Genomic DNA, 55,666 nt, shown 5'->3' with positions numbered 1-55,666 from the left:
ACTAGGCCGATCCGATTGGTCGTCCAGATGTCAGCCCAAAACCGAGAAGCTGCTTTCTTCGTTGATCGGGCGTTTGCGCGAGTAGAAACCGACGTCGATGATGTGCCCGGTATAGGGCAGCTTGAACTGCAACGGCGCGTCGTCGTGATCGCCACCGCCTTCGCAATAATCGACCAGGGCAGCCATCATCTTGCCCGCAATCGGGGCATTCTTGTATTGGTTCCCGCTGGTTCCGCAAGCCATATAGAACCCCGGCAGGCTGGATTTGTCATAAATCGGGATCCAATCGGTGGATGCATCATAAAGGTCCACCACCCCGCGCGTTTTCGACGGGATACCAAGCGACGGCACCCGCTGCGCATAGCGCATGGCCTGCGTGGTCCATTGGTCGGTGAATTCACGGTTATAGTCCTTGTCGTCCTCGCACCACTGATGCGGGTCACATTCGGGATCTTCCGATCCGATCAGGATGTGGTTGCCATGCTCGGGCCGCACGTAAAGCGAGATATCGCTGTCCGAGACGATGGTGCCCTGCTCTTCGAAATTGAACCCCTCGGGGCTGGGCACATGCACCACCTCTTGCCGCAGGGGCCGGGTTTCGATGGTCATGTCATCCAGAACACCGGCCATGGCGTTCACGATGGCCGAGCCGGGCCCTGCCACGTTGATCACCACGGGGGCGTGGATTTCCTCTCCATCAGCCAGTTTTACACCGCTGACACGACCATCCGATTGCAGGATCTCGACCACTTCGGCTCCGGTCCGCACTTCGGCCCCATGCTGTCGCGCCGCATCCATCAGGTTCTGCGCGCTCAGCGCCGGGTCTGTGACATAACCCGCTTGCGGCCAGAACACCGCACCACCCATCTTGCGCCCGTTGGGTTGGCCAAATTCCGGATCATCCATCCGCTTGGCGGGTGCAAAACTGTCGAGGGTGTAGACCGGCAGCTTGTCGGTGATTTGTTCCGGCGACCACTCCGCGAAAGGACACTCCAGCTCGGCACTGTATTTCATGTGCTTCTCAAGCCGACCGTTGGCCTCGGTTTTCATCACCAGGCACCCGGTCTGCTTGAACTGCGCAAGGTTCGCCCCTTCGGGCAGATCCAGGTAGTCAGCCCAATCACGCCAATAGTGATAGCCCTCCCAAGCAAAGGCAGTGCCATCAAAGGTGGAATAATGCATCCGGATGATCGCGCAGGATCCGGCAGTGGAGCCGTGGCCCACCTGCGCATTCCGATCCAATGACAGGGTCTTGTGGCCCGCCTTGGTCATCTCGAATGCGATGGCGGCGCCGATGACGCCGGTGCCGATGATGATTGCGTCTGGATTGCTCATGTTGCGTCCTCTCTCAACTCTCCGGCGGCGCGCCGCCTTCTTCGGTACGGCGTGCGATAAAATCTTGCAGCGCGCCCACCCGATCAGGGTTCTGTTTGGGCGGTTCGAAAGTGTTCAAGATGTTCTGCCAGATGCCGGTCGCGCGGTGGTTGGCATCAACCGAACCGCGCTCGGTCCAGGTACCGAAGTTCGCATAGTCATGAACGTGCGGTTCATAGAACGCGGTGTTGTAGCGTTCCATGGTCTGACTGGTGGCAAAGAAATGCCCGCTGGGATCCACCTCGCGCAAGGCCGTGTCATAGCCGATCTCGGCCTCGCCCGCTTGCGCCCCTGCACACAACTCGGCAACCATGTTGAGCACCTCGGCGTCACAGATCATCTTTTCAAACGACACCGACAGTCCGCCTTCAAGCCAGCCAGCTGAATGGATCACCACCGTGGCCCCGGCCATCAGGCAGCCCCAGAGGCCAAACTGGTTTTCATTCGCGGCCTGCACATCGTTGAGGTTCGAGGCCGATCCCGCTGCTGAACGCCATGGCAGCCCCAGATGACGCGCCAATTGCCCCGCGGCCAAAGACGCCTGGAAATGCGACGGCGTGCCAAAGGCAGGCGCGCCCGACTTCATGTCCACGTTGCTGGTAAAGGTGCCATAACACACCGGCGCGCCGGGATTGGTCATCTGTGTCAGCACCAACGCCGCCAGCACCTCGGCATGGCTGAGCGTGATCGCACCGGCCACCGTGATTGGCGCCATCGCCCCCATCAGCGTGAACGGCGTGACGATGGACACTTGCCCATAGCGGGCAAAGTCGATCAGCCCCTGCGCCATCGGAATATCCAGCGTGCGCGGGCTGTTGGTGTTGATGATGGTATAGGAATGCGCCGTGCTGCGGAATTCATCATCCGACAGGCCGCGCGCAATCGACAGCATTTCAAAGCAATCCATCACCTGCGGCGTGCCACGCGAAAAGAAGAAGGGGAACTTGTCCGTCAGCTCTATCTGCGCCTGCGTGGTGAAGTAATGACGCACGTTCGTCGGTACATCCTGCGGCTCGACCTGGGGCGATATCATCTGGAACACATCGAAATGATGGGTGAGTTTCAGAAACTCCAGATAGTCCTGGCCCGAGGCCGGGCGGCGACCACGCACCAGATCAGTCGCATTGGGTGCCCCTGCCCCCGGTTGGAACACCAGGCTTCCGAGTTCCAGCGTGAAATCCCTATGCCGAGCACCTGCGTAACAGAGGATCGACTTTGGCGCCGTGGCAAGCGCCGCCTCGACCATGTCGCGGCCGATGTAGACCATCTCGCTGTCTTCATCGACCCGCGCACCGCCATGGGCATAGATGCGCCGCGCTTCGGGCAACAGCACTTTCATCCCCAGTTCTTCGAGCATCCTGAGCGCGGTTTCATGCATGTCGGCGATCTGATCGCTCGGAAACACCTCCATCAGCGGAAAGGGGTTTTTCAGTTGGCGGTAATTTACGTCGCGGCTTGGCGTTGGCGCGGCCTCGGCCCGCCCACGCCTGCGCCGCCCCCGAATCTCGCCGCGTGTCTGACTGTTAGTGGTCATGGATCATCCCCGCATCGCCTTGCCTTGAGGGTCGTATGGAGAGGCCTCGATAACCTTGGCCTGACGCTCGACCCCTACGATATGCACGCTCAGGTCGGTTCCAACGGCAGCCTGTTCGCGGTCAACCAGCGCCATCGCAAGCGATTTGCAGGTGTGGTGTCCATATGCGCCCGAGGTGACAAAGCCGACACGGTTACCATCCGACCAGATCGGCTCGTATCCACTGGCATCAGCCCCATCGGCTTCGATCTCCAGCGTGACCTGAACCTGCCCCGGGCCGTTTCCGTCGCGTTCGGCCATGGCCGCCTCGCGCCCGACAAAAGCCTTGCCCCAGTCGATCCAGCGGTCCATGCCCGTCATGCCCGGCGTGTAACCTTGGGTGAATTCTGCCGACCAGATGCCAAAGCTCTTCTCGATCCGGGTCGACAACATGGCGTTGAAACCCACCTCGCGAATGCCCAGCTCGGCGCCCGCCTCAAGCAGCATCCGGCGCAGGGCGATATGGTCGCCATAGCGGCAGTTGATCTCATACCCCTTCTCGCCCGTCACTGACATACGCGCCACATGAGTGCGCACCAGCCCAATGTCGAATTGCCCGCAACCCATGAATTTCAGCGCACCGATATCCTGCTCGGCCAGCTTCTCGACCACCTGTTGCGAGTTCGGTCCGATGACCGCAAAGCCGCAGACCTCTTCACCCAGATCACGTACCGTGACGCCATCATCCATGTGATCGTTGAACCAACGCATGTGCCAGGCGCGCAGATAGTAACTGCCCATGATCCAATAGCGGCCGTCGCCCCAGTTCAGCACCGTCAGATCGCCCTTGAGCTTGCCTGTCTCGCTGAGCATCGGTGCCAGCTTGGCCCGACCGGGAGCAGGTAGCTTTGACGCCATGATCCGATCCAGCCAGGCTGTGGCGTTCGGCCCTGAGACCTCAAACCGCGAGAACCCGGTAATGTCGAGCAGCGCCACGCCTTCTCGGATCGCCTTGCACTCCTCGGCCACGATGTCATGGGCGTTTGAGCGTTTCAGTGTCGGTGTCTCCTCAAACCCCGGCTCGGCAAAGTAGAGCGGTACTTCAAGATCCCAGCTCACGCCCCATTTGCAGCCTGCCACCGACATCGCGTCATGCGCAGGGGCCATTTTCAACGGTCGTCCGGCTGGGAGCTGTTCGTTGGGATAGGTCATTACAAACCGGCGGGAATAGAACTGTCCGGTGGTTTCGCGGATGTATCGTTTGTTCTGCGCAAAATCGCCGTATCGGGCGACGTCCATGCCGTAGACGTCCGCTTCGGGTTCGCCGTGGATCATCCATTCGGCCAGCGATTTACCGACGCCGCCGCCCTGCAAGAACCCGGCCATGACCGCGCAGGCTGTCCAATAGCCGCGCTTGCCCGGAACAGGACCGACCAGCGGGTTGCCATCGGGTGAGAAAGTGAAAGCCCCATTCACCCACGTTTTGATGCCCGCGTTGTTCAAGCAGGGATAGCGCTGGAACCCCAGCGTCAGCTCATTCTCGATCCGGCCCAGATCCTCTTGCTGCAGTTCGAACCCATATTCCCAAGGTGCGCCGTCTTCCATCCAGTGGTCGTGATCGATCTCATAGATCCCGACCAACATCCCCTTTTGGTCCTGCCGCATGTAGGTGAACCCTTCGAGGTCGACGGTCATCGGCAACTCATGATCCAACGCTGCAACTTCGGGGATAGCATCAGTAATAAGATAATGGTGGTTGAGTGGCGAAACCGGCAGTTCCACGCCCGCCATGCGCCCCACCTGCTTGGCCCAGAGGCCCGCCGCGTTGACCACATGCTCGCATTGAATGGTGCCATTCTCGGTCACAACCTCCCAACCCTCGGCGGTCTGGTTCAGTTCCAGCACACGGTTGTTTTCGACCACGGTTGCCCCATGCTTCTTGGCCGCGCCCGCATAGGCCTGCACCGTGCCGGTGGTGTCGATATAGCCCTCGCGGTCGGCCCACATTCCACCCAAGAGGCCATCGGTGGACATCACCGGGTTCAGCTCGCGCGCCTCTTCGGGCGTCACAAGGCGGCAATCCTCGATGCCGATGGATTGGAACACGCGATAGGCCGATTGCAGCCATTCCCATCGATCCGGGGTTCCGGCCATGGTCAGTCCACCGGTCATGTGCAGGCCGATGTTCTGCTGGCTCTCGCGCTCAATCTCGGGCAGGAGGTCGATGGTATAGGCCTGCAATGCCGCGATGTTGGGATCGGCGTTCAGCGCATGAATCCCTCCTGCCGCATGCCAGCTGGATCCAGCCGTAAGAACCTTGCGTTCGATCAGGCAGACATCCGTCCAGCCGTATTTGGCCAGATGATACAGAACCGAGGCACCAACAACGCCGCCCCCAATGACAACCACGCGATAATTCGACTTCATCCGACCCTCCCTTACCTGATGTCAAAGCGACGCTATTGCGATTGTTCACACCTGTCTAGACAATTCTGTACAATGCGTGACAAGTGCGTTCCTGCGTGGACGCTGACTTTTCCGCGTCGGACATTTATGCTGTCTGTAAGACCCCGTTTCGGAAGGAGAGCCATGTCGTCCAAAACCGAAAGCCCCACACCACCGGGTGACCTGCCACGACAGGCGATGCCCCAGGTCAACACGCTGAGCGCAGAGGACATCACCGCCGCGCTTAAGGCCGGGTTTGCGGATTTTCTGGCTCGCCCAGTGATGAGCGGCTTCTTTGGCCTGCTCTATGCCGTCTTTGGTATCCTGATCGTCTGGAGCCTGTTCAGGTTGGGTCAGCTTTGGGTGATCATCCCCGCCATAGCGGGTTTCCCCCTGGTCGCGCCTTTTGCCGCCGCTGGCCTTTACGAGATGTCGCGCAGACGTCAGGCAAACATAAGCTTTGGATGGGCAGATATTCTGGGCGTCGTGGCCAATCAGCGAAAGCGGGAAATGGGGTGGATGGCTTTTGTCACGTTGTTTGTGTTCTGGGTCTGGATCTATCAGATCCGCCTGTGGTTGGCCGTAATTCTGCGCGACGCGTCCTTTTCGGACTTTGGCGGGTTCCTGAATGTCGTCTTCTTTACGCCTGAGGGCTGGCTCTTTCTGCTCATCGGCACCGGCGTGGGGGCAATCCTGTCAGCGGTGCTGTTCTCGGTCACCGTGATTGCGATGCCCATGCTGCTGGATCGCGAGACCGATTTTGTCACGGCGATGATCACATCCGTTCGCACGGTCAAGGAAAACCCGGTCGTGATGCTGACCTGGGCGGCAATCATCACAGGTGCCATGATTCTGTCGCTGGTGCCCGCCTTTCTGGGCCTGATCGTGACGCTGCCGGTTTTGGGGCACACCACGTGGCACCTGTACCGGCGTGCGATCCCGCCGGTACAGGGCTAGGTTTACACCTGTGCGCTTGGCCGGGCTTTGATGGCCTCATACCAATCCATTGCCGCCGTGTGGGTTTCGGGCAGACGCTTTTTGACCACGCGGGCGAAGTCGACAAACACAAAGGTCGAGATGTCAGCCAATGTGAAATGATCGCACGCAACATAGCGGCTGTCTTGCAGACGTTCTTCGAGAACATCAAAGAACTGATCGATTCTTGCCAACCCACGCTCAGCCAATTCAGGGATCTGCGCATGATTTGCGGGCCCTGGAATGGCGCGGTCCTTGAAGGCCGGATGCGTGTTGCGCAGCGCCTCGGCAACGGGCATGCCACCCTGTTGCTCGGCTATGGAATTCCACATCAGAACCAGCCCCTTTTCATCGGCGGTGCGCCCCATCAGCGGTGGCTCGGGCGTATGTGCCTCAAGGTACGCAGCAATGCCAAGGTTTTCGGTCAACACCGTGCCCTCGTCCGTGACAAGCACGGGGATCGTTGCACGCGGGTTCACCGCCTTGAAATCGGGTTGAAGCTGCTCTCCCTTTGCGATCGAGATATCGCGGGTTTCGATCGTCAGCCCCTTTTCGGCAATGAACATCCGTGCGCGGCGGGGGTTGGGGGCGGTAGAGCAATCATAAAACAGCATGGGCGGCCTTTCTGTCGGGTTCCGTGTGACGATGGCAACCTCTGGCGCTCGCGCCTAGCCCCAAGGAAAATAACCCTACGGCACCACGCGGGCCGCCAATGCGCGGGCGATCACGCGCTCTTCGTCGGTTGGGATAACAAGAACCGGCACATCCCCGTCCGAGATCACCTGTTCGTTCGCGGCATTGGCCACAGCGTCCAGCGACAGGCCCATGAACTCCAATCCGTCCAGAACGCGGGCTCGGATGTCCGGAGAGTTTTCGCCGATGCCACCGCAGAAGACCACAGCATTCAGCCCGCCCATGATGGCGACCATCGCCCCCAGCTCTCGCTTGATGCGGAAGACATAATAGTCAATCGCCTCTGCCGCGCGGGGATCATCGCTGGCCAACAGCGTGCGCATATCGTGGCTGATCTCGCTCAGCCCCAGCAAGCCACTTTTCTTATACAGGATATGGGTGATCGCCTCGACGGTGTGGCCCTGCTCCATCAGGTAGAGCATCACGCCTGGATCAAGCTGCCCGCAGCGGGTGCCCATCGGCAGGCCATCCAGCGCTGAAAACCCCATGGTCGAGCCGATGCTTTTCCCCTTTTTGACAGCACACATGGACGCACCGTTGCCCAGATGCGCGATCACCACCCGCCCCCGCGCCAGGATCGGATGTTCGCGTGTCAGCGTGTCGGTCACATAGTCATAGGACAGCCCGTGAAATCCATACCGCCGCACGCCCTTTTCGTAGAACCGCCGGGGAATAGCAAAGGCATCGTTCACAAAGGGATGGCCTTGATGGAACGAGGTATCGAAACAGCCGATCTGAATAGCGTCAGGGAATGCCGCCTGGGCCGCGCGCACAGCCGCCAGGTTGTGCGGTTGGTGCAGCGGCGCCAGCGGCACCAGCGTTTCCAACTGCCCCATGACGTGATCGGTCAATTCCACCGGCCCGGTAAAGGTCTTGCCACCATGCACGATGCGATGACCAACGCCTGTGACCACATGGTCTTTCAATGCCGGTTGAATGGCCTCAAGGATAGCCTGAACAGCCGTCACGTGATCGGAGGGCCCGATCTCGACCGTCTTCTTTTCCGGATGGCTGAACACCAGCTGCGCAACGGGACCAAGGTTTTCAACCTGCCCCAGCAACAACAGCTCGGGCTCGGGAGCAGCCAGATAGACCCCGAACTTGATCGAGGAACTCCCCGCATTCAGCGTCAGAAGCCCGGCCATATCTGCCCCCTAGCGGCGATATACGAAACAGCGCCCTTCGACTGCGCCGGGTGGCAGCGGCAGTTCGGTCAGGGTTTCGAAATACATCCGGTCGCTTGACACCATCAGCCCACCAGGCGCAAGCAAGGGTTCGATCAACGGCGAAACAAACCGGGCAAACACATCGTTCTTTTCGCGGTTGTGCCCCCCAAGATCCGCATGGATCAGGCTGGCGGTGGCCCCAAAGCGCTCGACCGAGGCGGGCAGCGTTTCGCGCACATCGCCCAGGATCAGCATCTCATCCGGCGGGGTCGAATCCGGGTGCGAGGCCACGGCGCGTTCAAACACATAAGTGTCACGCCCTTTGATGTGGGTTTTCATGTGGTGATAGGTGCGGCCATTGCCCAGACCCAACTCGAACACGGGGCCCGTCATTGCGGTCGTTTCGGCAATCGCAAAATCCAGGCAAGCGCGCTGCGAGACCATCCGGTCGATGAAAAGATCAAGGCGGCTGACGTCTCTGCTCACGGGCGGTACTCCTTTGGCACAACCGGCCCATTGGGCCGCAACTTACCCCCTCATGCCAAATCCGGGTGCGCTTGTGTAGGCACAGTTGTCCTAATTCTCCCTGTTTCGTGACGTTTAGTCACAATTTCGGGTTTGACTAGAGGGGGGTACGCGCGCGAAAGTGACGCAGAATGACCAGGGGGATCGATAGACTGATGTTGCGTACCGGCCAGTCGGGTGGACAGCCTGAATGACCCCTTTGTTATCTGTCGAAAATCTGAGCATTGGATTCGGGTCCGGCGAAGCGGTTGTCAAAGATGTGAACTTTGACGTGATGCCCGGTGAAACGCTTGCCTTGGTTGGGGAATCCGGATCAGGCAAGACCGTCACCTGCCGTGCTGTGTTGCGCATCCTGCCAAGGGCCGCGCAAATCCGGTCGGGTCGGATCACGCTGAACACGGAAAAAGGGCCCCTGACGCTGTCCGAGATGTCCGAACGCAAGATGCGTGATGTGCGTGGCGATCAGGTCTCGATGATCTTTCAGGAACCGATGCGCTCCTTGTCGCCGCTGCATCGGATCGGCAATCAGGTGAGCGAAGTTCTATGGCTGCACCGCGGCGCGTCCGAGAAAGAGGCCAAGCGTCAGGTTCTGCAGACATTCGAGCGGGTGGGCTTTCCCGACCCTGAACGCGCCTATCGCTCTTATCCGTTCGAGATGTCAGGTGGCATGCGCCAGCGGGCGATGATCGCGATGGCAATGGTATCGAAACCCGATCTGCTGATCGCTGACGAACCGACCACAGCCCTCGACGTGACCACACAGGCGCAGGTTCTGGGCCTGATCAAGGAACTGCAACAGGAAACAGGCATGGCTCTGATCCTGGTGACCCATGATTTGGGCGTGGTGGCAAACATGGCCGAAAAGGTCGTCGTCATGCACAAGGGCCGCGTGATGGAAGCTGGTGCCGCTGAGCCGTTGCTCAAGTCCCCTGCGCATCCTTACACGCAGCAACTGTTCAACGCGGCCCCTGCCATTCCGGCAGAGGCAACGCTAGCGCCCCCACTGCCCGACGACGACCTGATCTTGGAGATGAACAAGGTCAACAAGACGTTCACCATGCGATCAGGCTCGGCCTGGAAGCCGGACGTTCTGGTGCATGCCTGTCGGGGCGTTGATCTGAAACTGCCACGCGGCAAGACGCTCGCCATTGTGGGCGAAAGTGGCTCAGGCAAGACCACAGCGGCCCGCATTGCCCTTGGGGCCGAGTTGCCGGACGAAGGTAGCGAAGTTCTGTTCCGCGCGACACCGGGCGCTGATCCGATCACCGTCCACAAGATGGACCGCGCCACCCGCACCGCGTTCCAACGGGACGCGCAGATGGTGTTTCAAGACCCCTACAGCTCGCTCAGCCCGCGTATGCGGGTGCAGGATGCGATGACCGAACCGCTCGAGATCCACAAAATCGGCACCAAATCCGAACAGCGCGACAAGGCGGCCCAGATGCTACAGCGCGTTGGCCTGAACTCGGACATGCTGAAACGTTATCCACATGCGTTCTCGGGCGGGCAACGCCAACGCCTGTCGGTTGCGCGCGCCATGATGCTGGATCCGTCATTGATTGTCTGTGACGAACCGACCTCGGCCCTTGATGTGTCTGTTCAGGAACAGATCCTGACCCTGCTGGAAGAACTGCAAGAGGGGCTGGGTCTCAGCTATCTCTTCATCTCGCACGATCTGGCCGTTGTGGCCCGTATCGCCGATGAGGTCGCCGTGATGCGACAAGGTCTGATCGTCGAACAGGCCCCCCCCGATACTTTGTTCTATAATCCCCAACATCCTTACACCAAAGCGTTGATCGCGGCTCAACCCGAGCCGGATATCGAGCGCCCCATCAACCTCAAACTGGTCGCCCAAGGCGCCGGCTCTCCTGAAAAATGGGCCGAAGCCTTCCGTTTTACCGACACCATGGTACCCTCATTGGTGGAGCTGGAACCCGGCCATAAGGTACGCTGTCATGTTTGAACCCAAACGCCGCTCTTTGTTTCTTGCCGCATCGCTGGTGATCGCCAGCCTGATGCCCGCCGGAGCGAACCCGATCCCGCCGCTGCAGGAAAGCTCCTTCTGGCAGGCCGAAGTGGACGCTGGTGATCTGCCCCCGGTGAACGAGCGCATCCCGGACGAGCCAATCATTGTTGATTTGGAGGCCAAGGGCCGCGAATTCGGCCAGCAAGGCGGTACGCTTTCGACCATGGTGACCCGGTCCAAGGACATCCGGCAGATGGTGGTTTATGGCTATGCTCGTCTGGTCGGCTACAACGAGAATTACGAGCTTGTGCCAGACCTGCTGGCGTCTTACGAGAATGAAAACAACCGCAAGTTCACCTTACGCCTGCGCCCGGGCCACAAATGGTCTGATGGCGCGCCGTTCACCTCGGACGATTTCAGATACTGGTGGGAAGACGTTGCCAACAACCCGCTGCTCAGCCCCGCCGGCCCGCTTGATTTCCTGCGGATCGAGGGCGAGTTGCCCAAGGTCTCGTTCCCCGACGAGCTTACCGTTGTATATGAATGGGAGCACCCGAACCCCAATTTCCTGCAATCGCTTGCTCAGGCGCGCCCACCGTTCATCTACCGCCCAGCGCATTTCCTGAAGGATTATCATGGCGATTTCGCTGACGCCGAGCAGTTGGCGGTGAAAGTCGAAGACGCCCGGGTCAAAAGCTGGGCCGCGCTGCACAACAAGCGCGACAACATGTACAAGTTCGACAATTCCGAACTTCCCACCCTTCAGCCCTGGATCAATGCAAGCGCGGGCAAGAAGATCCGCCACAACTTTGTCCGCAACCCCTATTACCACCGCATCGACAGCAACGGCGTGCAACTGCCCTATATCGACATCGTCGAGATGGAAATCGTCGCCCCAGGTCTGGTCGCCGCCAAGTCCAACGCGGGCGAGGTTGACCTGCAAGGGCGTGGGTTGGACTTTCGCGACACGTCGATCCTGAAAAAGGGCGAAGCTGACGGGAACTACAAAACAAACCTGTGGCAGACGGGCGTGGCCTCGCAAATCGCGATCTATCCTAACCTGAACTATGCCGATCCGGTCTGGCGTGAGATTATGCGGGACGTGCGCGTGCGCCGCGCGCTGTCGCTTGGCATCGACCGCAAAACCATCAATCAGGCGCTCTATTTCAAGCTGGCCAAGCCTGGTTCGATGACCGTGTTGCCTGCCTCTCCGTTCTTCAAACAGGAATTGCGCGACGCCTGGGCCGCCTTTGACCCCGAAACTGCCAACGCCTTGCTGGACGAGGCCGGGTTGGACAAACGCGATGGCAACGGCATCCGCATGCTGCCAGATGGTCGTCCGATGGAAATCGTCATTGAAACGGCGGGCGAGCGGCAAGAGGTTGAAAACGCGCTGCAAATCGTGACCGACACCTGGCGCGAGATCGGCGTCAAACTGGTCATGCGTCCGCTGGACCGCGACATCCTGCGCAACCGGGTTTATGCGGGCAACACCATGGCCTCGGTCTGGTTTGGCTGGGACAATGGCATCCCGCAGACCTACACCTCACCCGATTATCTGGCACCGCGCCATCAGGAGTTTTTGGCCTGGCCCAAATGGGGGCAGAATTACCAGACCAATGGCGATGTCGGCGAAGCCCCAGACATGCCTGAGGCGCAACGTCTGATGGAACTGGCTCTGGATTGGGACCGCGCCGACACTGACGAACAGCGCGCCGCCGTCTGGACAGAGATGCTGAAGATTCACTCGGAACAGCTTTTTGGCATTGGTATTCTGGCCGAGGCGCCGCAGCCCATCGTCGTATCGAACCGGATGCGCAACGTGCCCAAAAAGGGTCTATGGGCTTGGGACCCCGGTGCGCACTTCGGCGTGCATCGGCCCGACGAATTTTTCATGGCCGAGTGACGGGACAAGCTGAATGAGCATCCTGCGCTACGCAATTTATCGCTTTGGCACCATGCTGCTGACCCTGCTGGTGGTGTCGGTTCTGGTGTTCGTGATCATCAACCTGCCCCCAGGCGACTACCTGTCGAACCAGATCGCCGAGCTCAAGGCTTCGGGCCAATCCGCGGGTGTCGCCAAGGCCGAATTCCTACGCAAGGAATACGCACTGGATCGCGCCCTGTGGGAACAGTACATGATCTGGATGGGCTTCATGCCCGGCCCGCATGGGTTTTCCGGTCTGATCCAAGGCAACTTTGGCTGGTCGTTCGAGTTTGACCGCCCCGTGCGCGAGATCGTCGGCGACAGCCTGTGGCTTACGGTTCTGGTCAACATGGCCGCCATCGTCTTTGTTTATGCGCTGGCCCTGCCCCTGGGCGTGATCGCCGCCGCCAAGTCGCGCACCTGGATCGATTATACTTCGGCCTTTGTCGGCTATCTGGGCCTGGCCACGCCGAACTTCTTGCTGGCGCTGATCCTTTATTATTATGGGCGCAAGTACCTGAACATTCCCATCGGCGGCCTGATGGACCCCTCGTTTGAGGGGGAACCGCTGACCTGGGAAAAGATGAAATCGATCATGGTGCATCTGATTGTACCTACAATCGTGATCGGCACCGCTGGTGCATCCGCGATGATGCAGCGCCTGCGGGCCAACATGTTGGACGAATTGGGCAAACCCTACGTGGAAACCGCCATCGCCAAAGGCATGGCCCCCAGCCGGATGCTTACCAAGTATCCACTGCGCGTGGCGTTCAACCCCTTTGTGGCCGACATCGGTAACCTGCTGCCCTCGATGGTTTCGGGTTCGGTTCTGGTCTCGGTTGTGATGGGCCTGCAAACCATCGGCCCGGCACTGCTGACCGCTCTCAAGACACAGGATCAATTCCTGTCGGCTTTCATCCTGATGTTTGTGGCCTTGCTGACCCTGATCGGCACCATGATATCAGACATTCTGCTGGTCATGCTTGACCCGCGCATCAGATATGAAGGGCGCGAGTCATGACCAAACTCCCCGACGGGCGCTACGTCGATGACGCGCCATACGACCCGCAGGTTTCGATCCAACAACTGGAACGCCGCGATCTGGACGCGCCCAATTGGGTGCTTATCTGGCGCAAGTTCAAGACCCACAAGCTGGGTTTGATTTCGGGCATCTTTCTGCTGTTTTGCTATTTGATGCTGCCCTTTGCCGGCTTCATCGCGCCCTATGGTGCGAATGAACGAAACTCGGACCACCTTTATGCCCCGCCACAGGCCGTGCATTGGGTGCATGAGGGCGAATTCCTGGGTCCCTTTGTCTATCCAATCACGGCAGAGGCAGATCTGGAAACATTCCAGTGGGTGTTCAAACCGGACACAACGACCCCGGTTCCGCTCGAATTCTTTTGCGAAGGCGCCGAGTACAGCTTGGCCGGTTTCATCCCCAGCGACACGCATCTGTTCTGCGCCCCTGACGGGGCCACATTGTTCCTGTGGGGATCCGACCGTTTGGGACGCGATGTGTTCAGCCGCATCCTTTATGGCGCGCAACTCTCGCTCACCGTTGGCCTGATCGGCATATCTGTGTCCTTCTTTCTGGGCATCCTGCTTGGCTCGATTGCGGGCTACTTTGGCGGTCGTATCGACTGGGTCATCAATCGCGTGATCGAGATCCTGCGATCCCTGCCCGAACTGCCGCTTTGGCTGGCTTTGTCGGCGGCGGTGCCGTCGAACTGGGGGCCGGTGGCCGTCTTCTTCATCATCTCGATCATCCTCGGCATCCTGGACTGGCCAGGCCTCGCCCGTGCGGTCCGCGCCAAGTTCCTGTCGTTGCGTGAAGAGGAATACGTACGCGCAGCGGAAATGATGGGTGCAAGCTCGGGTCGGGTGATCCGCAAGCACCTGCTGCCCAACTTCATGAGCCACCTGATCGCCAGCGCCACGCTGTCGATTCCGGCGATGATCCTGGGGGAGACAGCCCTCAGCTTCCTGGGGCTCGGTCTCAGGGCGCCTGCCGTGAGTTGGGGCGTGATGCTGAACGACGCGCAAAACCTTGCTTCGATCGAGATTTACCCGTGGACAGCCATCCCGATGATTCCAATCATCATCATTGTACTGGCCTTCAACTTCTTGGGTGACGGCTTGCGCGATAGCCTCGATCCTTACCAGCAGTAAACCGGGCATACCGAACGCCCCTAGAGGTTCTGCCAAACCAAATACCAAGCAGAGCAACCGCGCCGCGCATCAGCGCGGCGCTACGCCCAACCCCGAGGGTATTTCGTCAGAAAGACGCCAAGGGGGCGGGAGCCCCCCGGAGCTTTAGTCCTGGTCGCCGCCAGGCCCAATGTCATCTAGGTAGTCTTCATCAATGGCTGCCTGCACCGCGCCAGTGACCGCTTCGCGCTGTTTCGCGGACAGGTCTTTGGGGTCTTTCTCATCCGCAAGGCGCACGGTAACTTCGCGGTGGGCAAATTTCACGCCTTCACGGGCAAAGAGTTCGCGAATATCTTGATACACACGCTTGCGTACAAGCCACTGATCGCCCGGTTTAGTCATAAACTTGACCCGGATGATCATCGCGGAATCCTGCATCTCGATCACACCCTGCGATTTGAGCGGCTGGATGAAGTTGTCGCCGATCACCGGATCGGTCAGCAGCTCTTTCCCGAGGTTCTTGATCAGTTTGCGCACCTTTTCAACGTCGGTGTCATAGGTCACCCGAAGGGGCAGCTTCATGATCACCCAGTCACGGGAGTAGTTCGTGAGAACCTTGATCTCGCCAAACGGAATGGTGTTGAGCGCGCCCAGATGGTGGCGCAACTGGAACGACCGAACCGAGATCTTTTCGACCGTGCCCTTCACATCGCCAATGTCGATGTATTCCCCCTTGCGGAACGCGTCATCCAGCAGGAAAAACGCACCCGAGAAGATGTCCCGCACAAGCGTCTGAGAGCCGAAGCCCACCGCCAGACCAACAACACCTGCACCCGCGAACAGCGGGCTCACGTTGATGCCGATTTCCAGCAACACGATCAAAACGATCGATACGACAACAACGGCCAGGATCGCCCCCCGGAACAGCGGCAACAGGGTCGCCAAACGGCTTGCAGATGAGCCACCGCCCTCATCCCCCAGCTCGCCTTCTTCCATGTCTCCACCCTCTTCAGCAATCTTGCTGTCGATCCAGATGCGGAAAAAGTGGAAGACGACATAGCCGATGAACAGGATCATCATCACGTCCAGGAACCGTTCCATCGGCAGATCCTGGGTCCAATCTGCATCCGGGTTCCAGATCACCAGCAGGGCATAGGCCCCAACCACAAAGGCCAGGATGCCTGCCACCCGTCGTGCCAGATCCTCATAGGTCGAGATCGTATGCGCCAACTCCATCGGCAGTGCCGGTAGCGGTTCTTCACTTGCCTCGGCTTCAGCCAATTCAGCGTTGATCTGCTGCACCTTGCGCGACCGGTTGAAATACCGCTCCAGCATGTAGTTCATCGCGCCATAAGCGACGACGACAGACATGAATATTCCATAGGTGCCGGCAATCAATGGGATCGGAACCGGGTTCTCCAGCACAAGATCCAATGCCAGCGAGAACCAGCTGAACGCGATGTAAAGGATCAGAACCGGGGCCCAGGCGATCGAAATCGCCCACAGCATCCAAGAGACCTGCTCTTTGCTGCGACCTGCGCGTATGGCCTCTGTGATGGCCCTCGCATTGAACAGGATCATCAGCACGTTGAACGCTGCACCTGCCGCCGTCAGCACGCCATAAACCATCGCGTAGACGTTGTAGTTCAGTCCAAAATCCGCGACCCAGGTGGAAAACAGCACCGTTGAAATATCGTAGGTCGCCAGAACCGACGCCCAGATGTACAGCCGCTTGGCGTCCTTGTCCGAAAACGGAGGGATACGGTATTGGCTCAGAAATGGCGACAAGACCATCCGCCAAAGATCGGAGACCGTGCGCGACAGGAAATAGGCCGTGAAAATCGCTGTGACGGTGAACTGGATCGAAATGTCTTCGGACTCACCAAAGATCAGCAAGCCAATGATCGTGGCAAACAGCATCGCAAACAGCGTGCCACCAATCCCCATGACAAAGCGGAACACCAGGAACGGCATCTTGTCCTGATATCCGACCGGATTGTCCTTGATCCGCGAGACCACATATTTCTTTGCAACCCGCTTTCCGTAGATCTCTACTGACAACCACCGCCCAATCAGTAGCAGACCGATGTTGATTGCCAGAACCCATAGGTAAGTGCTGATCTGACCGTCGGGGCTGGTCTGGCGCAGGATGTATTGCACCTCGAAGATCGAATAGGGCAAAGCAGCAAGCCGCGCTTCAAGCGCCTTGCGGAACTCGGCCCATTGCGATTGCGCCTGCATCAATTGCGAGGCCTCCCCCATCGGGTCAGCCTTTTCGCCCTCTGCGTCGGCACCGGGTGTCTGACCTGCCGTCGCGAGATTGCCGGAACTGTCGATGACGATGACACTGGCACCGGCTTCGGTCGCCTCTCGGATGGCCGTGGCCAGATCGGTGTCCGCCGTGGTTTCACTGCTGCTGGAGCCGCCCGCACCGGAGTAGAGTGACAATTGGGCCTGTGCGGCTGTGGTGGACACCACGAAGAACAGCGCCAACATTGCAAGAATGCGAAGAACAATGGTCAGCATGGAGGTCTTTCTTTGGTTAACTGAACCTGGCAGAGAACCTATCGGACAGGCGCATGTTGTTCAAATGGCTTGCTTACACAGTGCCGACGCAGGGTAAACCAATCTGTCACGTGACCGAACTACCTTTTCGTGAGTAATATCTTATTTTCAATCTCGTTCAGGTCAAATAGTAGGACATAAAGAAGGGCAAGACGGCTGTGACGTTCATACCGTGCCTGCGCGAAGGATAACAGCCGAGACAGATCGGCCGACCATAGGACTTGGGCATGACGGCACGCCCCTTGCACGACGATATCGACCGGGCGCACTTCGGATCAAGTGTTCCCTATCTGCGAGCCTATTCCTGCACCAAACTCAACCCGGCAGCAAACTCCGGATTGACCTCCATCAAAGCGCCGTTCATTCAAAGTGGCAAAGCAGATGATGTGGCAGCGGCGCACGTGGCAAATGACCAAATGAATGCCGCCCAAATTCGAGGCTTTGGATTTCGCCGCACAATTCGGTACGGTGCGCTCGAAGCAACCAATTTGTCCGGAGCTATTCCGAGGTCGACAACGTGAACATGGGCGGGGACGCAATAAAGACGGTACACAAGGGCGGGCCCCGAGCGCCCCGTATCATGCTGTACAGTCACGACACCTTTGGCTTGGGCCACTTGCGACGGTCCCGTGCCTTGGCGGCCGCCATCACGGCCGCAGATCCAGAGGCGTCCGCGCTGATCCTGACAGGGTCACCTGTTGCGGGCCGTTTCACCTTTCCACGGCGGGTCGACCACGTGCGGCTCCCCGGTGTCACGAAACGCAGCGACGGCTCTTATGCCTCGCAAACGATCGGAATGGGCATCGAAGAGGTGACCGATTTGCGGTCCGGCCTGATTTGCACCACGGCCAGACAATATGAGCCCGATGTTCTGATCGTCGACAAGGAACCGACCGGTTTTCGCGGCGAGCTTTTGCCGACACTCGAGACGCTGCAAAATGAAGGCAAAACCAAACTGGTTTTGGGTTTGCGCGATGTTCTGGACGAGCCAGAGGTTCTGGCGGCCGAATGGGAACGCAAGGATGCCGTAACCGCGACTGAGCGGTTTTATCATGAGATCTGGGTTTATGGCCTGCGCTCTATTTATGATCCAACCGCTGGCCTGCCGCTATCGGCCGATGCACAGGCCCGGATGCATTGGACCGGTTATCTGCGACGCGAAGCCAACGTCGACGGAAAACCGCCCCAGCAGCCCTATGTTTTGATCACGCCTGGTGGCGGCGGCGACGGCAAGGCCATGGTCGACCTTGTGCTCAGCGCTTATGAAAAAGACCCTGAACTCGCCCCACGCGCGGTCCTGGTCTATGGCCCGTTCCTGTCGGGTGAGCTGCGCGAAGACTTTGAGACCCGCGTCGAAGCGCTGAATGGGCGCGTCACGGCAGTCGGGTTTGAATCGCAGATTGAAACCATCTTCAAAGGCGCCCAGGGCGTGATCTGCATGGGTGGCTACAACACCTTTTGCGAGGTGCTGTCCTTTGACAAACCCGCCGTGATCGTGCCCCGCACCACCCCGCGTCTGGAACAATGGTTGCGCGCCTCCCGCGCCGAGGACCTGGGGCTGGTACGCATGCTGGATGAAACCCGCGACGGGTTGACGCCGGACACCATGATCCAGGCCATTCGCGGCCTGGCAACGCAGCCCAAACCCTCGCAGGCCATCTCGTCAGGGCTGCTCGACGGGCTCGACTATGTCACGCGCCGTGTGAACGCCCTGCTGACCAACAAGACGGAACAAGCCGCTCAATGACGTCCCGAAATCCGCCCCTGGCGATCGTGGTCAAAGGTTGGCCACGCCTGTCCGAGACATTCATCGCTCAGGAACTGGTCGCGCTCGAAGACAGCGGCCACGAGTTTGACATCTGGTCACTGCGCTATCCTACCGACAAAAAGCGCCACCCGCTGCACGACCGGATCAACGCGCGGGTGCGGTACCTGCCCGAATATCTGTACGAAGACCCCGAGCGGGTCTGGCGCGCGCGCGCAGCAGCCCAAGCGCTGCCCGGTTATGCCGAGGCCTATCGCATCTGGCGCGCCGATCTGGTGCGCGACCTGACCCACAACCGCATCCGGCGCTTTGGCCAAGCCTGTGTTCTGGCCGCCGAACTGCCTGAGTGCACGCAAGGCCTGTACGCCCATTTTATGCACACGCCGTCGTCGGTCGCACGCTACGCAGCCATCATGCGTGGCCTGCCGTGGAGCTTTGCCGCCCATGCCAAGGATATCTGGACGTCCGACGAATGGGAAAAACGTGAAAAGCTGAGTGCCGACACCCATGGCGCAGTCTTTGGTGCCACCTGCACCGCCTTTGGTGCCGAACACCTGCGCGAGATGGCAGATGATCCGACCCGGATTGATCTGGTCTATCATGGCCTCGACCTGACCCGCTTTCCCGCCCCGCCCAAGCGCCCGATGCGCGACACGGGCAGCCCGTTTCACATGATGTCGGTTGGCCGTCTGGTCGAAAAGAAAGGCTTTGACCGGCTGATCGCAGCCTTTGCTCAATTGCCCGCGGACATGGATTGGCATTGGACTCACATCGGCGGCGGCGATCTAAAAGACACGCTGCAGGTGCAAGCCAAAGAGGCGGGTGTCGCAGATCGCATCACCTGGCGCGGCGCATGTGATCAGCCCGAGGTGATCGAGGCCATGCGCGCCGCCGATCTGTTTGTCTTGCCCAGTCGGATCGCCAAGGATGGCGACCGCGACGGGTTGCCCAATGTGCTGATGGAGGCGGCCTCGCAAATGCTGCCGATCCTGTCGACGCCTGTCTCGGCCATCCCCGAATTCATCGACAGCGGCACGCACGGCCTGCTGGTCGAAGATGACCCGGCCAAATTGACCGCGGCAATCCGTGATCTGGCGAGCAATCCCGCGCGCGCCCAAGCCTATGCCACCGCCGCCTATGACCGCCTCGTCGGAGAGTTCGGCATGGCCCCTGGCATCGCGCGCTTGTCGTCCCGGCTGACCATGCTGATGCAAGGCGACTGAGTCCATGCCTCGCGTCGCCTTTTACGCCCCCATGAAGTCGCCCCACAGCGCGGTGCCTTCGGGGGACCGTGAAATGGCGCGCAACTTGATGACCGCAATCGGACAGCGCGACGGCGCGCAGGTCGATCTGGTCTCGGAGCTCAAGATCTATGACAAGGCAGGTGACACGGCGCGGCAGGCTTATTTGCGCCAGCAAGCGGACGCCGAAGTTGAACGCCTGACCCGCGACCTGTCCCGAGATACCGAACTGTGGGTCACCTACCACAACTATTATAAAGCCCCTGATCTGATTGGGCCTCGCGTCTGTGCGGCGCTGGATATCCCATATGTCCAGATTGAAAGCACCCGAGCCTACAGCCGCTTGACCGGCCCCTGGTATGGGTTTGCGCAAGCCGCCCACGATGCCTGTGACGCGGCCCGTGTGATATTCTACGTGACAGCCAACGACCTGATCACCCTTGAACGCGAGCGCGCAGGCACGCAGGCCCTGGTGCATTTCCCTCCGTTTCTGCCCGCTGATCATCTGCCCGAGGCCAGCACCCTGACGGGTCCAATGCTGGCAACCGGCATGATGCGCGAAGGCGACAAGTTGCGTTCGTATGAGATCGTCGCCGAAACGCTTGCGCATCTGACTGGCGATTGGCAACTGGACATCGCGGGCGACGGCCCCGCCCGAGCACAGGTCGAGGCCCTGATGGCCCCCTATGGATCACGCGTGCGGTTTCTGGGGCAGTTGGATCGCGCTGCGCTGGACAAAGCCTATCGCGCAGCGTCCCTGTTCCTGTGGCCCGGTGTGAATGAAGCCTTCGGTATGGTTTACCTTGAGGCTCAGGCGCATGGCCTGCCCGTGGTGGCACAGGACCGCCCGGGCGTACGGGATGTGCTTTTGGGCGATGGATACCCTGCCCCCGAAAGCGGGACAGAGGCACTGGCTTTTCTGGTCATGTCGCTCTTGCGCGATGCCGACCATCGCGCCACATGGGGTGTAAACGCCCGCGAGATGATCGCAAACACCCATCTGAGGCCAGCCGCAACCGCGCGGTTCTGGTCTGCCGTTGCCCCGTTTTTGAAAGGTTCCCGATGACCCGTCTTGCTCTTCTTCGTCATGGACATACCGCGTGGAACCGAGCCGGTCAGATCCAGGGGCGCAGCGATATTCCGCTGGATGACGAAGCACGCCGCGATCTGTCCCAGTTCAGCCTGCCGCCCGAGTGGACCGATGCAGAACTATGGTCGAGCCCTCTGCACCGCGCCCGCGAAACCGCCGAGATCGTGGCCGGGCGGGCGCCGCTGAGTGCGCCCGAACTGACCGAGATGAACTGGGGCGACTGGGAGGGCAAACGCGGGGTCGATCTGTTGGCCCAGCCGGACAGCGGATTTCGCCACATCGAGCATTGGGGATGGGATTATCGCGCACCCGGAGGTGAAAGTCCTCGAGAACTGTGGGAGCGGCTGGAGCCTTGGGTTCAGTCACGCGCCACGGACACGGTCGCCGTGTGTCACATCGGGATCATGCGGGTGATCCTGGCCAAAGCGCACGGTTGGGACTTTGACGGCGATGCCCCGTTCAAAATCAAGCGCAACCGCTTGTTTGTCGTCGACCTTGAAACGTTTGAACCCGAGGCCGAGCCCGTCCGGCTGATCCGCGAGGACGCTGCATGAAGGTCCTGATCGCCGTCACCCACCTGCTGGGCAGCGGTCATCTGAGCCGCGCGCTGACCCTGGGCCGTGCCTTTGCGCAAGAAGGGCATGAGGTGGTGGTGATCTCGGGCGGCTTTGCCGTACCACAGTTGGACAGCAGCGGGGTTGATCTGCGCCATTTGCCTCCGCTCAGGTCAGACGGAACAAATTTTACCCGGTTGCTGACCGATGCGGGTGAGGTCGCGGACGAGCCGTATCTGGCTGCGCGATCCAAGGCGATGGTTGAAATCCTGCAAGAGGTGCAGCCTGACGCCTTGATCACCGAGCTGTTCCCGTTTGGGCGCCGCGTGTTGCGAAATGAATTCCTGGCCCTGCTCAAGGCCGCGCGCGCCATACCCAAACGCCCGCTGATATGTTGTTCGATCCGCGATATCCTGGCCCCACCGTCGAGACCCGAGAAGGTCCGGAAAACGGACGAGATCCTCTTAGAATTTTATGATGCGGTTCTGGTCCATTCCGACCCGAACGCCACGCGTCTTGAGGTAAGCTGGCCGGTATCCGAGGCTTTGGCTGAAAAGCTGATCTACACGGGATATGTCGCACCCCCGGCAGCTGGAGCGCATCCCGACGGCCTTGGCAGCGGAGAAATCCTCGTCAGCGCGGGTGGCGGAACGGTGGGCGAACCAATCTTTCGCGCGGCCATCGAGGCCGCCCGAAAGATCACCAACAGACGCTGGCGCCTGTTGGTGGGTGGCTCCGATAGCACAGCGCGGATCACAACGTTGATGCATAACGCACCGCCAGAGAACGTGACCATTGAACCCGCGCGCCCGGATTTCCGCCAGATGCTGCATCACGCTGCCGCCTCGGTCAGCATGTGCGGTTACAACACCGCTTTGGATCTGTTGCAGGCAGGCTCACCGGCGGTTCTGATCCCGTTTGATGACGGTCAAGAGGTTGAACAGACCCTGCGCGCGCGCAGCTTGGCCGATTTACCTGGGTTCGAGGTGTTGCCAAGTGTTGATCTGACAGATGATCGCCTAGCACGCTCGATCGAAGACGCCATGCGCGCGCCCCTGCGCTCGCGTCAAGCCGCCGAGTTCGATGGTGCCTTGAAGACCGTCGAGATCATCGAAGGCCGATTGGAGGCATACGTATGACGCCGGATTGGTCGCCATTGAACACAGAGCTTGTGCTGTGGCGCGAGCAAGATCTGACCCTGCCGCTCTGGTGGCGGGATGACGATGCCATAGAACCTACGACCGCGTTGGAGCAGCTCTGCGCGATGTCCGAAGAGCTTGGTGTTCCGGTACACTTGGCAGTGATCCCGGCGCATGCTTCCAAGGCCTTGGCCACGAGGCTTGCCGGAAGCCCCGGTATGATCCCTGTGGTTCATGGCTGGGCGCATCAGAACCATGCACCAGCGTCCGAGAAGAAGGCCGAGTTTCGCGCGCATCGTCCCATCGATGCCACAACTCGGGATGCCAAGGACGGGTTGGACCACCTGCGAACGCTGTTCGGACCGTCATTGGCGCCCATGTTTGTGCCCCCTTGGAACCGGATTGATCGGGAGGTTGTGCGGGAACTGCCAGCTCTCGGCTATAGAGTTCTGTCCACGGCGACCCCGCGCAAGGCCGCTTTGGCCGCCCCCGGTCTGTGGCAGATCAACACGCATCTCGATCCGATTGATTGGCGGGGCACCCGTGGTCTGGTGTCACAAGAATACCTGATCTCTCAACTGGTTCAGCACCTTCAAGACCGCCGAACCGGCATGGCCGACAATAGCGAACCTTACGGGCTGTTGACCCACCACCTGGTTCATGATGAAGACATCTGGAAATTCACCCGCGAAGTTCTGACCCGCCTTTTGGACGGGCCCGCGCGCGTCTGGACAATGGCCGAGACCCTGGAAGAGGACCCCACCCCATGAGCCGATTGGATTCGATGTTGCGCCGTTTTACCGCCCAACGGGACGGGCTGAACTGGGCGGCCCAAGCCGTCGCTGAGCTGGACGGCGATGTGCTGGACATGGGACTTGGCAATGGCCGTACCTATGACCATCTGCGCGAGATCCTGCCAGGCCGTCGCATCTGGGTGATGGATCGCATCTTGCAGTGTCACCCATCCTGCGTCCCCCCTGAAGAGGACTTCCTGCAGGGAGAGGCCGAGCCGATGTTGATCAAACTGGCCGAGTTTGGGCAAAGCATTGCCCTGGCACATTACGACTTTGGCATGGGGATCAAAGAAGACGATGTTGCCGAATCCGCACGCCTGAGCCCGCTGATCGCCGCCGTGATGAAACCCGGTGGACTGTTGGTGTCCGGTCAGCCGCTGGTCGGCTTCGAACAGATCAAAGGCCCCGAGACCATCGCACCGGACCGCTACCTGTTCTACCGCGCCTAAAGCGGCGCGAAACACGGGGAGGCTCCCGCCCATCGTCGGCGCCCCTGACGAGGCACCTCCTCTGGTTGGGCCGGGCTCATCCGGCACACCGGATGAGCCTCGCGAGATGCACCCGTTTTCTGCTTTCCTGGCCGCGCCACAGGACGAGAGCGCCTAACGTCACGCCACCTGCATCCCGCGCGACCAGACTGCCCGCAAAGCCGGAACCCCGGCCCGCATGCGGAACCGCAGCAGGTCGGCCCGGGCGCCGACGCGCAAAGCACCGCGATCGTCCAGGCCCACTGCCTGCGCAGGTGCTTGCGTCGCAGTTTTGATCCCGCACGCCATATCACCCCAGATCTCGCCCAGTTTCACCGCCGACAAGAGCAGTGCCGACGGCACGTAATCCGACGAAACGATGTCCAGCAAGTCCAGCTCGGCCAGCTCCCGCGCCGCCACATTGCCCGAGTGCGAACCGCCCCGAATAAGGTTCGGCGCGCCCATCATCACTTGGATACCATGTTCGTGGCAAGCCCGAGCAGCCTCGACCGTCGTCGGGAACTCGGCCAGTCGGATACCGTGGCTTGCCGAAACCGCCACCTGTTCCGCCGTGGTGTCATCATGGCTGGCCAGCACCGCACCATAGACGCCTGCCTGTCTCACAGTCTCGGCCTCGTGCAGATCGCCATACTGATCCCGCAGCCCCTTGAGTTGCGCGACATGCTGCAAGAAGTCGTCGTCGCTCATGGAATGCTTGCCCTTCACATAAGCCTCGAGCTTGGTCATGTCGCGAAACTGCCGCTGCCCAGGCGTGTGATCCATCAGGGAGACAATTCCCACACGGTCCTCTTCGCCAAACTCACGCAGCTCGTCCGCCAGGGTTTGCGAGCACACTTCGGCGCGCAGGTGCAGGAAATGGCTGATCTTGAGCGCATCGGCCGCGCGCAACTCCAGCAACTCGGTGGCCAGGTCACGCGCGTATCTGCCATAGCGTGCCTTTCCTGAAGGGATCGAACCCACGCGCATGGCATCAAAAACAGTGGTGATGCCGGTGCCCGCAAGCTCAGCGTCGTGGGCGATGATGGCTGCCGCATGAGGCCAGTCGACTTTGGGGCGTGGCTGGATGTGGCGTTCCAGGTTGTCTGTGTGCAGCTCGATCAAGCCGGGGCAGACAAAATCCCCCTCACAGTCCACGGCACCCGCAGGAACAGTCGCACCGCCTTCGATGGTTTCGATGTGCTCGCCCACCACCCGCAAGGACCCTTTGCGGGTCTCGTCAGGGAAAATCAGCGTTGCATTGGCAAGGATCAATTCTTCTGTCATCTGAACTTCACGTGGTTTGAGCTATTGGGAAGGCCACGACATAGGAGGCCAATGTGACATTCTCGCGATACGCGATCTATTTTGCGCCACCCGCTGATGCAGAGTGGACCCGGTTTGGGGCCAGTTGGTTGGGGTGGGACATGGAAACCGGTGAGACGGTGGTCCACCCCGATCTCGCAGGGCTGGACGTGCCCCTGATCACCGCTACCCCGCACAAATACGGGCTGCACGGGACCATCAAACCGCCGTTCCACCTGGCCGAGAGGCAGACGGTTGAGGCGCTGGAGCGCGCCTGCGGCGAATTGGCCGACGCGCTTGCCCCTGTTTGGTTGGACGGGTTGGAACTGGCGCGGCTGGGTCGGTTTCTGGCGCTGCGTCCGATGGGCAACACCAGCGAGTTGGGGGAACTGGCGGCGCAAGTTGTGCGTGGATTGGACAGCTTTCGCGCCCCTGCCTCGCCCGAAGAGCTGGAACGTCGCCGGGCCGCGGGTCTGAACCCTGCGCAAGAAGCGAACCTGCTGCAATGGGGCTACCCCTATGTGATGGACGAGTTCCGCTTTCACATCACCCTGACCGGCAAGCTGCCCAAGCCCGAGCTGCCCGGTGTTCAGGACGCATTGAACCGCGTGCTGACCCCGATGCTGCCCAAACCCTTTGTGATCAGCGATCTGGCGCTTGTGGGCGAGCGCAGCGATGGCCGGTTCCAGATGATCCATCGTTACGCGCTTTCACACTGAAGCCGGGACAGGATCGTCTGGACCGTCTGATCCAAGGCACCGGAGTTGTCGACCTCGATCACCCGGCGCAGCCCTTCGGGCAGTTTCAGGCGAGCACGGTCCAGACGGCGCTGGCGGTCCTCGACACTCTCGCGGGCGCGGGTGTCGAGCCGGGCCGCCAGAACCTCGGGGGACGCCGTGAGCGACACCACCACAAAGTCACCAAAGAGCTCTTGCGCGTCCACGAGCACCGAGCGCGAGAGGTTCACCAGCAGGCCACGCGCCTGACGGCGTTGATCGTGGATCACCGCCGGAATGCCGTAGCGCATGCCATGTGCGTCCCAGTTCAGCAGGAAATCACCCGCAGCCAGGCCAGCGTCGAATTCGGCCTCGGTGGCGCGTGCGAAAACCTCGCCATCCTCGCCCGCTGGCCGGGTAATGACACGGCGCACCAGTTGCAGACCATCCCCACGCGCGGCCAATGCCTCCATCACGCTGTCCTTGCCTACGCCAGACGGCCCGACGACGGCTATGACTGTTGCCAGTGTCATGCGGCCTCCGGCGTAAATTGCGAGACGTTGACCTCGCGGTCGCAGACCCGCTGACGCGCCTCGACATCGTGAAAAATGCCGACGATGGCAGTGTCGCGCGCCTTGGCCTCTTCGATCAGGGACAGCACGGTCTCGCGGTTGGTGACATCAAGGCTGGCAGTGGGTTCATCCAGCAGCATCGCCGGATACTCATGCGCGAAACCGCGGGCGATATTCACCCGCTGCTGTTCACCACCCGAAAAGGTGGTGGGGCTGAGGGCCCAAAGGCGTTCGGGGATGTTCAGACGCGCCAACAGACCAGCGGCCTTGTCCAGAGCTTTTGCTTTATCGACGCCTACGGCCAGCAGCGGCTCGGCCACCACCTCGAGCGTTGGCACACGCGGCACCACGCGGAGGAACTGACTGACATAGCCCAGGGTCTCGCGCCGCAGCGCCAGGATCTCACGCGGCTCGGCCCGGGCCACATCCAAGCCCCCCACCATGACACGCCCCGAGGCCGCCAGGTAGTTGCCATAGATCACCCGCATCAGCGTGGACTTGCCCGCTCCAGAGGCCCCGGTCAAGGCGACGCATTCACCGGGGTTCACCTTCAGGTTGGCGCGTTCCATCACAGGAATGACGGCGCTGCCCTGATTGTGCAGCGTAAAGCTCTTGCTTACGTTTTCGAGTTCAATCATCTCTCTCGCCCCTCACACTTGCAGAACGCTGGAGACCAGCAGCTGCGTGTAGGCATGTTGTGGGTCGTCGAGCACCTGATCGGTCAGACCAGCCTCGACCACATGTCCGTCTTTCATCACCATCAGCCGGTCCGCCAACAGGCGCACCACAGCCAGATCATGGGTCACGATGATGGCGCTCAGCCCCATCTCGCGCACCAAACCGCGCAAGAGATCCAGCAGTCGCGCCTGAACCGAAACATCCAGGCCCCCTGTGGGCTCGTCCATGAACACCAGACGCGGCCCTGTCACCAGGTTGCGCGCGATCTGCAAACGCTGCTGCATCCCGCCCGAAAACGCGGTCGGGCGGTCATCAACGCGGCTTTCGGCAATTTCGACCCGGCCCAGCCAGTCGATCGCCTTGTCGCGGATGTCGCCATAGTGGCGATCGCCGACTGCCATCAGCCGCTCGCCAATGTTGCCACCGGCGCTGACCGACATGCGCAGACCATCGCGGGCGTGCTGATGGACAAAGGCCCAATCGGTGCGGCCCAACATCCGGCGCTCGGGCTCGGACATTTGCAGCGTGTCCACCGGCCCGTCGGCACGGGTGTCAAAGATGACCTGCCCTGCGTCCGAATCCAGATGGCCTGCCAGACAGTTGAGCAAAGTCGACTTGCCCGACCCGCTTTCGCCCACGATCCCCATCACCTCGCCGGGGTAGAGGTCAAAGCTCACATCCTTGCATCCGATCCGCGCGCCATAGTGTTTTTCGATGCCTTTGACTTGCAACAGGGGGGTCATGCTGCGTCCTCCGTTCCCAATCTGCCGACATGACCCGCTGCACGGCGAGAACGGCAATAATCCGTATCCGAGCAGACAAACATCCGGTTGCCTGCATCGTCCAAAATGACCTCATCCAGATAGCTGTTCTCGGCCCCGCACAAGTCACAGGCGTGATCTGCCTTGGTGGCCTCAAACGGGTAATCCTCGAAATCCAGGCTCACCACCTTGGTGTGCGGCGGCACCGCATAGATCCGCTGCTCGCGACCGGCGCCAAAGAGCTGGATCGCCGACATCTCAAGCTTGGGATTATCGAACTTGGGAATGGGGGATGGGTCCATCACATAACGGTCCTGCACCATCACCGGATAAGCGTATGAGGTCGCGATGTCGCCATGCTGGCTGATGTCCTCATAAAGCTTCACGTGCATCAACCCGTATTCCTCAAGGCTGTGCATTTTGCGCGTTTCTGTCTCGCGTGGTTCCAGAAAGCGCAGTGGCTCCGGGATCGGCACCTGATAGACTAGGATCTGATCCTCGGTCAGTTCAGCCTCGGGGATGCGGTGGCGGGTTTGGATGACGGTGGCCTTTTCCGTTTCTTCGGTCACGGCCACGCCTGCGGTGTTCTCGAAGAACTTGCGGATCGAGACGGCGTTGGTGGTGTCGTCCGCGCCCTGATCAATCACCTTGAAGGTATCCTCGGGCGTCAACGTCGCCGCCGACACCTGCACCCCGCCGGTGCCCCAACCATAAGGCATCGGCATCTCGCGGCTGGCAAAGGGAACCTGATAGCCCGGCACTGCCAGGCCTTTGAGGATGGCGCGGCGGATCATCCGCTTGGTCTGCTCATCCAGGTAAGCAAAATTGTATTCGCTCATAGCAAATCTCTTTCATTCAAGGCCGCCTCAAAAGCCTGGGGCGTGCTGAAATGAATGGCGTCCATACCGACGGCGCGCGCACCCTCGACGTTTTTCAGCGTGTCATCCACAAAAGTGCAGTCTTGTGGCGTCAGCCCCGCGCGTTCGCACAGGCGGTGGAAAATCTCGGGCTGCGGTTTCAGCAGCTTCTCTTGCCCAGAAACCACCGTGACATCAAAGACCTCGCCCAATTCCGGGTGCGCACTGACGCCAACAGGCCAGGTTTCGGTTGACCAGTTGGTGATTGCATGCACCTGCCTGCCCTGTTCCTTAAGCCGGTAGAGCAATTGCCAGGTGCCCTCGATCTTGTCGGGCACAGTTGCAGCATAGCGTTCCACATAGGCGTTCAGGCGGCGCTGATCCTCGACGTTTTTCAGCTCGGCCGCCAGATCGGCAAACGTTTCGCCACCGTCTGCCCGCAGATTCCGATCAAAGAACGCAACCCGCGTCAAAAACTCGGTCACCGCGCTACGGCTGCCCAAGTCATCAAGCCAGGCCAGATAGGGATCCCACCGGATCAGCACATTGCCGATATCAAAGACGACGGCTTTCATTCCGCAGCCTCTTGATATCCGGCGGTGCGCTCTTCCGCCTCACGGCGCAGTTTGCGCACCAGTTCAAGCTCGGACTGGAAGTCGACGTAATGCGGCAGTTTGATGTGTTCCAGGAAGCCGGTCGCTTGGATGTTGTCCGAGTGGCTGAGCACAAATTCCTCGTCCTGCGCCACCGCGCCCAGATTGTCCTCACCCAGTTCTTCCCACCGAAGGGCCCGGTCAACCAGAGCCATGGCAATGGATTTTCGCTCGGACTGACCAAACACCAGGCCATAACCGCGCGTGAACTGCGGCGGCTCGGTTTTGGAGCCCTGGAACTGGTTCACCGTTTCGCATTCAGTCAGCTCCAACTCGCCGATTTCGATGGCAAACCCCAGCTCGGGGATCTCCATCTCGACCGCGACCTTGCCAATCCGCAGCTCGCCCACAAAGGCGTGGTTGCGGGCGTAGCCACGTTGGGTCGAATAGGCCATGCCTAGAATGAACCCCTCGTCCCCGCGCGTGAGCGACTGTAGACGCAGAGCCCGGTCAGCCGGGAATTCCATGGGCTCACGGGTCAGATCGCCCGGCACTGCTTCGCCGACAGGTTCGCGCTGGATGACATCTTCGCCCTGCAGAAACTCGGTTATGTGCGGCGTGGCTTCCTCGCGCGGCGTTCCTTCGGCTGCTGGTGCAACTTCGCCCTCGGCGGCCAGTTTGAAATCCAGCAGGCGATGGGTGTAGTCGAAGGTCGGGCCCAGAACCTGCCCGCCCGGCGCATCCTTGAAGGTAGCCGAGATGCGGCGATCACAGGCCATATCGCCGGTTTCCACCGGCAAGCTGGCCCCGAACCGCGGTAGGGTCGTCCGATAGGCGCGGATCAGAAAGATCGCCTCGATCAGATCGCCGCGCGATTGCTTGATTGCCAACGCCGCCAGATCGGGATCGAACAGCGACCCCTCGGCCATCACGCGGTTGACCGCCAGGCTCAGCTGCTCGCGGATCTGCGCGATGGACAGCTCGGCGACGGATGTATCCCCGCGCCGCTCTTCGGCGAGCCAAGCGTGGGCGTTTTCAATGGCGCGTTCGCCACCTTTGACAGCTACATACATGCCTTAGCCCTCTGCGATTTGCGTGCTGCGCGGCAGCGCCGCGACCTGGGTGCCGCTGGTGAAAAAGAAGTCCAAACCCAGAGGGTAGAGAGTGGAGTTGGCCTGAAGCGCCTGCATGTCCGGCAGCTTCAACTGCGCGGTGTCCTTGATGCCAGGACCGGACAGCACCGCGCCGCTTTGCAACAACTCGGCACACTCAACGATCAGGGTTGCCGAGCGATCAGGATATTCTGATGTGCCGATCCGATAGGCATTGATCGGCTGAAGATCCGTCCAGGTGCCCACTGCAAAGTCGGCCTGCGCTGCACCAACCAAAGGCGCGCCGGTGTGGAAGGTCAGCCATTGGCGCACGTCATCCGTGTCTGCCTCGCCCGCCAGATAAACGCCCGTTTCCGGGTCGCACAATGTCAGTAACAGGGTCGCTGCAGCCTCGGACAAAGGTTTCGGAGCTTGCGCGCCAGTCAGAGTGCGGATCTTGCCCGGACAGGCCATCACGGTCATCGCCGCGCGAAAAGCGTGGGCCGCGTTGATCGGCGCATCCGAAAACCCGCCCGCAAATTGAGTTGCTTGCGTTTGCATCAGTCTTCTCCTCGCACCATGGTGAAAAACTCGACCTTGGTCGCGGCTGCCTTTGCAGCACGTTTTGTCTTGGCCTGCGCCACCTGATCGGCCAGCGGCGACAGAACATCGCGCTGCACCCGGTCAGCGGCCTCGGTCTGCATCAGGGCATCAATCAAAGCAGCGGCTTCGGCCTTGGGTTTGGAGCGGCCCTGCACGTAGCCGTGACCAACTGTGCCGTCCTTCAGAACCAGAGAGCAGCGGGTCACGGTCATTTCGCCCACATTGAAGGGCGCACCGGTGCCAGCCATACGGCCCCGCACCATGACGCCCCCCACTTCGGGCGCGCGCAGCCAGTCAAATTTGGGGCGGTCATCCACCGCGTCCCATAGCGCCATCATCGCCCCTTCGGGCGCGGACGCCATCAGGCCCATCCACGCTTTGCGCGCTGAATTGCCGATATTCATCTCATTTGCCATTTTAGCCTCTTGGCGAAGTTGTCTACAACAACTATACAACTAGACAAATCATACGGATTTAGATCCGATCCCGCAATCCTGCATCTTGTGAAGATTTGATGACATGAGCCGCACACCCGTCTGGAAGACCATCGCCGCCAGCCTCACCTCAGACATTGCCGAGGGTCGATATCGCAATGGCGACCGCCTGCCGACCGAGGCGCAATTGTCCGCAACCCATGGCGTGAATCGTCATACTGTTCGGCGGGCATTGGCCGAACTGTCAGAACAAGGGCTGGTGCACGCGAGGCGCGGCGCGGGTGTCTTCGTCGCGGCGCGACCAACCGAGTATCCCATTGGCAGGCGGGTGAGGTACCACCAGAACATCTCGGCCAGCGGCAAGATCCCCGGCAAGCAGATCCTGGCTCTGACGACACGAGCAGCAGACGCGCAAGAGGCCGAGGCTCTGTGTCTGGAAAGTGGCGATCCGGTGCATGTCTACGACGGGTTGTCGTTGGCGGATGGGCTACCGATCGCGGTATTCCAGAGTGTCTTTCCAGCTGGCCGCTTTCCCGGCATGTTGAAAGCCCTTGAAGAAACGCAATCCGTCACCCGCGCACTGCAAGGGCTCGGCATCGCCGACTACACCCGTAGGTGGACCCGCCTAACCGCCCGCCGCGCCAGCGCAACGCAGGCCTTGCACCTACGCGTACCAGAAGGCGCGCCAGTGATGCAATCAGTGGGTGTCAATGTCGATCCTGACGGGGGTCCGGTCGAGTTTGGCCGCACGTGGTTTGCCGGCGATCACGTCACGCTGACCTTGGGTGAAACATAAGCGGAGCGCTCCCGCCCGTCGATCAGGCATCTAAGATGCCCTCCTCCCGTTGGGCCGGGCCTCGCTGCGCTCGGCAGCTGGCGCTTGTGGCAAAACAGTCACCCCAAGTGCGGCTGCGCCGAGCCGAAGGCGAGGCGCCCGGCCCAAGGCCGCCAGCGATTTCGGCGAAGCCGGGATCAGCGCGGGCGCGGGAGTGCCCCCGAATGGCTCAGGTGTACTTCTCCAGAAACGCCTCGGCCTTTAGGGTGCGAAAATCAGCAAGACGTTCGCACAGGACGTCATGGCCCCAATCCCACCACGCCAGTTCCATCATGCGCTCAGCGACCTGTTCAGGGAACCGACGGCGCACTTCGGTGGCCGCCACGCCCGCCACAATCGTGTAGGGGGCCACGTTTTTCGTCACCACTGCTCCGGACGCAATCACCGCGCCATGACCGATCGTGACCTCAGGCTTGATGATTGCGGCGTGGCCGATCCAGGTGTCATGGCCAACCTGCGCCATGCGGCTGGCGCGATAGGCGAACCAATCTGCATCATGCTCGGCATCCGCCCAATAATCCGCCGAGCGATAGTGGAAATGATGCAGCGAGGCCTTCTCCATCGGATGATCCGTCGCCCCGATCCGGGTGAAGCTGGCGATGTTGGAGAACTTGCCGATCTGGGCATTGGCCACATCACAGGTTCGATCGCAATAAGAATAATCTCCCCAGGTCGTGTTGTTCAATCGGGTGCCTGCGCCGATCTCGACATAGGCCCCAAACTGGCTGTCGTGGACCTGGCAATCGGGGTGGAGGAAAGGTGCGTCAGGCTTAAGCCGGGGCTCGGTCATCTTGTGGTCTTTCTCAAACAAAAAAGCGCCACTGACGGATCAGATCCATCAACGGCGCTTCGATTTCAAAGTGTCAGGGCAAGACGAAGGGCTTCGCCTTTGGATCCCCCTTGCGCTTGCGTGGTGTTTTGACATCCCCCGAAATCAGTTTGCGGCGCAGCCAACCCGAGAACCAATCCATGAACATCACCATCAGGATGATCAGCACGATGTAGTATGCAACCTCTTCCCAATCCTTCTGGGTGATGATCGCCTGCGTCAGCAGCAAACCGATGCCACCCCCGGTGATCGCGCCGATGATGGTTGCGCTGCGGGTGTTGGATTCCAGGAAATACAGCAATTGGCTGATCAGCACCGGTGTAATCTGCGGAATCACCCCGAACCGATAGCGCTGCGGTGCGTTGGCCCCTGTGGATTGCACGCCCTCGATCTGCTTTTTGTCGACGTTTTCTAACGCCTCGGAAAAGATCTTGCCGAAAGTGCCCGTGTCCGTCACCAAAATCGCCAGCGCTCCAGTTAGAGGCCCCGGCCCAAAGGCGCGGCTCAGAACCACGGTCCAGATCAGCGCATCGACGCCGCGGACAAAGTCGAACACCCGGCGCACGCCAAAGCGCAGCGGCCCCAGCGGGTTGAAGTTGCGCGCGGCCATAAAGGCGAGCGGCAATGCCACGATGCCTGCGCCAAGCGTCCCCAGGAAGGCCATCAGGATCGTCTCAAAGATCGCCCAGGCGACATCCTGATGCCGCCACATCTTGTTGGTCCAGAAATCGTTCCAGATCGCACCAGCCTCGCCCGCAAAAGCCAGACCCATCAACTCCCCCGGCCCTTTTCCGTAGTAAGGGCTGTCGAGGGTAAACCAGAAAAGTTCCCAGCCGGTGAAATACCGAAACACTTCGGCGCGGTTGCGAGTCACGGTCAGGCGACCAGCTTCGGTGGTCACGGCAAGGCGGTTCTTGGACAGGTTGATCCACTCGGGTACGTCCCCTGCGGGCAATTCAGCTTGCACACCTTTGCGCCGGTCTGGGGTTGCGCGGATCACACCGTAATTGGGAACGTCAAATTCGATCACGTCCAGACCAAAGGTGACGATGTAGCCGTCTTCCAGGTCGATAACCGTGGTCTCACCCATCTCAACCCACTCAGGCGACATACCTTCGGGGTATTCGCCCTTGCGCTCGCCTTCGATGGCGACCGAAACTTCGCCGCTGCGGTTGTCGCGCGTCACGTGGGTCTTGTAACTGTAGCTGTCCGAAACCAGCGTCTTGCCGTTCTTCCAACTGGCTTTCTCATAAAGGCTGGGCACGTCGAAGGCGAAGAACACATAGGCCAGATACAGCAGCACCAAGATCGGCAGGCCAAAGTTCACAATCCTCTTGCGGACAAAGATCTTGTCGGCCTCAGCCTTGAGCGCCTCGGTGGGCAAATTGGTAGCAAAGGTGCTCATGACGCAGCTCCGTGGGTCAGACGATTGCGCAGGACGCCAGACAACTGGTCGACCAGAACGATTGTGACAAACAGCAGGATGAAGATGGCGGCGGCCTCGTCATAGCGCCCCTGCCCCCAGGACATTGAATTGCGCAGCTCATAGCCAATACCGCCGGCTCCAACAAAGCCCAGGATGGCCGAAGCGCGGATGTTGATTTCGAACCGCAGCAGGGCATAGCTGACATAGTTCGGACCCACTTGCGGGATCACACCCAGGTACATCCGCTGCGCCCAGGATGCGCCGACCGACTGCAGCCCCTCGACAGGTTTGAGCGAGGCGTTTTCATTTACTTCCGAAAACAGCTTGCCCAACGCACCGGCCGTGTGAATCGCAATGGCGATCATCGCCGGAACCGGCCCGCCGCCCAGAACAAAGATCAGCACCAGCGCAATCACGATCTCGGGGATGGCGCGGCAGATGTCGCTGATCCGGCGAAAGACGGGAATTAACGCAGGCCAAGGCGCCATGCCGCGCGTGGCCAACAACGACAGGAAGGTGCCCAACACAGCACCGATCAGGGTTGATGCGGCAGCAATGTTCAGCGTCTCGATCAGAGCCGGCATGAAGTGCGCCAGATGGCCAGGCAGCAGTGCGACCTTTTCCCAGGCCTCGCTAAGCACCTCGGTCGGGTAATCCAGAATGCGACGCCAGCCGTCTACGAACGACCCTGCGTTGCGGGTGTCCGCCGTGCGGAACCCCGCCGCCATCAGGCTGATGAAGAGGATCAGGAGAATACCACCATAGACCCGTTTGCGCTGAACCAGCGCGGAGTAATCGTCGCGAATGTCTGCGACCGAAGGGGACCCTGCACTCAGGTCTGTCATTGGAATGCTCCCGTCAAAAACGGGGCCCGGCGTTTGGTGCCGAGCCCCGCGCGTTTGGTGCTGAAATCAGTTGGACTTCAATTTGCGCGCTTCGATGATGACCTCATAGGCGTCATGGCCAATCGGCATCACGCCTTTGGCCTCACCCGACAGAACGCCATAAGCGCAATCGGGGTCCATCGCAGGCAACGAGGCCATCAGAGCGGTGAATTTGACTTTGACGTCTTCGGGCAGAGCTTTGCGCAGAACGATCGGACCTTCGGGGATCGGCTTGGACTGCCAGATTTTGACCAGATCGTTCATGTCAACCAGACCCGCATCAACCGCACGGCGCAAAGCGCCCGAGTTGAAACCGTCTTCCCATTCACCCAGACCGTCAGCCCAGCTAACGCCCGCGTCGATGTCGCCGTTGTTTACGGCAACGATGGTCTGCTCGTGACCACCGGTGAACTTCACTTCACCAAAGTAATCGCCCGAGGTCATGGTCGCGCCGGTCACTTCGGGGATCTCGATCGAGGGGATCAGGAAACCTGAGGTCGAATTCGGGTCGCCAAAACCAAAGGTTTTGTCCTTAAGGTCTTCGATTGAGGTGATGCCGCTGTCCTTGCGGGCAAACCCAATCGAGTAGTAGCCGTAGCCGCCGTCATTGTTGACCTTGACCAGGATCGGCTCAACCGCTTCGGGGTCTGACAGATAGGTTTTGGCATAACCCGATGCACCCAGCCATGCCATGTCGATCGTGCCGCCTAGCAGGCCCTGAATCACGCCGTTATAGTCGGCGGGGGCAAACAGCTTGGTCGGAACGCCAAGCAGTTCCTCGGTCTTGGCGCGCAGGCACTCATTGTTGTTCAGACGGTCCTGAGCGTTTTCACCGCCCAGCAGGCCGATGCGGAATTCGCTGATGGATTTGTCTTCGGCCAGGGCCGGGGTGGCCAAGGCAGTGGTCGCCGCAAGGGCTGCGATCAGTTTTTTCATCTTTGGGTTCTCCGGTTAAGTTTTCCCGACCCCCCATCGGGCCCGGGTGATGAAAGGGATTGGAGCGGGTCAGACCGCTTCTTTGACGAGTTTTGCGCCGGTGCTGGCTTCCAGCGTGTCGATCTCGGTCGAGGTCGCGGCCTCGGAGAAATCTGCACCGGCGCCATAAATCTCGCGGGCAACGCCCGTGGTCAGCTGTTCGGGCAGGCCATCAAACACGATGCGCCCGTCGCGCATGCCAACCACGCGGTCACAATAGCGGCGCGCTGTATCAAGCGTGTGCAAGTTGGCAATCACGGTGCGTCCGTCTTCCTCGTGGATGCGGCGCAGGGCCTGCATCACCACTTGGGCGTTCATCGGGTCGAGCGAGGCAATGGGTTCGTCCGCCAGGATGATCTTGGGGTCCTGCATCAGGGCACGCGCAATGGCCACGCGTTGTTGCTGTCCACCCGACAAAGCTTCGGCGCGTTTGGGGGCGTGCTCGGCGATGCCCAGACGGTCCAGGATGTCGATGGCCTTGTGGATGTCCGCCATGGGAAAGAGATTGAACATGGTCGACAAGGTCGAGCGACGGTTGAGCGTGCCGTGCAGCACGTTCGAAACCACATCTAGACGTGGCACCAGATTGAACTGCTGAAAGATCATGGCGCATTCGGCCTGCCATGCACGCTTGTCCTTGCCTTTGAGGGCGGTGACGTCACGCCCTTCAAACGTAATCGTGCCCTCGGTTGTTTCTTCGAGGCGGTTCAACATGCGCAGGAGTGTCGATTTACCCGCACCAGAGCGGCCGATGATCCCGATCATGCAGGGCTTGTCCACATCCAGCGTCGCCGCATCGACAGCGGTGTTTGCGCCAAAGCGTTTGGTAAGTTTGTTGATCCGCAGCACGAGCCACCCCCAGTGATTGTTGTCGGGTGGCTAAGGGGCAAAGACAAAACGTATGTGTCGAAGCGGTGAAGGTTTTGTAACGACCGAATTGGCGGATCCGGTGGTGAAACCAGGCGATTGGAAACTTCGAGGCAGGGTCAAATCCTGCTCTTCCTCTGTTCGCGCGCAGCATTTGGGCCTATATGAGCCAGCGACTCGCTCGGTTTCACTCACATTCAGGTGCCACTCATGACCTTTGACCGTTCCATCAAGATCGCCCCGTCGATCCTCTCCGCTGATTTCGCGAACTTTGGCCAGGAAATCCAAGCCATCGAAGCGCAAGGTGCGGATTGGGTGCATGTGGATGTGATGGACGGGCATTTTGTGCCGAACCTGACCTTCGGCCCAATGGCCGTGAAAGCCTTCCGTCCGCATGTGAAAACAGTGATGGACGTACACCTGATGATCGCTCCGGTTGATCCCTACATAGACGCCTATGCGGACGCAGGCGCTGATGTATTGACCGCACATGTCGAAGCGGGGCCGCATACGCACCGCACCCTGCAGGCCATTCGCGCCGCTGGTATGAAGGCAGGTGTCGCGCTGAACCCGGGCACCCCGGCCGAAGCCGTGGAACATCTTCTGGACCTGACGGATCTGGTCTGCGTGATGACCGTAAACCCGGGCTTTGGCGGGCAGAAGTTCATCGACATGACCGGCAAGGTCCGTCGCCTGCGTGAGATGATCGGGGACCGCCCCGTTCACATCGAAATCGACGGCGGCGTTGACCCGAATACGGCTCCCCTGGTGGCCCAGGCTGGTGCCGATGTGCTGGTCGCGGGCTCAGCCGTGTTCCGCGGCGGATCGGTTTCGAACCCGGACGTTTATGGTGAGAACATCCGCGCCGTTCGCGCCGCAGCCGAAGGCGTCTACGTCTAAGGGTACCATTCAAGAGGCGAAACGCTCCCGTCCGTCGTCAATGCCCCTGGCGGGGCACTTCCTCCCGTTGGGCCGGGCCTCGCTGCGCTCGGTGGTTGGTGATTGTGGCAAACCAGTTGCCCCAATCAGAACCGCGCCGAGCCGCAGGCGAGGCGCCCGGCCCAAGGCCGTTAGCGGGGCTGACGCAGTCAGGTCTGCTCGGGCACGGGAGCTCCCCCAAGTTGCTCAACTCAAGCGGTCGGCAAAGTGATCGAGCAGCCGGTGTTTCAGGATCTTTCCGGTGGGTGCCGCAGGTAGCCCGGTTGCCACGATGATGCGAGAGGGGCGTTTGTACCCCGCCAGACGCATGGCAGCAAATTGCGCCAGATCGTCGACATCCGGCAAATCCCCCTCTGCGGCCTGCACAAAGGCATAGACGAGTTCATCCCCGTTCACCGTGCGCCCGATCACCGCCGATTGAATGACCTGTGGATGATCGTTCAGCGCCGCCTCAACCTCGGGTGGGTAGACGTTGAACCCCCCATGAATGATCAGCTCTTTCGACCGACCCGCGATATGCAATCGCCCCTGGTCGTCGAAATACCCCAGATCGCCTGTACGCAGCCAACCTTCTTGCAGCGCCTCCGCAGTGGCTTCGGGATTGCGATAGTAGCCCTTCATCACATGAGGGCCCGCTGTCAGAACTTCTCCGACACCATCTCCGCCACCTTCAACCGTTTCATCAACCTTAACCGCGACACCTGGCAAGGCCGTTCCAACAGAAATGTCTGGATCGCCCAATTCATTGCTCGACGCGCTCACCCCGGCGGTACTTTCAGTCAGGCCATAGCCATTCTGGATCGGAACGCCATAGAATGCCTCGGCCTTGCGTTTCCAAGCGGGATCGAGCGGTGCCGCGCCAGAGGATGTGTAACGCAAGGCGCAATCGTGCACTCCATCCACCTCCTGCTCCTTGGCATATTGCATCAACAACGCATGCATTTGCGGCACTGCTGAAAACAGGGTTACGCCATCTTGCAGTTGCTCGTACAGCCGCGCTGCCGAGAACCGGGCCTCAAGCCGGACCTGCGCGCCGGCACAACTCGCCGCCGTGACCACCGAACACAAGCCGAACACATGGGTAATGGGCAACACGCCATAGACCACATCATCCGGTGTCATCCCACGCAGGTTGGCCGAGGTCATGCCGCCGAACCGCACGTTGTCATGGGTCAGCATGACCCCTTTGGGCGTCCCGGTTGTTCCGGTCGTAAAAAGCATCACCGCCACGTCATCCAAATCCGCATCCGGATCGCTGGCAAAGGGCGCCGCGATGTGGAGCGCGCCGAATTTGCCGTTCAACTCCTCAGCCTCCATCGCCTCTGCATGCTTCACCGCATCCGGCGAAGCTGCTGTCGTCAACAGAACCAAAGTCGGCCGCGCATGTTCGACGATGCGCGCCAGTTCACCTCCCGTCTGGCGCGCGTTTACGGGCACGGCGCAGGCCCCGATGCGCGAGCACGCATAAAGCGCGGCAATGGCCGCACAGCAATTCTCGGACACAATCATGATCCGGTCGCAGGCCCGTGCACCCCGCCTGCGCAGCTCCTCAGCCAAAGCGTCGACGGCTTGGCCAAATTCGGCGAAACTCCATGTGGCCCCGCCGTCGTCCGTCAAAGCAAGAGCATCAGGTCGCACCTCGATCTGATCATCCAGAAAATCATGCCATTTGCTCATGCGACCCTCCCCTGTCGTCCAAGCGATGCGCTAGAACCGTGGTTTGCGCTTGTCCAGAAAGGCCGAGATCCCCTCGCCCGCCTCGTCTCCTGCCACGGCCTGTGCCATGGCGTTGCGTTCTGCATCCAGCTGTGCGGCCTCGAGTTGTTCATAGGCCTGCCCCACAAGCGCACGGATCACTCTCTGCGCCTCGCGCGGCCCTTGGGCCAATGCATCCGCCAATTCCTGCGCCGCCGCCAGGGTTTCACCCGGTTCAACGAGCTCCGCGACAACGCCAAGGGCCGCCATGCGCGCCGCCTCAACCGGTCGGGCGAGCAGGCACATCTCGGTCGCCAAAGGTCGCGGCAACATCCGCGCCAGTGCTGAGGTCAGGCCGCCATCGGGAACCAACCCGGCCTTCACATAGGCGGCGGTGAACTTGGCGCCCTCTGCTGCTACGATCAGATCGCAGGCCAAGGCCAGAGACAGACCCGCGCCTGCGGCTCCGCCTTCGACGGCCGCAATCACCGGCACCGGGCTACCGCGCACTGCGCGAATAACATCGTGGAGCAAGTCGACGCGGGCGCGCCGCTCGTCCTCGGGCAGTTTGCGTCTTTCGATCAGCACATTCAGATCGCCACCGGCGCAAAAGAACGGCCCCGCGCTGGTCAGCACAATGGCCCGAACACGCACATCCTGGGCCTGATCAACTGCTGCCCGGATGGCATCATAGAGCTCAGGTGTCAGCGCCCCGCGTTTTGCGGTGTTGCCGTTGACCACAACCAGCCGATCGCCCTGATCCTCGATCCAAGCGAGGCTCATGGATCGGCCTTTTTGTTGCTGCGTTTGAACGTACCCTGCGCCATGGCCAGCAACTCCCCGTCCTCATTGCGAAGCTCTCCGGACACGTAAGCCATCGACCGCCCGTTGCCAGCGGGCTGTCCCACGGCTGTCACGCGGCCACTGCGACCTGCAGAAACAAACTGCACATTCAGCGCAACCGTCACGACGGGAGCAGGGTCTTCGCGGCAGAACATGGCTGAAGCTGTTTGGCCGCATGCAACGTCCAGCAGCATCGACACCAACCCGCCATGCAGGATGCCGTGATAGTTCAGATGCTCGGGCCCGATATCCAGATAACAGGCCCGGCTTATGCCCGTGCGGCTGTGGTCGATCTCGTATCCGGTCATCGTCTGACAACCGGATTTCTGACGTGTCCACGAAGCAGGAGGGCTAGGCTGCGCTGAGTCCAATAAATCGCTCCAGATGATAGTCTGCATCGCCGAATCGATGGTCGGTCATGACGATCCGCTTGGCAATATGGGCAAGCTCGTATTCTTGCGTCATGGCAATACCGCCGTGCATCTGGATCGCCTCTTCGGCCACCAGGCGGCCAGTACGCGCGATCAGGTTGCGCGCTGCGGCGATCTGACGATCGCGATCATCACTGTCCAGATGGCCAGCGGCATTGGTTACAGCAGACCGGGCCTGCTCCAACTCGATCAGCAGATCCGAGAAGCGATGCGCCAGCGCCTGGAACGTTCCGATGGGGCGCCCGAACTGCTTGCGGGTCATCAGGTATTCGCGGGTGAGTTCCGTGGCGCTTTCCATCGCCCCCATGGCCTCGGCCGCAAGCGCGACATTTGCCCGCGCAACAACATCCGTGAGCGCCTGGAAACCGGCCCCCTCGGCGCCAAGCCGGGCCGAAGCTGATACGCGTACATTGTCCAGTGTCACCTCGGCCGCCCGGCCACCGCTCATCATCGGGTAGCCCTGCATGGTCAGGCCAGAGGCCTCCGCAGGCACAAGGAACAGGGAAATCCCATCCAGGCTGAACGGCCCTCCACCTTCGCGTGCCGAAACGATCAAATACCCGGCAGCCTCAGCATTGATCACAACCGCCTTGCGGCCTTCGATCACGATATCATCGCCATCGGCCTTGGCCGTGGTTTCCACCCGGCTCAGATCATAGCGGCTGGCAGGTTCGCCATGCGCCAAGGCCAAATGCAAACTACCGCCGATCACGTCTTCGACAAAGCCCTGCTGCGCATCATTGCCAAGCGCAGCAATCAGGCCGCCGCCCAAAATGGCAGTATCCAAAAACGGCTCGACCACACCAGCGCGCCCCAGCTCCTCGAACACGGTCGAAATGTCAAATCCCGCGCCGCCAAAGCCGCCCTGATCTTCGGTAAACAAGGCACCAATCACACCCAGCTCGGCCAACTCGCCCCAGATCTCGGTGCTCAGCCCCGTGTCGCTGTCGATGATCGCGTTGCGCTCGGTTGTAGTATAGCGTTCGGACAGAAAGCGCCGCAGCGTGTCCTGCAGCATTTGCCGCTCTTCGGTCAGATTGAAATCCATGTTCCTCAGCCCCCCATCTTGACCTTGGCGATGATCCCGCGCTGGATCTCGTTCGATCCGCCAAAGATCGACAGTTTGCGGTTGTTGAAATACTGCGCTGCAACAGGCCCGGCATAATCCGGCCCGATGGGGTCGTTGTCCCCTTCGACCGCCTCCGAGGCAAATGGCATCGCATAAGGCCCAACCGCGCGGCGGGCCAGATCGTTGATCTCTTGCCGGATGATCGTGCCTTTGACCTTGAGCATCGAGCTTTCGACCCCCGGTGCCTGTCCGGCTGTGGCTTGGCTGATGATGCGCAGGTTGGTGGTGGACATGGCCATCAGGTCAATCTCGACCTGCGCCAATCGGGCGGCAAAGTGCGGGTTCTCGATCAGCGGACGGCCGTTGGCGCTCTCTTGGCGCGCCACTCGCTTGACCGCATCCAGGCCCGCGCGGCTGAACCCAACGCCCGCAATACCGGTGCGTTCGTGGGTCAGCAGATACTTGGCATAGGTCCAGCCCTTGTTTTCTTCGCCAACCAGGTTTTCCACCGGCACGCGAACGTTGTCGAAAAACACCTCGTTCACTTCGGGCGTGCCATCGAGCAATATGATGGGCCGCACGTCGATCCCGGGTGTGTTCATGTCAATGAGCAGGAACGAGATGCCCTCCTGCTGTTTGGCATCCGGATCGGTGCGCACCAGGCAGAAAATCCAATCCGCGTATTGGCCCAAGGTGGTCCAGGTCTTTTGCCCGTTGACCACATAGTGGTCACCATCGCGCACAGCGCGGGTCTTGAGCGAGGCCAAATCCGATCCGGCACCGGGCTCGGAATAACCCTGACACCACCAATTGGTACCATCCAGGATGCGGGGCAGGTAGTGATCCTGCTGTGCCTTGGATCCGAACTTTTGCAGCACCGGCGCCAACATCGACAGACCAAACGGCACAATGCGGGGCGCATAAGCAGCCGCGCATTCATCCTCAAAGATATGGCGTTGAACAGCATTCCACTCAGCACCACCAAACTCTTTGGGCCAGCCATAAGACAACCAGCCCTTTTCGTTCAGGATGGAATGCCACAGTTCGTGGCCTTCCTTGCCGATATGTTCCCCGCGCCGGATCTTGTCCGACATGTCCTTGGGCAGCTTTTCCTCCAGAAACGTCCGCACTTCGTCGCGAAACGCCAGCTCCTCTTGCGTGTAACTCAGATCCATACCTGATCCTTCTCCCTCAACACCTGCGGCGAAGCGCACCGCCCGGCACCCCGTGCCGGGCCGCCTTTGTCCGGGCCTCGATGGCCCGGACAAAGGCCCCACCGATCAGTAAATTTCGAACAGGCCAGCTGCGCCCATGCCGCCGCCGATGCACATGGTCACTACGCCCAGCTTCGCGCCGCGACGCTTGCCTTCCAGCATCAGGTGGCCCGTCATCCGCGCACCGGTCATGCCAAAGGGATGACCGATTGCGATCGAGCCGCCGTTGACGTTGTATTTCTCCGGGTCGATCCCTAAGCGGTCACGGGAATAGAGGCACTGACTCGCAAAGGCCTCGTTCAGCTCCCACAGGTCGATGTCATCGACCTTCAGCCCATGACGTTCCAGCAGACGCGGCACGGCAAAGACGGGGCCGATGCCCATTTCGTCCGGCTCACAGCCAGCGACAGCAAAGCCCTTGAACGCGCCCAGGGGTTCAAGCCCACGCTTTTCGGCCTCTGCCGCCTCCATCAGCACAACCGCGGCCGCACCATCGCTCAGCTGCGAGGCATTGCCTGCCGTGATCGCATTGCCGGGGCCACGCACAGGATCAAGACCTGCCAACCCTTCCATCGTTGTGCCTGGACGATTGCATTCGTCGCGGTCCACAACGACTTCTTTCTGCGAGATCTCACCGGTTTCCCTGTCTTTGACCGCCATCGTCGTGGTCATCGGCACGATCTCGTCGGCAAACTTACCTGCCTCCTGTGCCGCTGCAATCCGCTGCTGGCTGCGCAGCGAGTATTCGTCCTGATACTCGCGGCTCAGACCATACCGTTCGGCCACGATGTCTGCCGTCTCGATCATGGTCATATAGATGGCGGGCTTGTGTTCCAGGATCCACGGATCGGGTGCGGGGCGCATTTTCGACTGCACCAGCGAGATGCTTTCAACACCACCTGCAACCATCGGGCCCGCGCCCTCTTGCGTGATCGCGTTGGCGGCCTGCGCAATGGCCTGCAAGCCCGACGAGCAAAAGCGGTTCACGGTCATGCCCGATGCGGTCACCGGCAAGCCAGCACGGATCGCGATCTGGCGGCCGATGTTACCGCCGGTTTCCCCCTCGGGCAGGCCACAGCCAATCACGCAATCCTCGATGTCCGAGCCCTGAAGGCCCGCACGCTCGACGGCGGCCTGAACCGCGTGCCCCCCCATGCTTGCGCCATGGGTCATGTTGAACGACCCGCGGAATGATTTTGCCAACCCGGTGCGGGCTGTCGATACGATTACGGCCTGTTTCATCATGCAGATTCCTTGTTCAAATCATCAAAGGTGCGGCCCTCAGCCACGAGTTGTTCCAGAAGGGGAGCAGGCTGCCAGAAATAGTCGTCTTCCTCAGCCCATTTCTTGATGTCGGCCAGCAGCTCGGGCAGCCCGACCATATCAGCCCATTTCAGCGGCCCGCCGCGATAGCGCGGGAAACCGTAGCCATAGAGTAGTGTCACATCCACATCGAGCGGACGACGGGCGATGCCTTCGCCCACCACTTTGGCCGCCTCGTTGACCATGGCCGCCATGTAGCGGCGCACGATTTCGTCGTCGGCGAACTCACGTGATGTGAGGCCCTGCTCGGCGCGTTCAGCCTCGATCAGGGGCATGACATCGGGGTTGGGAACACCAGCGCGCTTGCCTGCTTCGTAGACGTAGTAGCCTTTGCCGGTCTTCTGTCCAAAGTTCCCGTCTTCGCACAGCTTGTCCGCATAAGAGCTGTCGCGTGCACGCGGGTCGAGCCCCTCGGCCCGCTTGCGCTTGCGCACGGCCCAACCGATGTCGAGCCCCGCCAAATCGGCGACGGCAAAGGGACCCATGGCAAAGCCGAAATCCGTCAGCGCCTTGTCGATCTGATAAGGCGACGCGCCGTCCAGGATCATATGATCGGCACAGGTGCGATAGGTCGACAGGATGCGGTTGCCGATGAAGCCATCACAAACCCCGGCACGCACCGACGTTTTCTTCATCCGGTTGCCAAGCGCAAAGCCGGTCGCAACAACGTCCGGCGCCGTTTTGTCGGCCACGACGATTTCCAGCAGTTTCATCACATGCGCAGGTGAGAAGAAATGCAGCCCAATCACATCGCTCGGACGGTTGGTACTGGCCGCGATTTCATTGATGTCGAGATAAGATGTATTCGACGCCAGCACCGCGCCCGGCTTGCACACCGCATCTAGCTGCGTGAAAACCGTTTTCTTGACTTCCATGTCTTCGAAAACAGCCTCGATCACCAGGTCCACATCGCCGAGGGCAGCATAGTCCGTCGACAGCGTCAGCGCTTTGGTGGTGAGGTCTTCGAACTGGGCCTGGCTCAACTTGCCGCGCTTCAGCGCGCCACCAAGGTTGCCTTCGATCCGGCCTTTTGCCGCCTCTGCCGCCTCGGGCGACATTTCCAGCATGACGACAGACAGCCCCGACAATAGCGCCGACGTAGCGATGCCTGCCCCCATGGTGCCGCCCCCGATCACGCCGATGGCGTTCAGATCGCGCGGCTCGACGCCCTTTAGCTCGGGCAGTTTTCCGACCGCGCGCTCGGAGAAGAAGGCGTGAATCATGCCTTGGCGCTGGTCCGATGCCATGAGTTCCATGAACAATTCGCGTTCGCGGATCATCCCTTGGTCAAACGGCAGCTCGCAACAGGCCTGAACTCCGCGCACAGCCTTTGCAGGCGCAATCATGCCCCGGCTCTTTTTCAGCACCACATCATAGAGTGCGTCGAAATCCACGGCCTGGGGCGCTGCCATTTCGCTGATGGCGCGACGAGGTGCACCACTGTCGATCAGCTCGCGCGCATAGGCCAGACCGATGTCGCGGGGCGCGCCGTCTTCGACACGGTCAAGAATGCCAAGCTCCAAGGCCTCTTTGGCTCCGACCTGACGGCCCGAGGTGATGATGTCCACCGAGGCGTCGACACCGATCAGACGCGGCAGACGCTGTGTGCCACCCGCCCCCGGCATGACGCCGATCAGAACTTCGGGCAGGCCCACACGTGCCGAGGGCACCGCGACGCGATAGTGCGAACCCAATGCAATTTCGAGCCCGCCCCCCAGGGCCGTGCCATGCAACGCAGACACTACAATCAGCGGCGACGCTTCGATGCGCGTGCAAACGTCGGGCAGAAACGGCCCGGTCGGCGGCTTGCCAAACTCACGAATGTCGGCACCTGCAAAATAAGTGCGCCCTTCGCCATAGATCAGCACCGCCTTGGCGCCATCATTCTCGGCCCGGGCCATGCCATCGACCAGTCCCTGACGCACGTCCAAACCCAAAGCATTCACCGGCGGATTCTGCGCGGACAGCACCGCGATATCCCCGATCAGCTCATACCCAATTGCCTCTGACATCGGCATCCACTCCCCTTTGACAGATTGCGCGCCGGACAGATGCGGCGCGCCAATACCCTGGGCCGAACATGTCACCGCTTGTGGCAGGTCTTGCCGCTGGCGGGTTCTCTCCCAATGACAGATTCGGCAGTCATTTCACGTTGCGAAACGTTGTTCCGCAAGCAGAGGGTGGTCCGCCCTGATCCCAAGATCAAGGAGAATTCGACGAAGCGACGTAAGGTTGAATTTGGGTTCGGCGATCAGCCTGCGCCGGTCGACTAGGCGTCAGCTTGCGGGTCGCACACAAGTCCAGACCGTGCGTGTGGACTTGTCGCTGACACGCTCGAATCCGGCATCGGTCAGAATGGATTTACACTCGCGCATACCTTCGACGTCGTAAGCCTCGGGGTGAAATTCCAGCACGATGGCCCGAAAGCAAGACAGGTCTGCGTGGCGCAACAGGTCCAGCTCGCCCCCTTCGATATCCATGACCAGTACGGTCGGCTGAATCTGATCGCAAACCGCCGAAAAAGAGGCCGTAGGCACATCCACCACATTGGATGGGCGGTTGCCGGGATTCAGCAGCGAAGACCCGAGATAGCTTGTTCGGATGTGAAACTGCAACGTTTCCGGACGTTCCTGGGCGCTGATGAGCACCTGGTTGGTGACCGAGATGCGATCTTGCAGGTCATTGAGCGCATAAAGCTCGTTGATGGCGTCGATGAGCTCTGGATTTGCCTCGAATGAATGGATGGCCTTGGGCTTGGCGTTGTGGGCGATGACAGCCCCCACCAGGCCAATGCCCGCGCCGATCTCAAGGACCGTGTCGTCGGGTGTCACGACGTGAAGCGAGCCTTCGATTTCTTGCCCTTCATAACGGGCGGCCTTGATCCGCTCGATGCGTTTCTCGTGCAGAAACCGTGTCATGGGCACTTTGACGCCCAGGCATTCTGCGGCAACGGTTTGGGTATCGGTCACTGCTCAGATCCTTGTGCCCCATTTCTTTGGGTGCATCCTGCGAAGATGAGCGCCAAAACGCAAGACCCGTTGGTGGGGCGTCATGGGGCAAGGCACCGGGTCGGGCATCGCGGATCAGGCGATGAAGCGCCCCCGGTGCCAGGCCACTCCACCGCATGTGGCCCCCCGGTCCTTGGCCGCCTGCATCGCAAAAAACATGCGCCAGAAATGCACCCTTGCATAGCATGCACATCGGCTATTCCCATCCCACCTCTACTCAATGCTGCAACTGCAGCATATTTCACGTTCGACCAAAACCGATATTGAGAGATTTGAGACAATGGCTGCTACTGTTGCACGCTCGCACACCGTTTCTTCGATCCTTGGTGCCATGGCCGACATCTTTGTGGGCATCGCCAAGTCCCTGACACAGATCGGCGAAGCCAACGCAAAAGTGCGTCGCATCCAGGATCTGTCCTGCCTGAGTGACGCCGAACTAGAGGCTCGTGGCGTCAAGCGCGAGAACATCATCCGCCACGTGATGGCTGACGTTCTGTAATTGATCGGGGCCCTTGCGGGCCCCGAACCAGCATCAGGCCAACGCCGCCGCTGCGACTTTGTAAGCTTGTCCTGTCAGTTCAAAATCTGCTTCGGTCAGGGCCAGAGACGGGTAGGTCTTGCCCGGCGCCTTGAAGATACCTTCGTGCATCAGGACCGCGTTGAACTTGGCCCCTTTGGCCGTGTCCGCGTTGAACACATCGCGATAGTCACGCGGCTGGGTGTCGGTGAAGACAATCTCGAACAGGGTTGGATCGCCCACAATCTGGTGCGCGATGCCCTGCTCTGATAGCGCGGCACCGGCCATGTCCATCAACCGCTGACCATTTGCCCGCAGTTGATCATACGCGCCTTCGCGGCGCAGCACCTCCATCGTTTTGAGACCCGCAACCGCCGCCACAGGGTTGCCCGAGAGCGTGCCCAATTGCATCAGCCATTTGTCCGCCCCGACAGTTGCCTTGTCGAAATGCGCCATGATGTCGGCGCGACCTGCGATTGCGGCCAGAGGGAAGCCACCGCCGATAACCTTACCCAGGGTCGCCACATCTGGTGTTACGCCATAGAGCTCCTGCGCTCCGCCGTACGAAAAGCGGAACCCCGTCACCACTTCGTCAAAGATCAGGACAATGCCGTATTTATCGGCCTCATCACGCAGCAACTGCAGAAAGCCGGGTGCGGGTGGAATAATCCGTTGCAGGGGCTCGACGATGATGGCCGCGACCTCATCCCCGTGCTCGGCCAGAAGCGAGCGAATGTAATCGGGATCGTTGAACGGAGCGATCAACATCTCGGCGCGTACGCTTTCAGGGATGCCTGCGCTGTCCGGGACCGCCTGCGGAAAATTCACCATGCGCGACGGTGCCAGCGACATCTGCGCCTCGGCGCTCATCCCGTGATAGCCGCCTTCGAACTTCACCACCTTGTCGCGACCCGTGAAAGCGCGCGCGAGCCGGATGGAGTACATATCGGCCTCGCCCCCGGACGAGACATATCGGATCTGATCAGCGCACGGCACGGCGCGGCAGATCTCCTCGGCCAGTTCGACCCCTGCCGCGTTGTTGGCAAAGAACGTCATGCCATTGGGCAGCTGTTCGGCCACTGCTTCGAGCACTTCGGGGTGGCCGTGGCCCAACAGCATCGGGCCGGACCCGATCAGGAAGTCGACATATTCCTTGCCGTTCTCGTCCCAGACGCGGCTGCCCTTGCCGTCGCGAATGAACATGGTCGGATCGAAATTGCCGAACCCGCCGCCGGGCAGGACGGCCTTGGCGCGTTCGAACCAATCGGCTTGTGAGAGGATTTTGTCCATTGCTGCGGTCCTTTGCCGTAGGGGATTCCTTGGGTTTTGAAATTTTGACCAGAAAGTCAAAAATCAGTCAAGAACGAGATCGGGCAGGCCGAGCACATCTTTGTCAGGTTGAATGCCAAGACCGGGTCCGTCCGGCGGCGAAATCCGACCTTGTTCGCGCGTCGGAGCATCAGGGGCGAGCCGTGGAGCCACATAGCCAGACAGATCGCAGACGTTCAGAACGCGGGTCGGGTCCGTCGACGCGCCCAGATGGAGCAGCGCGGCTGTTGTGATGTCCGAGCCCCAAGTATCTTCGATGCACATCTTGGCGCCCAAATGCAGACACAGGTCGCGGGCGCGGCGGGTGGCAGATAGCCCGCCAAATTTCGACAGTTTCAGCGCGACGGCGTCCATGCAGCCCTGAGCGTGGCCTTGCAACAGGCTGGCCGTGTCATGGGCGTTTTCATCGAGCTTCATCGGCAGACCCGTTGCAGCGCGAACCCGGGCGCAGTCTTCGATGGTGGCGCAAGGCTGTTCCAGCATGATGTCCAGATCTGCCACAGCGCGCCCTACGCGAGTGGCATCCAGCGAGGTGGCGCCGCAATTCCAGTCACCATAGACCAACGGCCCATCTCCTACTGCTTCGCGTACTTCGCGCAAGCGGGCGGCATCGGCTTGCCAATCGGCATCGGCGCCCAGCTTGACCTGAAACTGGCGCATACCTGACTGATAAGCGGTCTGTGCGATACGGGACATTTCATCAGGTGCGACGCAGGTGATCGAATGATAGAGCGGCATCGTCTCGGTTCGGCGCCCACCAAGAAGTGCATGAAGCGGCAGGTTGGCGGCCTGCCCGGTCAGATCCCAAAGAGCGATGTCCAGTGCGGATTTGGCATAAACGTGGCCCGGCAGGTGTTTGTCGAGCTTGGCCATCAGGGCCTCGGGTCCGACAGGATCAGCGCCGAGCAGCATCGGCGCCATTTCCTGCACAGCGGGCGCCACGCCACGGGCGTAGGCCGGCAGATAGTGGGGGATCGGACAGACCTCTCCCCACCCGGTCAGGCCAGCGTCGGTTTCAAGAGCCACGACCACCGTTTCGACCGTGTCGCAGGTTTTGCCGTCGGCCATGTAATAGGCGGTGTGACTGGTAAGTGGCACGTGCCACACAGAGATGCGGATAAGCTTCATGAGGCGTAGACAGCTACCGGATCGCCCAATGCGTCTTCGTCCGGGTGAACGCCTAGGCCAGGGGTTTCGGGCAGATGCAGATGGCCGTCAATGTTGCGGGGACCGCGACCATTGGCAACGTCCACGGTGAGCATGTCCTGACAGGCCCAAACCGCGTGGCAGTTGGCATCGGGAATGGTAGCGGCGAGATGCAACGCCTCGGTGTCGGCCAGCACCGAACCGCCAGTCGCCATGACGAACATGTCGATGCCGTGCGCCAAAGCGATGTCGCGCATACGGGCGGCTTTGGTCAGGCCGCCGACACGGTTGAGCTTGATCCCGAACACCTCGGCCAGGCCATCGCGGGCGATACGGGCAGCGTCCTGAAGGGTGACAAGGCTTTCATCGACGCTCACCGGGGCCGAATGCAGCGGGCGGATGGTGGCAATGTCATCGAGGCTTTCACACGGTTGCTCGAACATCACCTGCAGATCTTCGGTCGCGCGCATCACGCGCAGGGCCTGCTGCCGGGTCCAGCCACGGTTGACGTCGTAGAGCACGATTTCACCGGGGCGGCGGATGTCTTCCATATCGCGGACGCGTTCGATGTCGCGTTCGACGTCGCCCCCGATCTTGACGGAATGGGCGACATAGCCGCGTTGGCGATAGCGGTCCACGACGGCGCGAGTCTCGGCCGCGGTCTTTGCACCGACCGAGGAAGCGATGGGACGTGGAGTTCGAGACCCGCCGCCCATCAAGTCAGCAATCGGCAGGCCCGCCGCCCGCCCCGCAATGTCCCAACAGGCCATGTCGATGGGGGATTTCGCATAGAGATGCCCCGGCAGCGCCAGATCCATCGCGCGCTCCACGTCCAGAACGCGGCGCGGGTCGAGACCAAGGATGAAGGGTGCCATGGTTTCGATCCCGGCGCGGATGCCCGGTCCATGGGCAGGCACGTATGTGTGCCCCCAAGGCGTGCCCTCGCCCCATCCCACAAGCCCCGCGTCGGTTTCAAGCTTGACCAGCGTGGCGTCCAATACTTCGAACTTGAGCCGTCCGCCCGAGAGCCAATAGGGATGCTCGAGCGGCAGATCGACGTGATAGACCGTGATGCGGGTGATTTTCATTTCAGTTCCACTTCGACAAAGCTCATCGGCTGATCCGAGGCGTTGATGACATTGTGTTCGACACCTTCGTCGCGGCGATATGAGGTGCCTGCAGGGACGGTGACTTCGTTTGACGTGCCGTCGGGCAGCTCCAGCCGCATATGACAGTCGGTGACCGCGGTGATGACGTAATCCATCGCATGACGGTGCCATCCGGTTTCTGCTCCGGGCGCGAAATCGAACCGCGTGACCCGAACCCGATCGTCGTCGATCATCTGTGTGGCTTTTGCTTGTTCGGTCATTGGACGAACTCCTCTACCGGGGTGCCGAGACTGTCGAAATCAGGGGTAACACCCAAACCCGGCGTGTCGGTGGCATATAACTTGCCGTCGCGCGCCTCTGGCCCGCCGAGGCCCGTCGAACGGGTGTTGTAGTTCATCAGGTCCGTGGTGTTGTGCATGTATTCGGGCGGCGTGGTGGCCGCGAAATGAGCAAGAGCGGCACTGGTGATCTCTCCGCCCCAGGTGTCTTCGGCAACAACAGGGATGCGGTTTTCAACAAGGTAGTCACGCACGCGGCGAGCCTTAGAGAGGCCGCCGAGGTTGGAGATCTTGAGGCAAACGAGTTCTGCCGCGCGATCTGCCACGATTTGCTGTGCCACGGCCATGCAGGTCACGCATTCGTCCAGCTTCATCGGCAGGTCGGTTCGCGCGCGCACCTGCAGGCATTCGGCATAGGTGCGGCAGGGTTGTTCTAGGATGTAGTCCAGGTCGCGCGTGGCACGGGCTACGCGGATCGCATTGTCCACACGCCAGCCCTGATTGGCATCCGCCATCGCCTTTTCACCCGGTTTCAGCAGCGGCACGGTAGACCGGATACGGTCGATGTCAGCAGCCCAGTCGCCGCCCACCTTAATCTGGAACTGGCGATATCCTTGTGCGCGATAAACCTCCATCTCGGTGATGGTCTCGCTGGTACTCTTTTGTGGCGCCACGCGGTACATGGGCGCACCATCGGTCAGCTTGCCGCCCCAGACCGCCCAAAGCGGCGCGTTGAGGGATTGCGCAAGGATATCCCAACACGCCGCATCAAAGGGTGATTTGGCGTAGCCGTGTCCCTGCACCAGATGGTCCATGACCTGCTCGATCCGGGCCACATTACGAGGGTCCTCGCCCAACAGATGCGGTGCGATCAGACGGGCAAGCGCAGGCACCCCTTCGGAGTGCGCCACCATGTAGTTTTCGCCACAGGGTGTGAACTCTCCACAGCCCTGTAGCCCCGCATCAGTATCGATCACCACGACCGAGGCGCGTGCGACTTTGATCGCATTGCCGGCGCCCCAGACGTAAGCCCCGCCCACGTAAGGCAGATCTGTTTGAAAGACACGGATGCGGGTGATTTTCATGCGGCGTCCATCTTTGGCAGATCGGCCATGCCCGCCCCGCGCCAGAGCACGAAGGTCAGGATAGGCTGGCCATGTGTTACCATCGCGTGGCTTTGCCAGCTGTTGTGAGCACGGGTTTCGCCCGCTGGGACGCTGACCCGATCCTCATCAGCGTAGAACGTCGCTTCGCCCGCGATGTTTAGATACAACTCCTCGGCCTCGTGACTGTGCCAGTCATAGCTCAGCCCCTCGCCCCAAAAGCCGATGTAACCACGCAGTTGGGTCGAGTGAAAATGACCCGTGGGTCCAAAGAGTTCGTAGTAGCCATAGCAATTGCGAAAATCGGCGCCGACTTCTTCTTCGGTATAGGTGCGTTTCCAGCTTGCCAGATGTGTGGCCGATTTCACCGCCTGCACCAAGGCATCTGTCCGTTGCGTTCCTGGCAAGGTCAAGTTCGCCACAAGGTCAGAGGCTGGGACAGCTCGCGGTTGCAGGCCGGATGGGGTCAGGTCATCCGGCCAGGGGGCGAACCCGTTCAGATCGGGGTGCACGGCATGCAATTGCCGAGCGGCTTCAAGGACAGCGTCGAGGGTCATGGGATCACTACGATGTTTCCGGTGTGGGTTTTGTTGATAAAGGCCTGCTGGGCCTCTCGTAGTTGATTAAGGGGGTAGGTCGCGGCCAAAGCTGGCTTGATCTTGCCATCCTCTATAAGTTTCACGACATCAGTGAAGTTTTCCGGACGATTGACGGTCGAGCCGGTGAACGTCAGATCCCGCAGATAGAAGGTACGCAGGTCAAGCTCGACCATGGGGCCGGCGATGGCGCCCGAACAGGTGTAACGTCCGCCGCGTTCGAGAACGTCAATTAGCTTGGGCCAATTGTCACCACCGACGACGTCAGCAACCACGGTGATTTTCTCACCTTTGAGCGCCTTGCGCAGGTTTTCAGGGTTCCGTGGCAGGATCATGTTCGGCCCCAATTCGGCAACCTCGGCATGTTTGGCCTCGGACGCCATTGCGATGGTGCGCGCCCCGCGCAGATTGGCCAGCTGAATCAGCGCGCCGCCCACGCCGCCGGATGCGCCGGGGATCAGCACGGTGTCCCCTGCCCCGACATTGGCGCGATCCACCATGCCCTCGGCGGTGACATACGAGCAGATGAAGGTGGCAAGCTCAGCGTCGCTGAGATCGCAGTCGATCGGTGCGGTCCCGCGAACGTCGGCTTTGGTGTATTCGGCATAACCACCGTCGCATTCCGAGCCGAAATATCCGGCCTTGTCGCGGTTCATCGGTTCATCCCAGTCCCGCAGCCAACCGGCCACCATAACGCGCTTGCCGATGAGGCCCGGATCAACGCCCTCTCCGACCGCGACAACCTCGCCCACGGCATCTGCGCCCTGGATACGAGGGAACGTCAGCGGCGCGCCGCCCCAGGTGCTGTCTTCGTCGTCGACCTCATCATAGGCGCCACCGGTTGTGGCCTCGTCCACCGCCTTGGAATACCAGCCCGTACGAGTGTTCACGTCGGTGTTGTTGAGGCCGCAAGCACCGACCTTGATCAACACTTCCATCGGCCCTGCCTGGGGAGTGGGCCAATCTTCGTGCCATTCTAATTTGTCCAGATCGCCGTGACCGGTCAGAACCATGGCTTTCATCGTTGCGGGGATGGTCATTTCAGGTGTCCTTTCAAGGTGAGAGGGGCGCGCTGCACCCGCCGCATTTGGAACAAAAGAGAGGGGCTGGGTCATTCTGCGGCCACCTTGGTGGCGTCGGTACGGGGCAACAGGCTTTGTGGGTCGTAAGCGGGCTCGCCCAGAATACGACCCTCGCGGGTTTTGCCCGCGATGATGACCTCAACCTCGGCGCCGGGATGGTTGGCGTAGGGTTTGATATAGGCAAACGCCAGGATCTTGCTAACCGTGTGGC

54 protein-coding genes (1 of these 54 running past the window's edge) are annotated in these 55,666 nt (G+C 60.6%); 17 read left to right on the top strand and 37 right to left on the bottom strand.

Features of this window, described 5'->3' with window-relative positions; translation table 11 throughout:
- Positions 1-30: 30 nt before the first annotated feature.
- Genes TRM7615_RS13095 through TRM7615_RS13085 form a run of 3 tightly spaced genes read right to left on the bottom strand, consistent with a single transcriptional unit; the run spans position 31 to position 5,314 of the window.
- The gene (locus tag TRM7615_RS13095) at positions 31-1,335 is read right to left on the bottom strand and encodes an NAD(P)/FAD-dependent oxidoreductase (protein ID WP_108788222.1); all 1,305 of its coding nucleotides are present in this window, start codon (positions 1,333-1,335) and stop codon (positions 31-33) included.
- 13 nt (positions 1,336-1,348) lie between these two features.
- Positions 1,349-2,908, bottom strand: coding sequence for a trimethylamine methyltransferase family protein (locus tag TRM7615_RS13090; RefSeq protein WP_108788220.1), 1,560 nt, complete (start codon positions 2,906-2,908; stop codon positions 1,349-1,351).
- A gap of 3 nt (positions 2,909-2,911) precedes the next feature.
- Positions 2,912-5,314, bottom strand: coding sequence for a GcvT family protein (locus TRM7615_RS13085; protein WP_108788218.1), 2,403 nt, complete (start codon positions 5,312-5,314; stop codon positions 2,912-2,914).
- A gap of 162 nt (positions 5,315-5,476) precedes the next feature.
- Between TRM7615_RS13085 and TRM7615_RS13080 the strand changes: the two genes are divergently transcribed.
- Complete coding sequence (locus TRM7615_RS13080) at positions 5,477-6,289, top strand: DUF2189 domain-containing protein (RefSeq protein WP_108788216.1); 813 nt, start codon at positions 5,477-5,479, stop codon at positions 6,287-6,289.
- Positions 6,290-6,291: 2 nt separating this feature from the next.
- On the opposite strand, the gene TRM7615_RS13075 is transcribed toward TRM7615_RS13080, so the two are convergent.
- From TRM7615_RS13075 to TRM7615_RS13065, 3 genes are all read right to left on the bottom strand, one after another.
- Complete coding sequence (locus TRM7615_RS13075) at positions 6,292-6,921, bottom strand: glutathione S-transferase family protein (protein WP_108788214.1); 630 nt, start codon at positions 6,919-6,921, stop codon at positions 6,292-6,294.
- Positions 6,922-6,996: 75 nt separating this feature from the next.
- Positions 6,997-8,145: an acetate/propionate family kinase gene (locus TRM7615_RS13070; RefSeq protein WP_108788212.1), complete on the bottom strand. Its 1,149-nt coding sequence runs from the start codon at positions 8,143-8,145 to the stop codon at positions 6,997-6,999.
- Between the two features lie 9 nt (positions 8,146-8,154).
- Positions 8,155-8,652, bottom strand: a complete 498-nt coding sequence (locus TRM7615_RS13065) for a class I SAM-dependent methyltransferase (protein ID WP_268877555.1) — start codon at positions 8,650-8,652, stop codon at positions 8,155-8,157.
- A gap of 229 nt (positions 8,653-8,881) precedes the next feature.
- Here TRM7615_RS13065 and TRM7615_RS13060 point away from each other — a divergent pair, with 229 nt between their 5' ends.
- Genes TRM7615_RS13060 through TRM7615_RS13045 form a run of 4 tightly spaced genes read left to right on the top strand, consistent with a single transcriptional unit; the run spans position 8,882 to position 14,756 of the window.
- The gene (locus tag TRM7615_RS13060) at positions 8,882-10,654 is read left to right on the top strand and encodes an ABC transporter ATP-binding protein (protein ID WP_108788208.1); all 1,773 of its coding nucleotides are present in this window, start codon (positions 8,882-8,884) and stop codon (positions 10,652-10,654) included.
- Entirely contained in the window at positions 10,647-12,563 is a 1,917-nt protein-coding gene (locus TRM7615_RS13055) for an ABC transporter substrate-binding protein (protein ID WP_108788206.1), read from the top strand. The genes TRM7615_RS13060 and TRM7615_RS13055 overlap by 8 nt, the downstream gene beginning before the upstream one ends.
- A 13-nt stretch (positions 12,564-12,576) precedes the next feature.
- Positions 12,577-13,605: an ABC transporter permease gene (locus tag TRM7615_RS13050; RefSeq protein WP_108788204.1), complete on the top strand. Its 1,029-nt coding sequence runs from the start codon at positions 12,577-12,579 to the stop codon at positions 13,603-13,605.
- Positions 13,602-14,756 (top strand): ABC transporter permease, encoded by a 1,155-nt coding sequence (locus tag TRM7615_RS13045; protein ID WP_108788202.1) that lies wholly within the window; start codon positions 13,602-13,604, stop codon positions 14,754-14,756. The genes TRM7615_RS13050 and TRM7615_RS13045 overlap by 4 nt, the downstream gene beginning before the upstream one ends.
- A gap of 144 nt (positions 14,757-14,900) precedes the next feature.
- Here the strand turns inward: TRM7615_RS13045 and TRM7615_RS13040 are convergent, their stop codons facing one another.
- A complete protein-coding gene (locus TRM7615_RS13040; RefSeq protein WP_108788200.1) occupies positions 14,901-17,261 on the bottom strand; it encodes a mechanosensitive ion channel family protein in 2,361 nt (786 codons plus the stop codon).
- 266 nt (positions 17,262-17,527) lie between these two features.
- Between TRM7615_RS13040 and TRM7615_RS13035 the strand changes: the two genes are divergently transcribed.
- The 8 genes from TRM7615_RS13035 to TRM7615_RS13000 are packed head-to-tail and all read left to right on the top strand — an operon-like array spanning position 17,528 to position 24,332.
- The gene (locus tag TRM7615_RS13035) at positions 17,528-17,821 is read left to right on the top strand and encodes a hypothetical protein (protein WP_108788198.1); all 294 of its coding nucleotides are present in this window, start codon (positions 17,528-17,530) and stop codon (positions 17,819-17,821) included.
- A 2-nt stretch (positions 17,822-17,823) separates the two neighbouring features.
- Complete coding sequence (locus TRM7615_RS13030) at positions 17,824-19,047, top strand: glycosyltransferase family protein (protein WP_108788196.1); 1,224 nt, start codon at positions 17,824-17,826, stop codon at positions 19,045-19,047.
- On the top strand, positions 19,044-20,288 hold the full coding sequence (locus tag TRM7615_RS13025; protein WP_108788194.1) for a glycosyltransferase: 1,245 nt from the start codon (positions 19,044-19,046) through the stop codon (positions 20,286-20,288). Before TRM7615_RS13030 ends, TRM7615_RS13025 begins: the two co-directional genes overlap by 4 nt.
- 4 nt (positions 20,289-20,292) lie before the next feature.
- The gene (locus TRM7615_RS13020; protein WP_108788192.1) at positions 20,293-21,372 is read left to right on the top strand and encodes a glycosyltransferase family 4 protein; all 1,080 of its coding nucleotides are present in this window, start codon (positions 20,293-20,295) and stop codon (positions 21,370-21,372) included.
- Positions 21,369-21,950 (top strand): histidine phosphatase family protein, encoded by a 582-nt coding sequence (locus tag TRM7615_RS13015; RefSeq protein ID WP_108788190.1) that lies wholly within the window; start codon positions 21,369-21,371, stop codon positions 21,948-21,950. Before TRM7615_RS13020 ends, TRM7615_RS13015 begins: the two co-directional genes overlap by 4 nt.
- Positions 21,947-23,089, top strand: a complete 1,143-nt coding sequence (locus tag TRM7615_RS13010; protein WP_108788188.1) for a glycosyltransferase family protein — start codon at positions 21,947-21,949, stop codon at positions 23,087-23,089. Before TRM7615_RS13015 ends, TRM7615_RS13010 begins: the two co-directional genes overlap by 4 nt.
- Positions 23,086-23,859, top strand: a complete 774-nt coding sequence (locus tag TRM7615_RS13005) for a polysaccharide deacetylase family protein (RefSeq protein ID WP_108788186.1) — start codon at positions 23,086-23,088, stop codon at positions 23,857-23,859. Before TRM7615_RS13010 ends, TRM7615_RS13005 begins: the two co-directional genes overlap by 4 nt.
- Entirely contained in the window at positions 23,856-24,332 is a 477-nt protein-coding gene (locus TRM7615_RS13000; RefSeq protein WP_108788184.1) for a class I SAM-dependent methyltransferase, read from the top strand. The genes TRM7615_RS13005 and TRM7615_RS13000 overlap by 4 nt, the downstream gene beginning before the upstream one ends.
- 159 nt (positions 24,333-24,491) lie before the next feature.
- Here the strand turns inward: TRM7615_RS13000 and TRM7615_RS12995 are convergent, their stop codons facing one another.
- Positions 24,492-25,634 carry an alpha-D-ribose 1-methylphosphonate 5-triphosphate diphosphatase gene (locus tag TRM7615_RS12995; protein ID WP_108788182.1) on the bottom strand — a complete coding sequence of 381 codons (1,143 nt, stop codon included), beginning with the start codon at positions 25,632-25,634 and terminating at the stop codon, positions 24,492-24,494.
- 53 nt (positions 25,635-25,687) lie between these two features.
- Here TRM7615_RS12995 and TRM7615_RS12990 point away from each other — a divergent pair, with 53 nt between their 5' ends.
- A complete protein-coding gene (locus TRM7615_RS12990) occupies positions 25,688-26,371 on the top strand; it encodes a DUF1045 domain-containing protein (RefSeq protein WP_108788180.1) in 684 nt (227 codons plus the stop codon).
- Here the strand turns inward: TRM7615_RS12990 and TRM7615_RS12985 are convergent.
- The 8 genes from TRM7615_RS12985 to phnG are packed head-to-tail and all read right to left on the bottom strand — an operon-like array spanning position 26,353 to position 31,939.
- Complete coding sequence (locus TRM7615_RS12985; RefSeq protein ID WP_108788178.1) at positions 26,353-26,901, bottom strand: ribose 1,5-bisphosphate phosphokinase PhnN; 549 nt, start codon at positions 26,899-26,901, stop codon at positions 26,353-26,355. The two genes, TRM7615_RS12990 and TRM7615_RS12985, sit on opposite strands and share 19 nt — an antisense overlap.
- Positions 26,898-27,578, bottom strand: coding sequence for a phosphonate C-P lyase system protein PhnL (gene phnL, locus TRM7615_RS12980; RefSeq protein WP_108788176.1), 681 nt, complete (start codon positions 27,576-27,578; stop codon positions 26,898-26,900). Before phnL ends, TRM7615_RS12985 begins: the two co-directional genes overlap by 4 nt.
- Before the next feature lie 12 nt (positions 27,579-27,590).
- Complete coding sequence (gene phnK, locus TRM7615_RS12975; protein ID WP_108788174.1) at positions 27,591-28,361, bottom strand: phosphonate C-P lyase system protein PhnK; 771 nt, start codon at positions 28,359-28,361, stop codon at positions 27,591-27,593.
- Positions 28,358-29,218: an alpha-D-ribose 1-methylphosphonate 5-phosphate C-P-lyase PhnJ gene (locus TRM7615_RS12970; protein ID WP_108788172.1), complete on the bottom strand. Its 861-nt coding sequence runs from the start codon at positions 29,216-29,218 to the stop codon at positions 28,358-28,360. The genes phnK and TRM7615_RS12970 overlap by 4 nt, the downstream gene beginning before the upstream one ends.
- Positions 29,215-29,811, bottom strand: coding sequence for an HAD family hydrolase (locus tag TRM7615_RS12965; protein ID WP_108788170.1), 597 nt, complete (start codon positions 29,809-29,811; stop codon positions 29,215-29,217). The genes TRM7615_RS12970 and TRM7615_RS12965 overlap by 4 nt, the downstream gene beginning before the upstream one ends.
- The gene (locus TRM7615_RS12960; RefSeq protein ID WP_108788168.1) at positions 29,808-30,902 is read right to left on the bottom strand and encodes a carbon-phosphorus lyase complex subunit; all 1,095 of its coding nucleotides are present in this window, start codon (positions 30,900-30,902) and stop codon (positions 29,808-29,810) included. Before TRM7615_RS12960 ends, TRM7615_RS12965 begins: the two co-directional genes overlap by 4 nt.
- 3 nt (positions 30,903-30,905) lie before the next feature.
- Positions 30,906-31,481, bottom strand: a complete 576-nt coding sequence (gene phnH, locus TRM7615_RS12955) for a phosphonate C-P lyase system protein PhnH (RefSeq protein WP_108788166.1) — start codon at positions 31,479-31,481, stop codon at positions 30,906-30,908.
- Positions 31,481-31,939 carry a phosphonate C-P lyase system protein PhnG gene (gene phnG / locus TRM7615_RS12950; protein WP_235824090.1) on the bottom strand — a complete coding sequence of 153 codons (459 nt, stop codon included), beginning with the start codon at positions 31,937-31,939 and terminating at the stop codon, positions 31,481-31,483. Before phnG ends, phnH begins: the two co-directional genes overlap by 1 nt.
- Positions 31,940-32,042: 103 nt before the next feature.
- Between phnG and phnF the strand changes: the two genes are divergently transcribed.
- A complete protein-coding gene (gene phnF, locus TRM7615_RS12945) occupies positions 32,043-32,753 on the top strand; it encodes a phosphonate metabolism transcriptional regulator PhnF (protein WP_108788163.1) in 711 nt (236 codons plus the stop codon).
- A gap of 208 nt (positions 32,754-32,961) precedes the next feature.
- Here phnF and TRM7615_RS12940 read toward each other — a convergent pair whose 3' ends face one another.
- From TRM7615_RS12940 to phnC, 5 genes are all read right to left on the bottom strand, one after another.
- Complete coding sequence (locus tag TRM7615_RS12940) at positions 32,962-33,582, bottom strand: LbetaH domain-containing protein (RefSeq protein WP_108788161.1); 621 nt, start codon at positions 33,580-33,582, stop codon at positions 32,962-32,964.
- A 73-nt stretch (positions 33,583-33,655) separates the two neighbouring features.
- Positions 33,656-35,026: a phosphonate ABC transporter, permease protein PhnE gene (phnE, locus tag TRM7615_RS12935; RefSeq protein WP_108788159.1), complete on the bottom strand. Its 1,371-nt coding sequence runs from the start codon at positions 35,024-35,026 to the stop codon at positions 33,656-33,658.
- Complete coding sequence (gene phnE / locus TRM7615_RS12930) at positions 35,023-35,892, bottom strand: phosphonate ABC transporter, permease protein PhnE (protein ID WP_108788156.1); 870 nt, start codon at positions 35,890-35,892, stop codon at positions 35,023-35,025. Before phnE (TRM7615_RS12930) ends, phnE (TRM7615_RS12935) begins: the two co-directional genes overlap by 4 nt.
- A gap of 66 nt (positions 35,893-35,958) precedes the next feature.
- Complete coding sequence (gene phnD / locus TRM7615_RS12925) at positions 35,959-36,867, bottom strand: phosphonate ABC transporter substrate-binding protein (RefSeq protein ID WP_108788154.1); 909 nt, start codon at positions 36,865-36,867, stop codon at positions 35,959-35,961.
- A gap of 69 nt (positions 36,868-36,936) precedes the next feature.
- Positions 36,937-37,755: a phosphonate ABC transporter ATP-binding protein gene (gene phnC, locus TRM7615_RS12920; protein ID WP_108788152.1), complete on the bottom strand. Its 819-nt coding sequence runs from the start codon at positions 37,753-37,755 to the stop codon at positions 36,937-36,939.
- A gap of 228 nt (positions 37,756-37,983) precedes the next feature.
- Between phnC and rpe the strand changes: the two genes are divergently transcribed.
- Positions 37,984-38,673, top strand: a complete 690-nt coding sequence (gene rpe, locus TRM7615_RS12915; protein ID WP_108788150.1) for a ribulose-phosphate 3-epimerase — start codon at positions 37,984-37,986, stop codon at positions 38,671-38,673.
- Positions 38,674-38,898: 225 nt separating this feature from the next.
- Here the strand turns inward: rpe and TRM7615_RS12910 are convergent, their stop codons facing one another.
- From TRM7615_RS12910 to TRM7615_RS12870, 8 genes are all read right to left on the bottom strand, one after another.
- The gene (locus TRM7615_RS12910; RefSeq protein ID WP_108788148.1) at positions 38,899-40,389 is read right to left on the bottom strand and encodes a class I adenylate-forming enzyme family protein; all 1,491 of its coding nucleotides are present in this window, start codon (positions 40,387-40,389) and stop codon (positions 38,899-38,901) included.
- A gap of 30 nt (positions 40,390-40,419) precedes the next feature.
- Positions 40,420-41,190, bottom strand: coding sequence for an oxepin-CoA hydrolase, alternative type (locus TRM7615_RS12905; protein WP_108788146.1), 771 nt, complete (start codon positions 41,188-41,190; stop codon positions 40,420-40,422).
- Positions 41,187-41,558 (bottom strand): PaaI family thioesterase, encoded by a 372-nt coding sequence (locus TRM7615_RS12900; RefSeq protein ID WP_235824089.1) that lies wholly within the window; start codon positions 41,556-41,558, stop codon positions 41,187-41,189. The genes TRM7615_RS12905 and TRM7615_RS12900 overlap by 4 nt, the downstream gene beginning before the upstream one ends.
- 43 nt (positions 41,559-41,601) lie before the next feature.
- A complete protein-coding gene (locus TRM7615_RS12895) occupies positions 41,602-42,729 on the bottom strand; it encodes an acyl-CoA dehydrogenase family protein (protein ID WP_108788142.1) in 1,128 nt (375 codons plus the stop codon).
- Positions 42,730-42,734: 5 nt separating this feature from the next.
- Positions 42,735-43,925: an acyl-CoA dehydrogenase family protein gene (locus TRM7615_RS12890; protein ID WP_108788140.1), complete on the bottom strand. Its 1,191-nt coding sequence runs from the start codon at positions 43,923-43,925 to the stop codon at positions 42,735-42,737.
- A gap of 105 nt (positions 43,926-44,030) precedes the next feature.
- Positions 44,031-45,206, bottom strand: a complete 1,176-nt coding sequence (locus TRM7615_RS12885; RefSeq protein WP_108788585.1) for an acetyl-CoA C-acyltransferase — start codon at positions 45,204-45,206, stop codon at positions 44,031-44,033.
- The gene (locus tag TRM7615_RS12880; protein ID WP_108788583.1) at positions 45,206-47,299 is read right to left on the bottom strand and encodes a 3-hydroxyacyl-CoA dehydrogenase NAD-binding domain-containing protein; all 2,094 of its coding nucleotides are present in this window, start codon (positions 47,297-47,299) and stop codon (positions 45,206-45,208) included. Before TRM7615_RS12880 ends, TRM7615_RS12885 begins: the two co-directional genes overlap by 1 nt.
- 264 nt (positions 47,300-47,563) lie before the next feature.
- Positions 47,564-48,256 carry an FkbM family methyltransferase gene (locus TRM7615_RS12870; protein WP_235824088.1) on the bottom strand — a complete coding sequence of 231 codons (693 nt, stop codon included), beginning with the start codon at positions 48,254-48,256 and terminating at the stop codon, positions 47,564-47,566.
- Positions 48,257-48,575: 319 nt separating this feature from the next.
- Between TRM7615_RS12870 and TRM7615_RS12865 the strand changes: the two genes are divergently transcribed.
- Entirely contained in the window at positions 48,576-48,794 is a 219-nt protein-coding gene (locus tag TRM7615_RS12865) for a DUF1127 domain-containing protein (RefSeq protein ID WP_125133682.1), read from the top strand.
- Positions 48,795-48,827: 33 nt separating this feature from the next.
- Here the strand turns inward: TRM7615_RS12865 and TRM7615_RS12860 are convergent, their stop codons facing one another.
- The 8 genes from TRM7615_RS12860 to TRM7615_RS12825 form a co-directional block, all read right to left on the bottom strand.
- Positions 48,828-50,102 (bottom strand): aspartate aminotransferase family protein, encoded by a 1,275-nt coding sequence (locus tag TRM7615_RS12860; RefSeq protein ID WP_108788134.1) that lies wholly within the window; start codon positions 50,100-50,102, stop codon positions 48,828-48,830.
- Between the two features lie 63 nt (positions 50,103-50,165).
- On the bottom strand, positions 50,166-51,269 hold the full coding sequence (locus tag TRM7615_RS12855; protein ID WP_108788132.1) for a mandelate racemase/muconate lactonizing enzyme family protein: 1,104 nt from the start codon (positions 51,267-51,269) through the stop codon (positions 50,166-50,168).
- On the bottom strand, positions 51,266-52,375 hold the full coding sequence (locus tag TRM7615_RS12850; protein WP_108788130.1) for a mandelate racemase/muconate lactonizing enzyme family protein: 1,110 nt from the start codon (positions 52,373-52,375) through the stop codon (positions 51,266-51,268). Before TRM7615_RS12850 ends, TRM7615_RS12855 begins: the two co-directional genes overlap by 4 nt.
- Positions 52,372-52,656 (bottom strand): cupin domain-containing protein, encoded by a 285-nt coding sequence (locus TRM7615_RS12845; RefSeq protein ID WP_165821428.1) that lies wholly within the window; start codon positions 52,654-52,656, stop codon positions 52,372-52,374. The genes TRM7615_RS12850 and TRM7615_RS12845 overlap by 4 nt, the downstream gene beginning before the upstream one ends.
- Complete coding sequence (locus tag TRM7615_RS12840; RefSeq protein WP_108788128.1) at positions 52,653-53,759, bottom strand: mandelate racemase/muconate lactonizing enzyme family protein; 1,107 nt, start codon at positions 53,757-53,759, stop codon at positions 52,653-52,655. Before TRM7615_RS12840 ends, TRM7615_RS12845 begins: the two co-directional genes overlap by 4 nt.
- On the bottom strand, positions 53,756-54,334 hold the full coding sequence (locus tag TRM7615_RS12835; protein ID WP_108788126.1) for a dimethylsulfonioproprionate lyase family protein: 579 nt from the start codon (positions 54,332-54,334) through the stop codon (positions 53,756-53,758). The genes TRM7615_RS12840 and TRM7615_RS12835 overlap by 4 nt, the downstream gene beginning before the upstream one ends.
- Positions 54,331-55,413, bottom strand: coding sequence for an alcohol dehydrogenase family protein (locus tag TRM7615_RS12830; protein ID WP_108788124.1), 1,083 nt, complete (start codon positions 55,411-55,413; stop codon positions 54,331-54,333). Before TRM7615_RS12830 ends, TRM7615_RS12835 begins: the two co-directional genes overlap by 4 nt.
- Before the next feature lie 71 nt (positions 55,414-55,484).
- Positions 55,485-55,666 carry the 3' portion of an FAD-dependent oxidoreductase gene (locus tag TRM7615_RS12825; protein ID WP_108788122.1) on the bottom strand. It continues 2,272 nt past the right edge of the window, so only the last 182 of its 2,454 coding nucleotides appear in the window; the start codon falls outside the window, past its right edge — the gene reads right to left on this strand; it ends in the stop codon at positions 55,485-55,487.

The organism is Falsiruegeria mediterranea M17 (assembly GCF_900302455.1).
GTDB lineage: Bacteria > Pseudomonadota > Alphaproteobacteria > Rhodobacterales > Rhodobacteraceae > Falsiruegeria > Falsiruegeria mediterranea.
Note: the sequence above shows the minus strand (reverse complement) of the source record. Positions and strands in the feature narration are given on the sequence as shown.

What these genes read in the sequence shown, in the direction of transcription:
- TRM7615_RS13095 (WP_108788222.1), bottom strand. Translation starts at nt 1,335, where the DNA reads ATGAGCAATCCAGACGCAATCATCATCGGCACCGGCGTCATCGGCGCC.
- TRM7615_RS13090 (WP_108788220.1), bottom strand. Translation starts at nt 2,908, where the DNA reads ATGACCACTAACAGTCAGACACGCGGCGAGATTCGGGGGCGGCGCAGG.
- TRM7615_RS13085 (WP_108788218.1), bottom strand. Translation starts at nt 5,314, where the DNA reads ATGAAGTCGAATTATCGCGTGGTTGTCATTGGGGGCGGCGTTGTTGGT.
- TRM7615_RS13080 (WP_108788216.1), top strand. Translation starts at nt 5,477, where the DNA reads ATGTCGTCCAAAACCGAAAGCCCCACACCACCGGGTGACCTGCCACGA.
- TRM7615_RS13075 (WP_108788214.1), bottom strand. Translation starts at nt 6,921, where the DNA reads ATGCTGTTTTATGATTGCTCTACCGCCCCCAACCCCCGCCGCGCACGG.
- TRM7615_RS13070 (WP_108788212.1), bottom strand. Translation starts at nt 8,145, where the DNA reads ATGGCCGGGCTTCTGACGCTGAATGCGGGGAGTTCCTCGATCAAGTTC.
- TRM7615_RS13060 (WP_108788208.1), top strand. Translation starts at nt 8,882, where the DNA reads ATGACCCCTTTGTTATCTGTCGAAAATCTGAGCATTGGATTCGGGTCC.
- TRM7615_RS13055 (WP_108788206.1), top strand. Translation starts at nt 10,647, where the DNA reads ATGTTTGAACCCAAACGCCGCTCTTTGTTTCTTGCCGCATCGCTGGTG.
- TRM7615_RS13050 (WP_108788204.1), top strand. Translation starts at nt 12,577, where the DNA reads ATGAGCATCCTGCGCTACGCAATTTATCGCTTTGGCACCATGCTGCTG.
- TRM7615_RS13045 (WP_108788202.1), top strand. Translation starts at nt 13,602, where the DNA reads ATGACCAAACTCCCCGACGGGCGCTACGTCGATGACGCGCCATACGAC.
- TRM7615_RS13040 (WP_108788200.1), bottom strand. Translation starts at nt 17,261, where the DNA reads ATGCTGACCATTGTTCTTCGCATTCTTGCAATGTTGGCGCTGTTCTTC.
- TRM7615_RS13035 (WP_108788198.1), top strand. Translation starts at nt 17,528, where the DNA reads ATGACGGCACGCCCCTTGCACGACGATATCGACCGGGCGCACTTCGGA.
- TRM7615_RS13030 (WP_108788196.1), top strand. Translation starts at nt 17,824, where the DNA reads ATGGGCGGGGACGCAATAAAGACGGTACACAAGGGCGGGCCCCGAGCG.
- TRM7615_RS13025 (WP_108788194.1), top strand. Translation starts at nt 19,044, where the DNA reads ATGACGTCCCGAAATCCGCCCCTGGCGATCGTGGTCAAAGGTTGGCCA.
- TRM7615_RS13020 (WP_108788192.1), top strand. Translation starts at nt 20,293, where the DNA reads ATGCCTCGCGTCGCCTTTTACGCCCCCATGAAGTCGCCCCACAGCGCG.
- TRM7615_RS13015 (WP_108788190.1), top strand. Translation starts at nt 21,369, where the DNA reads ATGACCCGTCTTGCTCTTCTTCGTCATGGACATACCGCGTGGAACCGA.
- TRM7615_RS13010 (WP_108788188.1), top strand. Translation starts at nt 21,947, where the DNA reads ATGAAGGTCCTGATCGCCGTCACCCACCTGCTGGGCAGCGGTCATCTG.
- TRM7615_RS13005 (WP_108788186.1), top strand. Translation starts at nt 23,086, where the DNA reads ATGACGCCGGATTGGTCGCCATTGAACACAGAGCTTGTGCTGTGGCGC.
- TRM7615_RS13000 (WP_108788184.1), top strand. Translation starts at nt 23,856, where the DNA reads ATGAGCCGATTGGATTCGATGTTGCGCCGTTTTACCGCCCAACGGGAC.
- TRM7615_RS12995 (WP_108788182.1), bottom strand. Translation starts at nt 25,634, where the DNA reads ATGACAGAAGAATTGATCCTTGCCAATGCAACGCTGATTTTCCCTGAC.
- TRM7615_RS12985 (WP_108788178.1), bottom strand. Translation starts at nt 26,901, where the DNA reads ATGACACTGGCAACAGTCATAGCCGTCGTCGGGCCGTCTGGCGTAGGC.
- phnL (WP_108788176.1), bottom strand. Translation starts at nt 27,578, where the DNA reads ATGATTGAACTCGAAAACGTAAGCAAGAGCTTTACGCTGCACAATCAG.
- phnK (WP_108788174.1), bottom strand. Translation starts at nt 28,361, where the DNA reads ATGACCCCCCTGTTGCAAGTCAAAGGCATCGAAAAACACTATGGCGCG.
- TRM7615_RS12970 (WP_108788172.1), bottom strand. Translation starts at nt 29,218, where the DNA reads ATGAGCGAATACAATTTTGCTTACCTGGATGAGCAGACCAAGCGGATG.
- TRM7615_RS12965 (WP_108788170.1), bottom strand. Translation starts at nt 29,811, where the DNA reads ATGAAAGCCGTCGTCTTTGATATCGGCAATGTGCTGATCCGGTGGGAT.
- TRM7615_RS12960 (WP_108788168.1), bottom strand. Translation starts at nt 30,902, where the DNA reads ATGTATGTAGCTGTCAAAGGTGGCGAACGCGCCATTGAAAACGCCCAC.
- phnH (WP_108788166.1), bottom strand. Translation starts at nt 31,481, where the DNA reads ATGCAAACGCAAGCAACTCAATTTGCGGGCGGGTTTTCGGATGCGCCG.
- phnG (WP_235824090.1), bottom strand. Translation starts at nt 31,939, where the DNA reads ATGGCAAATGAGATGAATATCGGCAATTCAGCGCGCAAAGCGTGGATG.
- phnF (WP_108788163.1), top strand. Translation starts at nt 32,043, where the DNA reads ATGAGCCGCACACCCGTCTGGAAGACCATCGCCGCCAGCCTCACCTCA.
- TRM7615_RS12940 (WP_108788161.1), bottom strand. Translation starts at nt 33,582, where the DNA reads ATGACCGAGCCCCGGCTTAAGCCTGACGCACCTTTCCTCCACCCCGAT.
- phnE (WP_108788159.1), bottom strand. Translation starts at nt 35,026, where the DNA reads ATGAGCACCTTTGCTACCAATTTGCCCACCGAGGCGCTCAAGGCTGAG.
- phnE (WP_108788156.1), bottom strand. Translation starts at nt 35,892, where the DNA reads ATGACAGACCTGAGTGCAGGGTCCCCTTCGGTCGCAGACATTCGCGAC.
- phnD (WP_108788154.1), bottom strand. Translation starts at nt 36,867, where the DNA reads ATGAAAAAACTGATCGCAGCCCTTGCGGCGACCACTGCCTTGGCCACC.
- rpe (WP_108788150.1), top strand. Translation starts at nt 37,984, where the DNA reads ATGACCTTTGACCGTTCCATCAAGATCGCCCCGTCGATCCTCTCCGCT.
- TRM7615_RS12910 (WP_108788148.1), bottom strand. Translation starts at nt 40,389, where the DNA reads ATGAGCAAATGGCATGATTTTCTGGATGATCAGATCGAGGTGCGACCT.
- TRM7615_RS12905 (WP_108788146.1), bottom strand. Translation starts at nt 41,190, where the DNA reads ATGAGCCTCGCTTGGATCGAGGATCAGGGCGATCGGCTGGTTGTGGTC.
- TRM7615_RS12900 (WP_235824089.1), bottom strand. Translation starts at nt 41,558, where the DNA reads ATGACCGGATACGAGATCGACCACAGCCGCACGGGCATAAGCCGGGCC.
- TRM7615_RS12895 (WP_108788142.1), bottom strand. Translation starts at nt 42,729, where the DNA reads ATGGATTTCAATCTGACCGAAGAGCGGCAAATGCTGCAGGACACGCTG.
- TRM7615_RS12890 (WP_108788140.1), bottom strand. Translation starts at nt 43,925, where the DNA reads ATGGATCTGAGTTACACGCAAGAGGAGCTGGCGTTTCGCGACGAAGTG.
- TRM7615_RS12885 (WP_108788585.1), bottom strand. Translation starts at nt 45,206, where the DNA reads ATGAAACAGGCCGTAATCGTATCGACAGCCCGCACCGGGTTGGCAAAA.
- TRM7615_RS12880 (WP_108788583.1), bottom strand. Translation starts at nt 47,299, where the DNA reads ATGTCAGAGGCAATTGGGTATGAGCTGATCGGGGATATCGCGGTGCTG.
- TRM7615_RS12865 (WP_125133682.1), top strand. Translation starts at nt 48,576, where the DNA reads ATGGCTGCTACTGTTGCACGCTCGCACACCGTTTCTTCGATCCTTGGT.
- TRM7615_RS12860 (WP_108788134.1), bottom strand. Translation starts at nt 50,102, where the DNA reads ATGGACAAAATCCTCTCACAAGCCGATTGGTTCGAACGCGCCAAGGCC.
- TRM7615_RS12855 (WP_108788132.1), bottom strand. Translation starts at nt 51,269, where the DNA reads ATGAAGCTTATCCGCATCTCTGTGTGGCACGTGCCACTTACCAGTCAC.
- TRM7615_RS12850 (WP_108788130.1), bottom strand. Translation starts at nt 52,375, where the DNA reads ATGAAAATCACCCGCATCACGGTCTATCACGTCGATCTGCCGCTCGAG.
- TRM7615_RS12845 (WP_165821428.1), bottom strand. Translation starts at nt 52,656, where the DNA reads ATGACCGAACAAGCAAAAGCCACACAGATGATCGACGACGATCGGGTT.
- TRM7615_RS12840 (WP_108788128.1), bottom strand. Translation starts at nt 53,759, where the DNA reads ATGAAAATCACCCGCATCCGTGTCTTTCAAACAGATCTGCCTTACGTG.
- TRM7615_RS12835 (WP_108788126.1), bottom strand. Translation starts at nt 54,334, where the DNA reads ATGACCCTCGACGCTGTCCTTGAAGCCGCTCGGCAATTGCATGCCGTG.
- TRM7615_RS12830 (WP_108788124.1), bottom strand. Translation starts at nt 55,413, where the DNA reads ATGACCATCCCCGCAACGATGAAAGCCATGGTTCTGACCGGTCACGGC.